Genomic DNA, 57,671 nt, shown 5'->3' on the forward strand with positions numbered 1-57,671 from the left:
ACAACTACCGCTTGCGCGTGCTCGCTCTTTGCGGTTGGAATGGCGTCATCAATCGGGTCTGATCCACCCTCATCCCCCGTTCACGGGGAAGAGCCCGCGTTCGGCTTCCGAAACTTTCACAACTACCGCTTGCGCGTGCTCGCTCTTTGCGGTTGGAATGGCGTCATCAATCGGGTCTGATCCACCCTCATCCCCCGTTCACGGGGAAGAGCCTGATTTTGTTACCATTCCTGGAGCGGGCGAAGGGATTCGAACCCTCGACCCCAACCTTGGCAAGGTTGTGCTCTACCCCTGAGCTACGCCCGCTCTGGCGGCTGGCGACCGGGTGGGTGCCAGCGGGTGAGGCGCGCGATTAGCACCGGCTTTTGGAGTCGGCAAGCCCTCATTGTGCTTTTCGTGTCTCGAAGGCGCGAAGGGTTGGCATTGACGCCTCAATTCCCACATAAGCGAGCGAACCGCATAGCAAGGGAGCAATCACATCGTGGCCACACTTGGTCTGAACCCGCAGGAAAAGGAAGCGGTCGAGGCATTCCGCCGCGACGTCGTCGAGCCCTCGATGAAGAAGCTCGTCATCCTCGATTTCTGGGCGGAATGGTGCGGCCCGTGCAAACAGCTCGCGCCGATCCTTGAAAAGGTCGCGGCTGATTACGCCGACAAGGGCGTCATGCTTGCGAAGGTCGATGTCGATGCGAATCGCTTCATCGCGGGGCAGTTTCAGGTCCAGTCGATCCCGACCGTCTATGCAATTTTTCAGGGGCAGCCCGTCGCAAATCTCACCAATGCTCGGACCGAAAGCCAGCTGAAGTCGGTCCTCGACCAGCTTCTCGCGCAGCTTCCCATCGAGAGCGATGCGAGCGCCCGCGCGGTCGAGATTGCGCCTTTGATCGAAATGGGCGAAAATGTCCTCGCCGAGGGCGACGGCCCGCGCGCGGCGAGCATCTTCACGCAAATCCTCGACATGGCGCCCGATAATGCCGCGGCGCATGGCGGGCTCATCCGCTCGCTCCTTGCGGCGGGCGAGGCCGAGGCGGCGCAGGCCGCCCTCGATGCCGTTCCCGACGCGCTTTCTGGCGACCCCGCGATTGCGCAGGCGAAGAGCGCGGTAGCGCTCGCCGCCGATGCGCCCGATGCGAGCGAACTTGCAGCGCTCGAAGCCGCGGTCGCGGCGAATGGCGAGGATCACCAGGCGCGCTTTGACCTTGCCGTCGCTCAGATTGGCGCAGGGCAGCGCGACGCGGCCGCTGACAATCTGCTCGGCATCGTCGAGGCCGACCGCGAGTGGCAGGAGGGCGCCGCACGCACCAAGCTGCTCGAACTCTTCGAAGCCGTGGGGCTTGAAGATCCCTGGGTTGCGGCGCAGCGCCGCCGCTTGTCGCTCATTCTGTTCGGCTGATGAGCGAGGCTGCGCCCCTGACCATCCAGCGGATCGCGATCTTTCCGCTGCCCGGTGCAGTGCTGTTTCCGGGGCTGCACCTGCCGCTCCATATCTTCGAGCCGCGCTACAAGGCGATGGTGCAGGAAGTGCTGGCACGCGACCGTCAGATTGGAATGATCCAGCCGCGGCAGATTGCGGGCGAGGAAAGCCGCGAGCCGCCGGCTCTCTACGATGTCGGGTGCGTCGGACGCATCGTCGATGTCGAGGCGCTCGAAGAGGGCCGCTTCAACCTGATTCTCGAGGGCGTCGCGCGGTTCCGCGTGCGCCGCGAGCTCGACGTCACCACGCCCTTTCGCCAGGTCGAGGCCGAGATCGAGACCGAGGTCGAAACCGATGCCGTCCTGTCGAGCATCGAACGCGCCAGCCTCGAACGCGAAGCGAAGCGCTTTGCGGCGCGGCAGGGCTATGTTGTCGACTGGGATTCGGTCGGTCAGCTCGACGATGCGACGCTCGTCAACGGTATCGCACAGGTCGCCCCTTTCGATGCGGCGGCGAAACAGGCGCTGCTCGAAGCGACGCCGATCGAGGCGCGTGCCGAGCTCGTTATCCAGCTCATGCAGTTTTTCGGCCGCTTCGACGGCGACGACGGGCGCGCGACGCTTCAATAGTCGGGCAGCATCGCCCGCGCCGCTGCCCGCTGACCTAAATTTCCGCCCCCGCGAGCAGCCGGGGAAGGTCGCCCGATTCGCCCCTCGCTTCGTCCATGAAGAAGCGCTTGAGCGTGGGTAGCCGCTGCACCGCGCCCAGCCCCGCGCGCCGGACGGCCGAGGCGGCACGCCCGGGGACACCGAAGAGGCGGGTCAGACCATCGGTTGCAAGACTGACCATCAGATTGTCGAGCCCGCGCCAGTGCTGGTAACGCGCGAGGAGAGCCGCGTCGCCGAGGTCGAGCCCGAGCCGCGCGCCGTCGACGAGTACTTCGGCGAGCGCTGCGACGTCGCGAAGGCCAAGGTTGAGCCCTTGCCCCGCAATCGGATGGATGCCGTGCGCTGCGTCGCCGACGAGCGCGATCCGGTCGGTCACGATCTTTGCGCTGTGGTGGAAACCGAGCGGATAGGTCATCCGCGGCGCCACCAGCTCCATGCTGCCAAGCAGGCCGCCAGCGCGCTTTTCGAGCTCGGCGATGAACCCCCTGTCCCCCAGCTTGGCAAAGGCGGGTCCTTCTTTTTCCGAAACCGTCCAGACAAAGGCCGAGCGGTGCCGCCCCACGGCATCGTCGACGAGCGGGAGCAGGGCAAAGGGGCCTGAGGGGAAGAAGATTTCATGCGCGACATGATCGTGCGGGCGGGCGTGCGCGACCGCGCCGATCATCGCGTGATGATGATAGGACCAGCTCGCGATGCTGAACCCAGCTTCGTCGCGCGTCGGCGAGCGGCGTCCCTCAGCAACGATGAGGAGCGGCGCAGCGAGGCGCTTGTCGTCTGCGAGCGTCAGTGTGACGCCGTGGGCATCGACCGCCCGCGCGGTGACCTTCGCGGGCATGTGGAGCCGGACAAGGGGCGCATCGGCAATCGCGGCGGCGAGCGCGACGCGGAGCTCGCGATTCTCGATCATCATGCCAAGCGCCGGGTCGTCGCCGCGGGTCACGAAATCGAGTTCGCCCGCCTGCCCGCCGTCGCTGACCTTGATCGCGCGGATCGCGCAGCCATGACCTGCGAGCCGGTCGGCGAGCCCCAGTACCTTGAACATCTGCCATGTCGCACTCGCGATCGCCGAGGCACGGCCGTCAAAGCCGGGCGCGATCGTTGCCACAGGGTCGGCAGGATCGACGACCTGCGAGGAGAGGCCGTGATGCGCAAGCGCGAGGGCGAGCGTTTGACCGACAAGGCCACCGCCCGAGATCAGGACATCGCTGCGCTGCGTTTCGGTCATGAATGCGCCCTAGCCCGCCAGGACGCCCTTGGGAAGCGGGGAGGCGGGCCGAGCCGCGCTTGACGGCGAGTCCGGCGCATGCGCATATCGCCGGGACCAACTGCATTGGGGACCGATTTCGCATGGCAAGCCGCAAGGCCGCGACCGCAAAGGCCGATTGGCGCACCGTATTCCGCGCGAGCATCGCTCGCTCGCTGGTTATCGGAGCGGCGGCGGCGCTCGCTCTGTTCACCCTGTTCTTGACCCTGGCGCTCATCACGCACGACAGCACAGATGCCGCGATTCACACTGCGGCGGGCGGCAATCCCTCGAACTGGATGGGAAATGCGGGAGCGTGGTTTGCCGACCTCCTGCTGTTTGTTGGCGGCGTTCCTGTCGTGCTGCTGTTGCCGCTTTTGGGGATCATGGCATGGCGGCTCTGGGCCGGAACGCCGCAGCCCTATTGGAAGCGCCAGCTCTTCTTCATGCTCGTTGCCATTTCGCTCGTCGGGCTAGGCGCGCAGCTTTGGGCACCCGACAGCGACGCGCCGCTTCCCGCGGGCTGGGGCGGCATCGTCCCGCTGATTCTTGGAAATGCCCTCGCGCCGCTGTTCGACCGCGCGGGCGAGCCGGCCGCCGCCTTGATCCGCATCGCGGCCATCCTGCTCTTCCTCATCGTGGGGCTCTGGCTCGCCGAGCGCGCCTTGCGGCTCGAAAAAGGGTGGGCGAGCCGCTTGCGTCTCCCGGAAGCCGAGAGCAGGAGCACGGCCGTTCCCGCGACCGCTCAATCGCCGGCAGAACGCACGCCGAACCTCATGGACCGCGTCGTGCGCCCGCGTCCGCGCGCCGAGCCGAGCGACCGCGCGCCGCCCGAGATTGCGGAGCCCGTGCAGCGTTCGCAGCCTTCCAAGCCCAAGGCGAAGCCCCAGACCGAGCTCTTCACCCACTATCAGCTCCCGTCGATCGACCTGCTCGCCGCGCCGCCCGAAGGTCCCTCGGGACAGATCGACAAGGCGGGGCTCGAACGCAACGCGCGGCTACTCGAATCGGTCCTCGAGGATTTCCAGGTCAAGGGCGTCATCACCGCGGTTCGCCCGGGCCCGGTCGTCACTATGTACGAGCTTGAACCTGCGCCGGGCACGAAGGCGAGCCGCGTGTCGAACCTTGCCGACGACATCGCGCGCAACATGTCGGCGCTATCGGCGCGCATCGCGCCGATCCCGGGCCGCACCGTCATCGGCATCGAGCTGCCCAACGCGCACCGCGAGCCCGTCGTGCTCCAGGAAATGATTGGCAGCCAGCTCTTCCAGGATCAGACGGGGGCGCTTCCGATCATCCTTGGGAAGAATATCAGCGGCGATCCCGTCATCGCCGACCTTGCGCCGATGCCGCACCTGCTGATTGCGGGCACGACCGGATCGGGCAAGTCGGTCGGTCTCAATGCGATGATCCTCTCGCTTCTCTATCGTCTCGGCCCTGACCAGGTGAAGATGATCATGATCGACCCCAAGATGCTGGAACTCAGCGTCTATGACGGTATCCCCCATCTCCTTGCTCCCGTGGTCACCGAGCCCAAGAAGGCGATCCGTGCGCTCAAATGGGCGGTCGAGCAGATGGAGGACCGTTACCGGATGATGTCATCGCTGTCGGTCCGCAACCTTGCAGGCTACAACGACAAGGTCCGCGCCGCGCTCGCCAAGGGCAAATCGCTCGGACGCCGCGTCCAGACCGGCTATGATCCCGACACCGGCCAGCCGGTCTATGAGGAAGAAACACTCGACTATCAGCCGCTGCCGCAGATCGTCGTTGTCGTCGACGAGCTTGCCGACCTCATGATGACCGCGGGCAAGGAGGTCGAGTTCCTGATCCAGCGGCTGGCGCAGAAGGCGCGCGCCGCGGGCATCCACCTCATCCTCGCAACGCAGCGTCCGTCGGTGGACGTCATCACCGGCGTCATCAAGGCGAATTTGCCGACCCGCATCAGCTTCAACGTCACCTCGAAGATCGACAGCCGTACGATCCTCGGCGAAGCGGGCGCCGAACAGCTGCTTGGCAAGGGCGACATGCTCTACGTGCCCGGCGGCAAGCAGATTACACGCATCCACGGTCCCTTCGTCTCCGACGACGAGGTGCGTGCGGTCGCCGATCACTGGCGCGGACAAGGCCAGCCCGACTATGTCGAAAGCGTGACCGAGGATCCCGAGGACGGCGGTTTCGCGATGGAGGGCGCGCCCGCCGGCGGCGACAGCGCCGAGGACCGCATGTATGCAAAGGCATGCCAGATCGTCGTCGACAGTCAGAAGGCGTCGACGAGCTGGCTCCAGCGCCAATTGCGCATCGGTTACAACAGCGCGGCGCGGCTCATCGAACGGATGGAAGACGAAGGCCTCGTGAGCCCGCCCAATCATGTCGGGCGGCGCGACGTGCTGACCGACCAATATGGCCAGCCGCGCTGACGGGGGAGGGGAACCAACAGCGGTTTCGCGGCTTGAACCTCTCCCAACGCCGGGTTCAGCGCGCATTCAAAGCCGCAAGAGCATCTCCGGCACGACAGAGCCATTAAAACGAGAGTCCCCATGAACCTGACCCCTTCCCGCAAAAGCCTGGCCCGCATCGCCGCCTGGACGCTCGCGCCCTCCGCGGCCGCGGGGCTCATCTTTGCAGCCCCCGTTCTTGCTGAGGCGCCGAGCGCGCTCGCCGCGGTGCAGGCGCACCTTAAGAACACGAGTTCGATGACCGCCGATTTCGTCCAGACCGACCGCAAAGGCCAGCGCCTCAGCGGTACGTTGACCCTGAAGCGTCCGGGCAAGATCCGCTTCCAATATCAAAAGGGCGTGCCCTTGCTCATCGTCGGCGACGGCAGGCGTCTGACGATGATCGATTATGAGGTGAAGCAGGTGCAAAGCTGGCCGGTGAAGAATTCGCCGCTCGGCGCGCTGCTCGATCCCGACCGCGATCTCAGCAAATATGCCAAAGTCCTGCCAACCGGGAGTGACGGGGTGATCAGCGTCGAGGTCAAGGATCCCAAGCGCCCCGAATATGGTACGATCACAATGGTGTTCCTGCGCGATGGCAGCGCCCCGGGCGGGCTGCGCCTGCGCGGCTGGGTCGCGCTCGACTCGCAGAACAACCGCACCCGGATCGATCTCAGCAACCAAAAGTTCAACGTCGCGGTCGCCGATTCCGCCTTCCGCTGGACCGACCCGCGGCCGAAGACCCGCGGGCGCTGACTGCTTCGGCTCTGCGATCTTTGTACCGACGCCGGTCCCCCCAAAAGTGGGGCCGGCGTTCGACGAATGACACGCTGAAGCCGACGAACGGTCGTCGGACAGCCTGCGGGCGGCTCTCGTTCAGCTTGGCGACAGGCAAAGCGGGCTATTGAAACTCTCGAAGGCGCCGACACGGTCCCCGGCTTTGGGTTTCCCCCTGTTGCCCCACCCGGACGGCCAGGTGTCTTCACTCAAGAGCGTGACGAACGCTGACCTTGAACCCCCGTTCCACCGCCCCTGGGACGGGGGTTTATGATTCGCGTCCTCGCGCGTTGCAGCGCCATTGCGAAGGCCGACCCGCGCCGATAGAGCCGACGGCATGACAAGTATCGCGTCCTGGAACATCAACAGCGTCCGCGCTCGTCTCGGCATCGTCGAGAAATTCTTGCGCGAGGAAGCACCTGACATCCTCTGCCTTCAGGAAACCAAGGTCGAATGTGGCCTGTTTCCCAAGGCGATGTTCGAGGCGCTCGGCTACACCCACATCGTTACCAACGGCCAGCGCATGCATCACGGCGTCGCGATCGTCAGCCGGGTGCCCCTTGCTGATGTGCGCCAATATGACTGGCAGGCGAATGGCGAGGCGCGCCATGTCGGGGTGACGCTCCCGTCGGGCGTGCGGCTCGACAATGTCTATATTCCCGCGGGCGGCGACATTCCCGACCGCAATCTCAATCCAAAATTCGGGCAGAAGCTCGACTTTTTCGGCCGCATGACCGAATGGGCGGGAGCGCTCGCGGGGGCGCCGACCGTGCTCACGGGCGATTTCAACGTCGCGCCGCTCGAAAGCGATGTTTGGAACCACAAGGCGCTGCTCGACGTGGTCAGCCATACGCCGATCGAGGTCGATACGCTGGCGCGGCTTCAGGCAGCGGCCGACTGGGTCGATCTCGGCCGTCACTTCATCGCGCCGCCGACCCCGCTCTATACCTGGTGGAGCTACCGGGCGAAGGACTGGGAGGCGTCGAACCGCGGCCGCCGCCTCGATCATATGTGGGTGACGCCTGCGCTCAAGGAGCAGGCGATGGCGCACCGCGTTGTCCAGCCTGCGCGAAGCTGGGAGCGACCCTCGGACCATATTCCGCTGGTGACGGAGTTTTCCTTTTGAGCGACGCGGCCGGCGAGGGCGCCCGCCGGGCGGCGCGCGCGATCGACGCGCTGCGCCGCGGCTGGCCGCTGCGCGTCGCGGCTCCTGACGGCGCGCTCGATCTGCTGGCGGTCGAGAGCGCGCGCGATGCAGCGCTTACCGGATTCGCGAGCCGCGACGTGCTGCTTTCGGGCGAGCGCGCCGTAACCTTGAAGCTCACCAATCAGCGCGCGGCGGCAACGCCCGGGCCGGTGCGACTCGCAGGCGCGGCGGCGAGTGTCGCCGAGGCGCTCGCGATCGCCGACCCGGCGCTCGATCTTGCGCATCCTTTCAAGGGTCCGTTTCGCACCGTAGCGACCGGCGGCGAGGCCGCCGCGGCCGCCGCGATGACGATGGCGCGCCACGCGGGACTTCTTCCTGCCTTCTTCGTCCGGGAAGCGGTGGGCGCGGCCGAAACCGAATGCGCTGCAGAGGATGTGGCGATGCTGCTCGATCCCGCGCGGCTCGAGATTGCCGCGCGGGCCCGGTTGCCCGTCGAGACCAGCGAGACGGGCGAAATTGTCGCCTTCCGCAGTCCGGAAGAAGCGTCGGATCATGTCGCGCTCGTGATCGGACAGCGCGACGGTCGCCCCCCGGTCGTGCGGCTCCACAGCGAGTGCCTGACCGGCGACGTCTTCGGCAGTCTCAAATGCGATTGCGGACCGCAGCTTCACGCCGCGCTCCACGCGATGGCCGATGCGCCGTGGGGCGTGCTCCTATATCTGCGGCAAGAAGGGCGCGGAATCGGTCTCGTCAACAAGCTGCGCGCCTACGCTCTCCAGGACCAGGGCCATGATACGGTCGATGCCAATCTTCGCCTCGGCTTTCCCGTCGAGGCGCGCGATTTCGCGATCGCGGCGCGAATGCTTGAACTCCTCAACATTCCGCGCATCCGATTGATGACGAATAACCCGGAAAAGGTCGCGCGGCTCGAGCGAGAAGACATCGCGGTCATCGAGCGGATTCCGCTCGCCCTGCCGACAAATCCGCATAACGCGCAATATCTCGCCACGAAGCGCGACCGGACGGGGCATCAACTTTAAAAAGGCGCGCGATCGCGCGCCAACGCGCGCTACTCGCTACGGCGCACCCTGGCGGGAAAACGGTCTTGGCTTGCCGGCTTAATGGACGAACCGCGCAACCACGTCGCGATAGCTGCGGCTGACCTTCACCTGCGCTCCCGAACCCAGGATGAGGAAGCATTCGCCGTTGGTGTGCGGCTTGACCTGCTTGACCTGGCTCAGATTGACGATCGTCGAGCGATGAACGCGCTGGAAGTTGCGCGGGTCGAGCCTTTTTTCGAGGTCCTTCATCGTCTCGCGAAGGATCAGGCTGTTATCGGCGGTATAGATGCACATATAGTCGCCCGCAGCGTCGATGCGTTCGATGCTGTCGACGTCGACGCGAAAAATCTGCCCGCGGTCCTTGATGTTGATCATCTTCTCGTAGCGGTCGGCCGCGTGCGCATCGGGGGCCGCCTCGCCCTCGAATTCCTCGGCCGCCTCGGGTGCCACCTCGGCGAGAACGCTTTTCAGCCGCTCGACTTCGGCCACGCCGCGCTTCTCGGCGAGGCGCTGGCGCACGCGGTCCAATGCATCGGCGAGCCGTTCGGTCTCCACGGGCTTGACCAGATAATCGACCGCCTGCGCCTCGAAGGCACGTATGGCATGGTCGGAGTAGGCGGTGACGAACACGACAAGCGGGGGTTCGACCTCCATCAGCCCCTGGATCACCGAAAAGCCGTCAAACCCCGGCATCTGGATGTCGAGGAAGACAAGGTCGGGCTTGTGGGTTTTGATCTTGCGGATGGCCTCGCGGCCATTCTGGGCGGTGTCGACCACCTCGACATCCGGATGCGCTTCGAGCCGCAGCTGCAGGCCCTGGGTCGCCAATTTTTCATCATCCACGAGGATGGTTCTAATCGTCATGTCTGTCCGGTTCCAATCGTCGCTTGTCCATCGGGCTGAAACGGAAATTCGATTCGGACCGTGAAGCCGCCATCGGCGCCGGATTGCGCCTCGAACCGCTGCTGGTCACCGAAAGCCTGTGCGAGCCGGTCCCTGATATTGGCTAAACCCACACCCGTCGATTCCGTTGCATTCCCTGTCGTGGGGTCGCCGCCCCCCGCTGACAATCCCGCCCCCGTGTCGGACACGGTAATCCGGACGTTTTCACCGGCAAGCTGCGCCGAAATGGTAATATCGGCGCCTTCTTCCTGCGGCGTTACTGCATATTTGATCGCATTTTCGATAAGGGGCTGGAGTAAGAGCGAGGGCAATCGCGCGCGCGCGACCGCTGGATCGATCGCAAAATGCGGGCGCAGCCGGTCCTCGAAGCGCATCTTCTCGATGTCGAGATAGAGCTTCAGCGTTTCGATCTCCTGCGCCAGCGTCACCTGCGCGGTCGGTTCGTTGGCGAGCGTATAGCGCAAGAAGGCGGACAGCCGCGACAGCATCGCGTTCGCAGGCCCCGCCTGCTTTAGAAGCACGAGAGTCGAAATGCTGTTGAGCGTGTTGAACAGGAAATGCGGGTTGAGCTGGTAGCGCAGCATCGCAAGCTGCGCTGAGGCCGCCTGCGTCTCGAGACGGAGCACGCGGTCATTCTGTTCTTCAAGCTGGAGAAAATAGTTGATTGCAAAATAGAGCGCCGACCAGGCGGCGAGCGATGTCGCATCGACATAGACGAGCGCGAGCAAAAGCCCCGTCAGGCCCGACTCGCTCTTGGGGTTGACGACTTGCAGAACCCAGGCATCGATGAAGGCCCAAAGCGCTGCTGCGACCGCCATCAATCCGAAGCTTGCGCTCCACATCAGAATTGGCGGCCGGTTGATAAGAGCGCGATAACAGACCGACAGGAGCAACGTCAGCGAGAATCCGGTGATTGCCGAGACAACCACGGGAACGAGGAAGGAGACCGATTGTCCTCCGGCGAGCCCCGAAACGCCGCGCAGGCCGAGCCACGCGACCCAGCCCAGAATCTGGAGGTTCCAAAAGGCGCGGACCTTGTTGCCGAAAAAGGGGCCCGGCGAGGTCAATCCGAAGAATGGCATGGAGACGGCTCGCGTTACCCTGCTTCAGCGGCCCGGCGCGGACCGCCGGACAACGTCCGCGATCATTCCGCCGCGACCGGCGTCATGCGGTCGCTGCGCACGCGCGCCTGACCGAGAGGTTGCAGTTCCGAGCGGTGCTTCCAGACGAGTTCCTTGTAGCCAAGCGGGCGCCCGTCGTGCGCGGTAATCGTGACGGGGCCGATCGGCTGTTCGTCGCGCACATCGACAAGCACCGGAGTGGACGGCACGCCCGCACCCCATTTCTCGCCCCACTGGCGCAGCGCGATCATTGCCGGTAGCAGTTCGATGCCCTTTTCGGTGAGCTGGTAGTGCACCTTGCGCCGATCTTCGGCCATCACCTCGCGCGCCATGATGCCATGGTCGACCAGCCGCGACAGCCGGTTCGAGAGGATGTTGCGCGCAATGCCGAGTTCCTGCTGGAACTCCTCGAAATGATGGACGCCGTTGAAAGCGGCGCGAAGGATCATGAACGACCATCGTTCGCCCATCGCCTCGAGCGCGAGCGGCAGTGCGCAATTGCCGCCATCGAGATCATTCAACACTTCGCGTAATTTTCCCATGGGCCAAGCCCTAACCCATTTCCGCTTCAACGCCAAAAATTTTGTCATCGGCCCCTACGGCGTGCGCGCGGCTCGGGGCCTTATCGCGCGCCCACATCGCTTCCAACGATGTTAACCAAGGCAGCGTATGCGAGGGAGATGCACGGGGGCCAAGTTTCGCATTGCATTTGGAGCGCGAGCGACGACATTGGAAGCGATGCTCAGGCAGTATGAACTTGTCGAGCGCGTTCGCGCTTATGATCCCGACGTCGACGAGGCGTTGCTCAACCGTGCCTACGTCTTCACAGTCCAGAAGCACGGTAGCCAGAAGCGTGCCTCGGGCGACCCCTATTTCAGCCATCCTGTCGAAGTTGCAGGAATTTTGACCGACCTTCATCTCGACAGCGAAACGATCGTGACGGCGCTTCTTCACGATACGCTCGAGGATACGCTGACGACGCCTGAGGAGATCGAGCGGCTGTTCGGCGGCGACGTCGGACGCCTTGTCGACGGGGTGACCAAGCTCAGCAAGATCGAGGCACAGACCGAGAATGAGCGGGCGGCGGAGAATCTGCGCAAATTCCTGCTCGCCATGTCGGACGACATTCGCGTCTTGCTGGTCAAACTTGCCGACCGGCTGCACAATATGCGCACGCTCCATTTCATCAAGAATCCGGAAAAGCGCCGCCGCATCGCCAAGGAGACGATGGATATCTATGCCCCGCTCGCCGAGCGGATCGGCATGTATGAATATATGCGTGAGATGCAGCTTCTTGCCTTCCGCGAGCTCGAGCCCGAAGCCTATGCCACAATTACCGGCCGCCTTGCTAAGCTGACCGCTGGCGGCAAGGACAAGGTTGCGGCGATCAGCCGCGAATTCAAGGAGCTGCTCGCGAAGAACGGCATCGACGCCGAGGTCTCGGGACGAGAGAAGCACCCCTATTCGATCTGGCGCAAGATGCAGGAGCGCCACGTCAGCTTCGAGCAGGTCACCGACATTATCGCCTTTCGCATCGTGACCCCAACCGATGCCGATTGCTATGCGGCGCTCGGCCTCATTCATCGCAAGTGGAAAATGGTCCCCGGCCGCTTTAAGGATTATATCTCGACGCCGAAGCGCAACGGCTACAAGTCACTCCACACGACAATCATGCATCAGCAGAATATGCGGATCGAAATTCAGATCCGCAGCGTCGACATGCACCAGCAGTCCGAGTTCGGGCTGGCCGCGCATTGGGCCTATAAGCAGGGAGGCTCGGCGCCCGATGGACAGGCGGGGTGGATCCGCGACCTGCTCGAAATCCTCGAACAGACGCATGATCCCGACGAGTTTCTGGAAAACACGCGCATTGCGATGTACCAGGACCGGATCTTCGCCTTCACCCCCAAGGGCGTGCTGCACCAGCTTCCCAAGGGCGCAACGCCCGTCGACTTTGCCTATGCCGTTCACACCGGGCTTGGCGATCGAACCGTCGGCGCCAAGGTCAATGGAAGGCTCGTGCCGCTGCGCACGCAGCTCGCCAACGGCGACACGGTCGAGATCCTCTCGTCAGACAAGCAGGTGCCCCAGCCTGCCTGGCTCGGCTTTGCGGTCACCGGCAAGGCGCGCGCCGCGATCCGGCGCCATGTGCGCTCAAAGGAAAAGGTCGAGCTCGCCGCGCTTGGGCGCAAGATGTACGACGAGATTGCCCGCCGTCTTCCCGGCAAGATCGGCGACAAGGCGCGCGCGGCCGCAATCGAACGGCTGAAGCTTGAAGACGACACCGCGCTCTATGTCGCCATCGGCAAGCGGCAGCTAAGCGACAATGCAGTGCTCGAGGCGCTGGTGCCCGGTATCACCGCCGAGATGAAGTCCAAGCCCGGCAAGCTCAGGCAGGGGGCGGCGGTGTCGATCGAGGGGCTGACCCCCGGCGTCGCCTACAGGCTCGCCGATTGCTGCCACCCGGTGCCCGGCGACCGTATCGTCGGCCTTGCGCGACCGGACGAGGGGATCGAGGTACATGTCATCGACTGCCCGAGCCTCGCCGACGGGGTCGACGCCGACTGGATCGACCTGCGCTGGCAGGAAGACAGCGAGGGCGGCAATGCTCGCCTGTGCGTCGTCATCCTCAACGAGCCCGGAACGCTCGCGGAAATGTCGGGCATTCTTGCCGCCAACTCGGCGAATATCACCAATCTGCGTCTCTCGAATCGCGAAGGCGATTTTCATACTTATGACATTGTCGTCGAGGTCCGCGACGTTCACCATGTCATGCGCATCCTCTCGGCGCTGCGCGCGTCAGACCAGGTCGTGCAGGCCGAACGGCTCTAGAATGTTTTCAAGTCAGGTGGAATCCCCGACGACCTGGAAAACACGGTAAAACACGTCTCTAGAGTGCCGGTTTTGATTCAATCAAAACCGAACGCACTCGAGCCCCCGGCGCCTTCAATGCAGAGGAGCGCCGGGGCCCCGTCGTTCAGGACGAGGATCAGTCGGGATATTTGAGCGGCGGTCGCCAGCCGCTTTGATCGACCGCATCGCTGACCTTGTAGACCAGGCCTTTGCTGTTGAGGAACAGCTTCTCCATCTCGGGCCGGGTGAAGGGCCGCGAGCCGATGCGGCCGAAGATCGCGAGCTGCCCGCCCGTCTCGTCGACCGCGCGGTCGCGGTCGAGCCCCTTGGAGAGCGATAGCGCGGGCGCGGGCGTTTTTGCCCAGGCGATGAGCTCGGGTGTCGGCTTGGGTGAAAAGCCGTAGAGACCCGGATTGTCGGGGCTGGTGAGCTGGAGCACCTTGATACCGTTTCGCCCGTCCGCAACATAGGCGAAGAGCGAGGCATTGGTGGTTGCGACGATCACATCCTCGGCATCGATCATCGTGCCGCCGAAGGTCAGCGGGGGCGCCGCGATGGGCGTCGCGGGACGCGTGACGTCGACGATGACCAGCCCGTCCGCTTTCGCTGCCACATACATGAAGGTTCGTGCAAGATAGAGTTTGCGTGCATCCGCGAGCCGTACCGTCCCCGAGGGCACCGGCACCGGCTGGTCCATATGGGTGATGTCGAACAGCTTCACGCCCTCGGCATCGGTGACCCAGAGATAGCGGAACTGCACCGCGCTCGCCCGCGCGTCGGTAAGCGGCAGCCGCGCGGTGATCTTCGGCTCGAGCGGGACCGAGAGATCGACCACGACGAGACCGGTCTCGGCGGTGATATAGGCATAATTGCCCGCGAGCGTGATGTGCTGCGCGCCCGCGAGCATATTGTCGGGGTTCCAGGTCAGCGCGCGGGTGAGCCGGTTGTTGCGGAACTCGCCGTCAGCGAGCGTCTCGACATCGACGAGGATGAGGCCTTCGACGCTGTCGGTGATCACCGCATAGCGATAGATGGGATGCAGTGCCTGCTCCTCATTTTCCGGGAAATTCTTCCGGATAAACTCGTTGCGCGCCATGCTGATCGGTTGATTTGTGCCGATCGCCATGCAGGTTGCATTCTTCGTCTTGACGTGCGTGTCGTGCCCCAGCGGCGAGAAGGGAGCGCGAACGATGCGTTCGGAGAAGCCCTTGTTGCCGATCGAGGCGACGTCATAGACGCGAAAGCCGCCCTTGCCTTCGGCGACGAACATATATTCCCCGCGCTGCTGGAGGCAGTTTACCCGCCCGCTCGTTCCCTGAACGAAATTGTGGAATTCCTCGAGCGACCGGCTTTCGCCCGACCCCTTCTTGTCGAAGGTCTTGCCGCGCACCCAATTTTTGAGCTCACGGCCATTCTGTTCGACATGCAATTTCCAGTAGTCGGGATAGGCATAGCGCTGGAGATAGCTGCCGATCACCGCCTGCGGCTCCTCCCATTCGGTGACGCGCGTCGCCTGGAAGCCATCCTCGAGCCCCGACCAGACATTGAGGCCGACGAAATTGACGAAATTGGTGCCCAGAAGAAGAAGCTGGGACATGATCGCATTATTGTCGTCGGCCGCTGACAGGTGGCAGTCGGTGCATTGCTTGGTTTCGCTGCGCCGCACCGTGTGCGGGAAGTGCGGCGCGAAAGCCTGGCTTGAAAAGCCCGCGGCGGAAATCGGCGCCTGCTGCACATAGATGCGCTCGCGGTTGATGTTCGTCGACGACAGGACGAGCGCCGAAGACGAGCGGATCGGCGCGATGATGCCGCGCGGATTGCCGTCGGCGTCGGGCTCGCCCGGCTTGGTGAGCATGTGCCGGCCGAGCTGGAACATTTCGTCGCGCGCCACCTGCGGGTTGTAGGTGGCGAAATTGCGCGTCTCTTCCCCCTCGAAATGGTGCATCTTCGTCTTCCAGTTCGCCTCGATAGGCAAATGGCAGCCGCCGCAGCTCGTGGTCCATGACAGGTGGCAGGTAAAGCAGGCCATGCGCTCGTCGCCGTGCGCGCGGTTCTCGCGCGCGATGCCCGGCCCCCAGGCGAAGCTGCCGTCGTCGGCGCCCGAGCGCGACATCAGCTTGGCGCGCGCCGCCTTGGCGTTGAAATGGGGCCCCGGCGTCACCGCCTGCTTGACGAGGCTGACCTGCCATTCGAGCTTGGGGTCGACGATCGAACGCTGAATGAGCCCGGTGACCTCGCCATCATCGCCATATTGGAATTCGAAGCGCCGCCGCCCGTCGGGGTTGCGCAGCAAGGCAAGGTTGGTTCCCTGCGGCCGCGCTGCGACGTTCGAGGTCAAAAGGTTGGGCAGCGCATCCGCGGTGCCGTGGCAGTCCTTGCAGCCGATCTCGACCGCGTTTGCGACCTCGCCTTGAATATAGCCATTGCCGTGGCTGTCCTGCGCGAAGTGGCAATCGGCGCACTGCATCCCTTTTTCGGCGTGGATGTCCATCATATGGACGGTCTTGCCGGGGTTGAGACCCGGGGGAACGAACTTGCCCTCGACCCCCGGCCTTTCCGGATCGGCGCTCGCAAGGCAGAGATCGCGCTGCCGCACATCGCTGTAATGCGCGCAGCTCTTGCGCCATTTCTCGGGGTCACTGGGGTCGATGATATGCGCGCTATCGGTGCCGTAAGTCGCCATATTCCCCTCGGCATCGAGCAGATTGCCGCTGCGGTCGCGCTTGAAGACGCCGCGAAAATTCCAGCCGTGGCCGTGATAGTCCGCGAACTGAGTGTCCTTGTTGCTCGCGTTGACGTCATAGACGTCGCGCAGGAATTCGACATCGGACCACAGGCCGCGCGGGCTTGCTCCTTCGGGATTGCGCTCAAGCGTCCGGTGCACTTCAGCGGCGGTCGGATAGCGCTGCTGCTTGTAGGTCTTGCGATACTCCTCGTCGCTCATCCCCGGCGGACGCGGCGCACTGTTCTCGGGTCCCGGCCACAGCTGCGGGGCGTCCGATTCATAGTCCCACATCGTGTATCCAAGGTAGGAGTTCAGGAAGATGTTGGGCTGGTGCATGTGGCAATTCATGCACTGGGCGGTCGGAATCGCACGGGTGAAAGCGTGGATGATCGGATGACCCGATTCGCCGCGCGGCTTCACCGGCGCCCCCTCCGCGGCATCCGCGGGGTCAATGAGGGCGCCGTGCCCCTCTGCGGAAGGCGCATGCGCGGCCGCTTTGGCGTGCCCGCTGCCGTGGCCGCCGTCGTCCGGCTTCCATGTCTTGCCTGCGATCGCAGGATCGACCGTTGCGGTCTCGCCGTCGCGGCCGAAGGCGGCATAGGTCAGGCTGTGCCGCGGCTCGCGGTCGTTGGCGTAGATGACATGGCAGCCCGCGCAGCCCGACTGGCGATAGTCGCCGGGCTGGTCGTTGGTCCCCATGAACCACATATAGGGATCGTTGAGCCGCGTCTTGTGGATGTTGAGCACCGCGATCGCGATGCGCAGCCCAGTGCCCGGGCCGCGGTTCGACTGCTTGAGGTCGGGACGTCCGGGCTCTTCAAGCCGCTGGATGCTTCCGGTCGGATTGGGCAGGCCGATCTCGGGGAACTGCGTGTTGATGTTGCGTCCGCCGCGTTCGAAGACGCGAAACACGTCGCTCGGCGGCATCACGCTCCAACGCGGCAGCGGATAGAGCCGCGCGAGCGCGCCGCGCTTTGTCTCGCTGTCGGAGAGGATCTTCTCTGACGCAAAACTCGGCTTGCACGCCTCCTTATACTCTTCTGCGCTCAGCAAAGAGGAGGGGGAGAGGAGGCACGCCGGCTCGCCGGTCCGCGTATAGGCTTCGCCGAAGATCGACTTCTTGAAGGGAACGATGCCATTGTTATAGGCGCCGCCCGCCCAGAACATCGCTGCGGTCGACATCAAGGAACGCTCGGCGGCCTCGATGATCTCGAGGTGACACGCGCCGCAGGCCTCGCGCGCGACCCGGTAGTCGCTCGGATTGACGAAGCGGATATATTCGGGCGCTTCCTTGTTGAGGAGCGTGTAGCTCCGCTTCGGGTTCGCCGACGTCTCCCCCCACGCGCCGGGAAGCGTTGGCTGCGGATGCGCGCGCTTCATCACCGCCTTGTTCGAGGGGGCCTCATAGCCGAGCTTCGGGTCGCCAAATTCGCGCGCGTCCCCGCCGTGGCAGTCGGTGCAGCCGAGCCGGACCGCGGGGGTTGCGTGCATCGTGGGCCGATCGGTGCGGACATGGCAGCTGTAACAGCCTTCCGACTTTGCCATCATCTCGGCCTCGCTCTGCTCGCGCGGTGCAGGCGGGGTGAAGCGATATTCGACCTTGACCGGCTTTTCCTCTTCGGATGCGCGGACCATTTGCGCGGCAAAGGCCAGCGACATCAGCAGGAAGGCGGCGAAGGCGAAGAGCTTGCGGTGCATGGCCTAGAAACTCAAAATCATGTTGGCGAGGATCGACACATAAATGTCGTCCCGCTGCTTGTTATCGAACAGATCCTTGAACCCCGCGCCGGGGACCAGAACCGCCGCGCTCAGCCGTCCGACGATGTTCTGCGTGGCCTTGGGCCGCCAGATGCCGGCGAGCGAAAGATCCCAGCCGATATCCTTGGGGATCGAGCCCTCGCTGCGCAGCACCTGGAGGCTCGATGTATTTTCGAACCAGAGATGGTTGAGGTTGGCGCTGACGCGCACTTGCGGCGAAAGGTCGAAATCGCCGCCCGCGCCGACCAGGATCGTGCCCGGATTGTTGAAGTTCGACTGGCCCTCTTCTTTCGAGGAGCGCAGCGAGTTCAATAGGCCGTTGCGGCCGCTGATCGAAATGACGCGCCCGCCGCCTGCAAAAGGGATGGTCTGGCGGATCCAGTAGCTGGTGTCGGCGCCCGCGAAGATCGGATTTTCGAAGATCGCGTCGAACCCGCCCTCGGTGCGATTATAAGGATCGCCATCTCCGCTTGCGTAAAGCCCCGACAGGCGAAAGCGCATCCAGTCCTGGTCGTAGCTGAGCTCGGCTGCCGCGAATCCGGCGCGAATCTTCGCAGGCTCGCTCGTGAAGAAACTGTTCCGGTCCTTTCCGAGCGCAGCATAAAGGCTCGTGGTCAGGTTGAGCCGGCCGATCCGGCCGTCGGCGCTGTAGCCAAGATAGACGACATCATAGTCGCGCCCGCGCAGATCGCCGAGAAGCGCCGGGCGCACGGGAAAGCCGTTGTGGTCGATCTGGACGTCGTTCTTTTCGCGGTTGATGTTCCAAGTGGCGCTGAGCTGGCTGGTGAGGCCGACGAAAGGGAAGTCCTGCCGATAGACATTGGCGGTCAGGATGAAATCGTCGCGCGGCGTCTGGGCGATATCGTTGAGGCCGCTGTTGGTGTCCTTTTCGAGCCGCCAGAAGGCCGCCAGATTATACTGGAAGCGATTGTTGTCGCGATTGCCGAAATAGCGAATTCCGAGCTGGCTGTCGTTGAACAGGAACCCGCGGAAATCGCTCTGAAAGGGCTGGATGCCGACGCGGATCGAGTGAAAGTCGTAGCGGTCGCTGTCATTGCCCAGATGCTTGTCGATAAAGGCTTCCTGCACCCCGACGAAATGGTCGAAGCGATGGCTCTTCTTCGACGGGCGCACGTCGACCACGCGCCTTTCGGGCACGTCGACATAGTTGATATTATAGGCAAGCGTCAGGCGATATTCGACGTCGGGAGGCTTGAAGGCGGTCGAGCCCTTGATCAGCGCAAAGCCGCCGATGAACGTCTGCGCCGCAACGAAGCTGCGATTCTTGCCGAACACGTCGAGGCTGCCGGGGCGCGCCGTCGTCTGGACGCCGTTGGGGATCGGAAAGGTCCGCGGCTCGAACACGCTGTCCGATATGAGATTGGCAACGAAGAACCAGTCGTCGCCCTTGATCGGGAGCCACCTCACCTTGCTGCGGTCGATCGGCCGATCGCCCTTCAATGTGTTCTGGTGATAAGGGTCGAACCAGCGCTCCTTGACCACGCCCAGCGTCTCGATCAGTCGCCAGCGGTCAGGGATGGGGAGCTGGTCCTCGATTCCGGGAAAGGTCTCGGGCGGGGGCGGGCGAAGCGCCCCTTCGTTGTCCTGGGTCAGCCGGTCGGGAAGAATGGGGTTATAGCCCGGCCGGCGGCGACCATCGAGGATCTGGCCGACGAGGTCATCGCCGACCGCCTCCTGCCAGTCGGCCGGCGGTGGCGGCGGCGCCAGTTCGTCGAGCGAAGGCTCGCCAGCCGCCGGCTGCTCGGCAGCGGGAAGCGGCGCGGGCGCGGGCACCTCGCCCGGAGCACCCTGCGCCGCAAGGCTTGCGATCAGTGGCCAAAGGCTGCTTCCCCCCGTCATCGCCTAGAGCCCATCGCAGACATTTTGCTGCGCCGTGTCGAGGAAAGGCGCGAACGGACAGCTGATGTAACGCAGCCGGACCGTCGCCCCATCCTGGAGCCTGACGACGATGCGGTCGGCGCGCAGTTCTCCCGGCGCGTTGCCGATGCCGCCCGTCCTTGCCCCGCCGTTGTGGGCGCCAAGGAAGCTGATCATATCGTCCTGGTCGATACCGTCGCCCGAGACGCCAATGCCCCCGACGAGGCGGTTGCCGCGATAGATGGGAACCGATCCGGGGAAGATCTGAATGCCGTTCTGCAACCGGTTGTGCCCCGGTGCGACGTCGGGAAGCGTCGTGCAGCGCTGCGGCGTGTCCGTCGCGCTGGCGCCCGACACATAAGCGAGATGCTGGCCGAGATTGCCGATGATCAGCGCCGACTGCAGCCCGGTCGAGAAGGGGTTGAACTGCGCAATCGGGCGCGACAGGGGGCCGTGCGGGCGCCCGACTTCGCCATCGGGAAAATAGGGGCGCGACAAATTGCCGCCCGAGCGGTCGGCGAAGGCAACCTTGCCCGTCAGCGCCGATGGATCATTGAGGAAGCTGCGCAGCGCGGGGACGAACTGGCGTACATCGGCGCTGGCGTTCGCCGACAGCTCAGCGCCTGCCTGTGCGGCCGAGAAGAAAGTCGCGGTCCGCGCCTTTTGCAGGCTGACGTCGGCGCCGAATATCGGCGCATCGGGCGACCGCACGATGCCGAGAATCTCGCCGTGGGTGTCGACGATGCTGATCGTGACCTGCGCGCGGCTGTCGAGCGGGCGGCGGATCTGCGCGCGGGCGCGGCTCATCACGCCGAAGGCTTCCTCGAGGAGTGCCCGCACCTCGGCGGCGGTCAGCGGCGCGCTGTTCGACGCGCCGTCGGTACCGCTGCGGATCGGAAAGCGGTTTGCGCCGCTGCCATTGGTCAGGACAAACGCGTCGCGGTTCGAAAATTCGCTTGGCATCGAGGGGCGGACGCCCGACGCCTCGCTTCCATAGGCGGTCCCCGCGATCACCGCGGCGTTGGCATAGCCGGTGACGGCGATCAGGCTTCCCGCGCTGCCGTTGAGGCTCGCAAAGCTCGCGCCGCCGCCCGTCATCAGCCCTGCATAAGTCGCATCCGAAAAGCGCAGGCTCGTCCCGTCGACGGTAATCTTGTCGGCCGTAATGCTCGCCGGCGCCTCGAAGCCGCGCGTGCCCGCAAGCGCGATAAGCTCCTCGGCGTCATTGTCGATGTCGAGGATATTGGGATCGCTCCCGTAATCGCCGTCGCCCATCACGCCAATGCCGCCGACAAGCACGCCATTCTTGTAGAGCGGCAGTCCCCCGGGGTCCGCGGCGAGACCGAGCGGCGAGCGCTTCGGGCCGATCAGCGCCGCAGCGCCCGCGGCGCCGAAGCGCGATGCGAAGTCGCTGCACGGAAGCTGACTGAACTGCACACCGAACAGGGGCCCGCTTTCAAGGCCGACCGTCGTCGGCGCAGGCGGGAAATGCTCCTGAACGATCTGGCTCGCGGTCCGCGTCGAAAAGGCGTTGCCGCCGCTCGACAGATAGGCTCCCGTTATTGCTTTCGCGATCGCACCCGCCTCGGCAGGGAAAGTCACATTCTGCGCGTCGATGCTCGCGCCATTCGGCGCCGCCGAGGTCGTTGCGGTCGCGCGCGCGCCGTTCATGCGGAAGACGGCAAGGACATTCCCCACGCGGTCGGTGACCGCGATCATCGAGGGAAGGCTGCGCGCCTGTGCTTCGGCAATGGCATTTGCGAGAATCTGCTGCACCTCGGCGACGCTCAGCGATGCGGCAGCAGGCGGCGTATAAAGTCCGCCGGTCGGCGCCGGGGTGGGCGTCGGCGCGGGGCTCGGCGTCGGGGTGCCGCCGCTGCCGCCGCCGCCGCCGCCGCACGAGGCGAGGAGAAGCGCACCAAGCGCGGCAAAAGCGGTCGAGCGAAAGAGGGAAGAGCGCGTCTGCATGAGCGTCACCGCAGGGCCTGGATCGCGCGCACCGCGCGGCCGAGTGCGGCCTGGAAATCATTGGGTTTGTAGGCGTTGGGGTCCTTGACCGCCGCATAGGCGCGGTCGAGATCGGCCCGGATTCCCGCCGCAGCGCCCACCGTCACGCGTCCCGACGACACCATCGACCCAAGCAAGGTGTCGACCCCCATCACCGCCTGCGATGATCCTGCATAGTCGGTGAAGCGGTCGCTTATCGTCTTTGCCGCGATCGCATCGACGAGCGCGAAGGCGTCGGTGCCCGAAAAGCTGCGCGACGCGAAGGCTGCTTTGAGCGCTGCGACCGTCTGGGCAAGCTCGCCGGCCGCAGCGAGGGCGCTCGGCCGGTCGGTGGCAAGCGCGCGGTGGAAGGCGGCGCTGCGCGCGCTGAGCTGCTCGGCAAGTCCGGGCGCAGCGAGGCGCGCTGCCGCCGACAACATGATCAGATTCTCGTCATTATAGGGCGGCATGCCCTCGGGAAGGCCGGGGCGTCCCGGGTTGGCGAGGCTCGTCTTCACGGGCTTTGCCTGGTCGTAGATGCGGCGGTGGCAGCTATGGCAGTCGAGAAAATAGAATTCGGGGAAGACCCCCTCGGTCCCGCGCTTCGACTGGAAGAGCGTGAGGCTGCGCTCAAGCGCGGTCGCCTGTCCCACCGCCCACATCTGGACATGGTCCGTGCGCCTGCCGGCTGCGCCGAATTTGCGCCAGCCATAATCGCTATCTTCATCATGGTGCGCCTGAAGCGCCGAGAAGAGATCGAGCTCGAACGAAATGCGCGGATGCCCCGCCGCCATGATACGGTGGGTGACGAACTGTCCCTCGCCCGCCGATCCGAAATGGCAGTCGACGCAGACGCCCGCGCGGACCACGGGGTCCTCGAGCTTGCGCAGGCCTGCACGAAGGTTCGCAAGATGCTTTTCGCGCATTTCCGCACCGGGATCGGGGTTGGGGCCCACCCCGGCGTAATGCGTGGCGATCCAGCCGCCGGCGGGGCCATGACACGTCTCGCAGCTCACCCCGTCGGCGAGCGGCGCGCTGCCGCGGCTTGCCGTGGCATCGCTGTGGCAGCCAAGGCACATCGCGGCGCGGCTCGGGTCGCCGATACCGAGATTGCGCGCGATGAACTGGCTGCGGCTGTTCGAGAGGACGGCCCAGGCGCGGCTGTGCGCGCCCCCGGGGGTCGAGGGCTCCTGCCATTTCATGAGCTCGTCCTGGCGCACGACGGTGCCGTCGCCCTCCATCCGGCCGTGACAGGTGGAGCCGGCGCACGAGGCAACGCCGAGGAACCGCCCGCCGCTCTCGCCCTGCGAGCGCGCCGGCGGCGCTGCGATAAGAGCTGCGAGCGCGAGGCCCGCGAGCATCAGCGCAAAGCCCGCCAATGCCGCCCAAGGCCGATCGCCGCGCCCCTGTCCAGCGTGCGTCGTCATCCGCAACCGTCCCCTTTTTTCCTCGCCCGGGGCTTTTGCCCTCAAGCGGCCTCTTACACCACCCCGAACGCCAGCATCGCGTCGGCCACTTTCTTGAAGCCCGCGATATTGGCACCCTTCACATAATCGACATAACCCTTGCCCTGATCGCCATAGGTCAGGCAGCGCGAATGTATGCCGGCCATGATGTCTTTCAGCATCTGTTGCAGCTCGTCTTCGCTCCAGCTGCGCCGCGCGCTGTTCTGGCTCATTTCAAGACCCGACACCGCAACGCCCCCCGCATTCGCCGCCTTGCCCGGCGCGTACATGAGCTTCGCATCGCGGAAAATGTGAGCGCCTGCAAGGTCGGTTGGCATGTTGGCGCCCTCGCTGACTGCGATACAGCCGTTCTGGACGAGCGTTTTGGCATCCTCGCCATTGAGCTCGTTCTGCGTCGCGCAGGGCAGGGCAACGTCGCAGGGCACGCCCCACGGCGTCTTTCCGGGCACGAAAGTCGCCGATTTGAACTCGCTGACATAATCCTCGATCCGGCCGCGACGGTGGGTCTTGTGCGCCTTCACCCAGTCGATCTTCTCCTGCGTGATGCCATCGGGATCATGAATGAAGCCGCCCGAATCGGAAAGGGTGAGCACCTTGCCGCCCAATTGGACGACCTTCTCGGCCGCGTGCGTTGCAACATTGCCCGAACCTGAAATGACGGCATTCTTGCCAACGAGGTCCTGGTCTTTGGCCGCCAGCATGTCGGCAAGGAAATAAACCGCACCATAGCCCGTCGCCTCGGTCCGGATCAGCGAACCGCCCCATTCGAGGCCCTTGCCGGTGAGTACCCCGGTAAATTCGTTGGTGATCCGCTTATACTGGCCGAACATGAAGCCGATCTCGCGTCCCCCGACGCCGATATCCCCCGCGGGCACGTCGATGTCGGCGCCGATGTGGCGATAAAGCTCGGTCATGAAGCTCTGGCAGAAGCGCATGATCTCGCGAACGCTCTTGCCCTTGGGGTTGAAGTTCGACCCGCCCTTGCCGCCGCCCATGGGGAGGCCAGTCAGCGCATTCTTGAAGGTCTGCTCGAACGCGAGGAACTTGAGCACGCTCTCCGTGACGCTCGGGTGGAAGCGGATGCCCCCCTTATAGGGACCGATCGCATTGTTATTCTGGACGCGCCAGCCACGCTGGACGCGGATATGGCCATTGTCATCTTCCCAGCAGACGCGAAACGACACGACCCGGTCGGGTTCGGCGATGCGGCGCAATATCTGCTGCGAATGATATTCTTCCTTGTCGGCGATGAAGTCGAAAATATCCTCGGCGACTTCCTGCACCGCCTGGACGAACTCGTTCTGCCCCGGATTGCGCTTCTTCACGCCCTCCATGAACGTCGGAAAATCGACGTGATCCGAAACTGCCATGCACCCCTCTCCCTTCTTGTTCAAACCGGGAAAATTGGTGCGACCCCATTGTTTTACGAAATTGTCGTTGACCGACCTTGCCCGATAAAGGCTACACCATCAGCGCGCAATGACAAGAGCCAGCAACGCTGCCGGCAGCTTTTCCATTCGCGATGCGGAAAGGGGCAAAAATGAGTGAGACCAAGGGGCTGTCGGGTACCAACCGCGCGATATTGATCGCCGCCTTCGTGCTGCTCGCCGCGGCGGTCGGCTATGCGATGTGGCGCGATGCAGACGCGCCGCCGCCCCGTGCCGAGGCTGGCGCCGAGGCGCCTGCCGATACAATCGGCGCGCTGGAGGATCGCACCCGGCGCGAGCCCCAGAGCACCGAGGCGTGGACGATGCTGGGCGCCGCGCGCTTCGATATGGGCGATTTTGCAGGCGCGGTCGCGGCCTATGAAAAGGCGGTGGCGCTCGCCCCTGAAAGGGCCCCCATCTGGTCGGCGCTCGGCGAGGCGCGGGTGATGGCGAGCGAGCGCGACCCCTTGCCGGCCGCGGCGCGTGAGGCGTTCGACAAGGCGATCGCGCTCGATGCAAAGGATCCGCGCGCGCGCTATTTCATGGCGGTGAAGAAGGATATTGGGGGCGATCACAAGGGCGCAATCGACGACTGGTTTGCGCTGCTCGCCGACACGCCGCAAGGCGCGCCGTGGGAGGCAGATCTTCGCCGCACAATCGAGCAGGTCGGCGCCATCCACAAGATCGAGGTCGCAGACCGGCTCGCACGGACGCAGGCGCGGCCCTTGACGCCCGACGAGCTTCCCGTCGCCGCGCGCGCGATCCCCGGCCCGAGCCGCGCCGAAATGGAGGCCGCCGCGCAGCTTCCCAAGGGCCAGCAGGATGCGATGATCGCGGGCATGGTCGACGGGCTCGAGGCGAAGCTGAAGGCGAGCCCTGGCGATGTCGACCGCTGGATCATGCTGATGCGCAGCCGCATGACGCTGGGCGAGACCGGAAAGGCTGCGCAGGCGCTCAAGGACGCGATCGCCGCCAATCCGGACGCGGCCGCGCGGCTGAAGGCGCAGGCGGGACTGCTCGGGGTGCCGGGGGCGTAGGCGCTACGTCCGCGCGCCCCCCGCGTCCCCTAGAATTTGACGCTCACCCCTGCCGTGATGCGCCGGTCGGTGAGGCCCTGGAAGCAGAGCAGCGCCTTGTTGTTCACGCAATATTGGTTCTGATCGCCGCGCAAGAGGTTGATCCCCTCGACCCCGACATTGATGTGGCCGTTGATGTCGTAGTTGATGCTGGCGTTAAGCTGGCCGCGGGCGCCATTGATCAGCGGCAGGCCGAAGAAGAAGGGGTCGGTCGATACATAGCTGGATCGCCACGTATAGCGCAGCCGCGCGTTGAGCCCGTATTTATCGTAGAAGAGCGTCGCGTTATACGCATATTTCGACAGGTTCGCGAGGCTGATCAGGTCCTGCGCGCCGGGGTGTCCGAGCTGGGTAAAGACGGTGCGCGGGCCGTCCGCCTCGCGATACTCGCGCGCCGAGCCGCCGGTCTTCTGGTAGGTGAAGTTGCCGATGAGCCCGAAGCCCGAGGCGAAGCCCAGCACATCCTCCCACGCCGACAAGTCATGCTGAAAGGCGATTTCGATGCCGGTCTGCGTCGTGGTGCCGGGAACATTGAAGGTCGAGCTGCGCGGGACGCAGATGCCGACACCCTGAACGGGATTGTTGATGTTGCGGTTGGCGATCGGATTGTAGATGCCGCCGCCGGGGCAGGAGGGATCGATCGAGATGTTGAGATTGCCATCGGCGTCGAGATTGGGAGCCGGGTCCTCCTGCCGCTGCGCGAACAAATTGGTGCGGCTCTTGTGAAAGAGGCCGACGCTGATCAGACTTGATGGCGCGAAATAATATTCTCCCGAAAGGTCGAACGACCACACCGCTTCGGGGACGAGGTCCGGATTGCCGACCGCAACCGGCGTGTTGGGGCCAGTGCTGAACGAATAGGAGGTCGACAGCGTGTCGAAATTCGGGCGGCGGATGTCGCGCGAAATGCCGGCGCGCACGAGGAACGTGTCAGCGGGCTCGAGGACGAGGCTGAGCCGCGGGAGCAGGAAGCTGTAATGGCTCTTCGCGACGATTTGCCCGGTGACCTCGCCATTGGCGATATTGTTGCCGATCGATGCGAGGCTGGTGCGCAACCACCGGACGCCGACATTGCCGCGCAGCGGCATGCCCGCGATGTCGCCTTCCATATTGGCCTGGAAATAGGCAGCGTTCGTTGTTTCCTTGATCTTGAAGAAGCCGGAAAAGGATTCGGTCGGCGTTTCGAGCGTTGCGACCGGTGGACCCTGGGTGGCCGCGGCATTGCCCGCGGCGATCGCTTCGTTGAGCGCGTCGAGCACGCGCGCTGGATCGCGGAATGCGAGCCCGCCATCGATGAGGAGAAAGTCGCCGAAATATAGATCGCGTCCGTCGGCCGCGTTGAAATTGCTCGGGCCCGGAATGAGGATGTCCGAGAATAGATCGCCCGATGGGCGGTTCCACGCATTGGTGGTGTGGGTCAGGCTGACGTTGCGGGAGAATTCATTATTCTCGGCCGACGTCCGGTTCCAGCGATAGCCGACGTCGACCGAGGTCACGAACGGGTTGAGGTCGCTCGTGTCATAGTGGAAGTCGAGCCGGCCGGCGCGCTCCTGATTGTCGGTCGTGTTCGCCCCCTGCGCCACCTGCTGCAGCCGGTAATTGGCGGGGTCGAGCAATTGCGCGGTCGTCGGCGCGAAGGGGCTCGAGTGGTCGATGCCGAATTGCAGCGTGCCACCCCGCAGATCGAACGCCAGCGGCACGCCATTGTCGAGGCTTCGCCCGATGACGGGCTGGGGGCCGTTCGGGTTGATGAAGTCGAGCGTGGTCGAGAAGTTCGGGAACCTGGATTTCGACGTCGACAGCGACACCTCGGCGCGCACGCTGAGCTTGTCGCTCGCGTCCCACCGGGTGCCGAAATCGAACACGCGGCTCTTTGTCACACGCGCCCCTGTGTCGCTCGACATGCGCATATTGGGATCGATCAAGGTGCCGGTCGAGCCCCCGATGCCGATCGTGCCCGCGACCGCAGCTTCGACCGAACCGAGATTGACCGGGCCGTCCGGGCCGTCGAGGCTGCCGAAGTCGACCGTCTCGAACGCGGTGTTGTTCATCGCATCGACGACCGAGGGGGTCGCGGTGCCCGAAATCTGGACCCGGTGGCTTTCCTGCGCGCGCCGCTGGTTGTTGAGCGTCGCGTCGAAATAGAGCTTAAGATTGTCGGCCGGCTTCCACTCGATTGCGGCGGTGCCGTTGTAGGTTTCATATTCGTAATTCTCGAGCCCCTGCTGAAGGAACTGGATGCGCAGGAAAGGAAAGGCCTCCGCGCTCGGCCCCGATCCCGGGAGAACGACGGCGTCGCGGTCGACGCGCGGCTTGAAGGCGGCGACGTCCTGGCGCGCGTAGCTACCGCTCAGGACAAGGCCGATCTCGCCGATCCCCGTGTCCCAATTGTTGCCGACGGTGGCGGAGAGCCGCGGCAGGGTGGATTTTGCAAGGTCGCTATTCTCCATCTGCGCGCGCGCCGCGATCAGCGGCCCCTGCAGGTCGAGCGGGCGGATCGTGCGAAGGTTGATCGTGCCGCCGACCGATCCTTCGATTGTCTGCGCCGCCGGCACCTTGACCACCTCGACCGACGCGATCAGCGACGCTGGCAGATCCTCGAAGCTGATCCCCGACCGCCCCGCGCCCGACCCCACGGTCGAGACGCCATTGATCTCGACGCGGTTGGCATCGGTGCCGCGGATCTGCACCGCATTGCCGACGCCCGCCTGCCGGGTGATCTGGACCCCCGTGACATTTTCGAGCACTTCGGCGAGATTCTGGTCGGGCAGCTTGCCGATATCCTCAGCCTGGATAACCTCGACCAGATTATTTGCGTCGCGCTTTTCGGCCAGGGCGTTTTGAAGCGAGCTGCGGATGCCGGTGACGACGATCGCGTCGCCTTCGCTTTCGTCGGCCGCGGCCTCCTGCGCCTTGAGCGGCGCGGCCATCATGACCAGTGCCGTGCTCGCGAGCAGTCCTCCAAGCACATGCGAACGCGCTGCGGTTACCCCTGTCCCCACCCGTTTCATCGACTCGCTCCCTCCCAGTTCTGCTTATGGTGGGGGACGCTGAATTGGTCTGCATTAAATGTCAACCAATGATTCAGACCAAGAACGCAGATAGTCGGCGATAAGTGGTAGGACAAAGCATCATACCAATTTGCGCGCGGGGGGAGCGGGTAGCCTTCACAAAAATCATCCTTCCCCAGAGCAAGCTCAAAGGGGGAAGGCGCCGGGGAAGGGGAACGAAGGGGCCGTCAGAAATCGGGCAGCACCTGCTTGGCAAAGCCCCAGCCCTTGAGCTCGGCGCTCGCGGCGCGGGTGAGAAGTTCCTCAGCGTCGCCGATGGTCCAGCGGCCCGGGCTTGCGATGTCGGCAAGCGCATCCCACCCGATCGGGGCGGCGACGGGCGCGCCCTCGCGTGCACGCGCCGAATAGGGCATGATCGCGGTGCTGCCGCGCTGGTTGCGCAGATAATCGATGAAGATCTTTCCCTTGCGCTTTGCCTTGCTCATCGTGGCGACATAGCGATCGGGCTCGGCGAGGCTCAGCGCTTCGGCGAAACGCTTCGAGAAGTCCTTGTGCTTCTCCCAGCTATGCCCGGGCTCGAGCGGCACCACGACGTGGATGCCCTTTCCGCCGGAGAGCATGGCGAAGCTGACAAGACCGATGTCTGCGAGCTGGCGGCGAAGGTCGGCCGCGGCCTTCTTCACATTGGCAAAGTCGAGCCCCTCGTCGGGGTCGAGGTCAAAGACCATGCGATCGGGTGCCTCGAGCGTGTCGACATGGCTGTCCCAGCCATGAAACTCGATCGTTCCCATCTGGACGCAGGCGAGGATACCTTCTGCATCCTCGACGTAAAGATAATCCTCGTGCCCGCCATCCTTCTCGCGGATCGGAACATGATGGACATGGTCGCCGAAGCTTCCCGCGTCATGCTTCTGGAAGAAGCATTTTTTTGCCCGTCCCTGCGGACAGCGCACGAGACTGACGGGGCGCCGTGCCATGTGCGGCAGCATGACGGGCGCGACGGCTGCATAATAGTCGGCGAGATCTCCCTTTGTCGCCTTGGCCTCGGGAAAGATCACACGCTCGCGGTTGCTGATCACGATTTCGCTTTCGGGCGCGGGAGCTGCCTGCGGTGTCTCGGGGGTCACGTCCTTTGCCTCCTTGTCGTGGCGCAAGCCCAGAAAACTTGCGTGGCGCACCGAACCGCTTGCGGTGAATTCGGCAAAGGCGATTTCGGCGACGAGGTCGGGCTTCAGCCATCGAACATGGCGCGCTGCAGCCTTGTCAACGGCGAGCGGCGCGCTCTTGCGTTCGCGCCGTGCAAACTGCTTCGCAAGCTCGGCCATGGCCTTGGTGTCGAAGCCCGTGCCGACATTGCCCTTGTAGACAAGTTCGTCACCCTCACGCTGCGCGAGCAGCAGCGAGGAGAAGGGGCGCTGCTTCGTCGACGAGGGCTTCCAGCCTACGATGATGAATTCCTGCCGCCTGGTGCATTTCACCTTGACCCAGTTTTTCGTGCGGCGGCCGGAATAGGCAGCGTCTGCGCGCTTTGAGATAATGCCTTCCTGTCCTGCCCGGCACATCGCGCGGTAGAGGGTTTCGCCTGCCCCGATCATATGGTCCGCGACCGCGATCGGGGGGCTCGCATCGCGCAGCAGCGCCTCAAGCCGTTCCTTGCGTTCCAGATTGCCAAGGTTCGCAAGCGACCTTCCGCCTTCTTCGAGCAGATCGAATGCGAAGAAGCGAAGCTCCGTCTGCTCGTCCTGCGCGCCGTGACCACGCTTCAGCACGGCCTGAAGCGACGAGAAGTCGGGGTTGCCATCCTTGCCATAGGCGACGATCTCGCCGTCGATCAGGCACGGCGGCAGGTCGAGCGCGGCAAGATGGCGCACGAGGGGCGCGAATTTGTCGGTCCAGTCGAGCCCGTTTCGCGTGTAGACGTGCACTTCGCGGCCCGCCGCTGCGATCTCGGCTCTATAGCCATCGAATTTGATCTCGTGCATCCAGCCGTTTCCCGCCGGCACCGCATCGACCAGCGTTGCAAGCTGCAGCGGACGAAATTTGGGGGGCTTGGCGGGCCTTGCTTTCGCCTTTGGCCGAGCGACCTTTTTGTTATGCGCCGCGGCCGCCTTCATCTTCTTCGCAAAGGCCGCGCCTTTGGCCCCCTCAAGCGATTGTTCGCCGCCCTCGTCGCTTGCGATCTCGGCCATCGTGCGTCCCGTGAGCACGCTGGTAAGGTGGCGGCCGGTCAGATCGTCGCTTCCGCCGGCTTCGGCATCCTTAACCTTGCGCAGGAGCCAATTCTCACGCTTCTCGCCAGGGCGCGGTTTCATGCGGACGAGCAGCCACTCGCCCTTCATTCGCTCCCCGTCGAGGACGAAGTGCAGGTGGCCCTTTTCGATGTCTTTCGCGCTCTTCCCCTCGACCGGCGCCCAGCTACCACTATCCCACAGCATCACCGTGCCGCCGCCATATTCGCCCTTCGGAATCACGCCCTCGAATTGGGCATAAGCCATCGGATGATCCTCGGTACGCACGGCAAGGCGCTTGTCGTCAGGGTTGGCGCTCGGCCCCCTCGTTACCGCCCAGCTCTTGAGCACGCCGTCGGCTTCGAGGCGAAAGTCATAGTGGAGGCGCGTGGCATCATGCTTCTGGACGATGAAGCGGTGGCCGGCACCTTTTTCGACCTTGCCCGCAGGTTCGGGGGTGAGCGCGAAATCGCGCTTGGCGTTGTAAGAGGCGAGGGGGTCTGCGCGTGCCATCTTACGCCCGCTTTTTTGCGGCCGCCTTCTTGGCGGGAGCCTTCTTTGCCGGTTCCTTCCTGGCGGCCTTGTCGGGCGCGCTCTTCCTGCCCTCGACCGACGCCTTGAGGGCGGCCATCAGATCGATGACATTCGACCCGCGGTCAATCCCCGCCGGTTCCTCGACGTCCTCCAGCACCTTCTTGCCCTTGGCCTTCGCCTTCTTGGCGATCACGCGTTTCAGCGCGTCGACATAATGATTGTGATAATCGGACGCATCGAACTTGCCGCTCTTCTTGTCGATCAGGGTTTCGGCAAGGTCGAGCAGGTCTGCGTCGGGCTTTCCATTGCCGACGTCGCGAAAATAATTGGCAGCCTTGTTCACTTCGTCGGCGTAGCGCAGAACCTCGAGCACCAGTCCGCGCCCGCAGGGACGCAGGCCAACAAGCTGTTCCTGCCCGCGCACCGAGAGCTGGCCGAGCCCCACCTTCTTCGTGCGCCGCAGCGCCTCGCGAAGGACGATATAGGCTTCCTCGGCCAGCTCATCGGCGGGCACCACATAATAGGGTTTTGCATAATAGAGGATGTCGATGTCGCTCGCGTCGACGAATTGGACGAGTTCGAGAGTGCGCTTGCTCTCGAGCTTGACCGCCTCGATCTCCTCATCTTCAAGAAGGACATAATTTCCCTTCGAGGTCTCATAGCCCTTGATGATGTCGTCGGTGTCGATCGCGCCAATTCCGGGCACGATTTTCTCATAGCGGATCGGCTTGCCGCTCGGCTCGTGAATCTGGCGGAAGCTGATGCCCGCGCCCGATTTGGTCGCGGGATAGATTTCGACGGGGATCGACACCAGCGCGAGCCGGATTTGCCCCTTCCAGTAGGCGCGTGCGGCCATCGAGAGTCCTTTCGCTGCTTGCATCTCAAATGATCGGCGCGCCAGCAGGTTCCGATGCCATGCGCTGCGCCGACTTAACGCTCTTTTCATGCAGCTGCGCGAAGATGCGGACCTTCGCATCGCGGGAAAATTTATGTCGTTCGTCCACGAACTGCGCCGATTGCGCGCTGAGCATGCCGATATCTTGCGGCTCGCGCGCGCCCTCCTCGGCTTGCTCGGTGCACCCACCGCGCCGCCATCGGCCGTGATCGAGCCGATCCGCGAACAGCTGCGCGGCACCTTGCGGCGGCATCTGAAATGCGAAGACTGGGCCCTCTATCCGCGGCTACGGGCGACCGGCGAGGCGGCAGCGGCCGATCTTGCACGCGAATTTGCAGGCACAATGGGCCATGTCGCGGATGATTGTGACGATTATGAACGGCGCTGGCCGCCTCCTCGGGTCGCGGCGCAGTGGGACCAGTTTTGCGTAGAAAGCACCGCGATATTGGGAGCGATCACCGCGCGCATCGAACGCGAGGATCGCGAACTGTATCCTGTGCTCGACCAGCTCGCCGGCGCTGCGCTTCCAGCTTCGCGATGAAGAAGCCGTCGCGTGCGCTTCCCGGCGCGGCGCACGGCCCTCTTGATTTGCACTTGCCGCTCGCCTAGCCGCGCCGGGCAAGCCGGAGATTTTTTGAGATGACCGATACCCCGCCCGACCGCCTGTCGACCAATCCCAGGTCGCCCCATTTCGACATGGAGGTGCTCCAGCGCGGCATCGGCATCCGATTCAAGGGCAAGGAACGCACCGACGTCGAGGAATATTCGATCTCGGAAGGATGGATCCGCGTCGCTGCTGGCAAGTCGAAGGATCGCTTTGGTCAGCCGATGACGATCAAGCTTTCGGGCGAGGTCGAGGCCTGGTTCGAGGACGGGGCTGCGGAAAAGGGCGACGAAGGCTGACGCGCTCCCCGTTGCAGGCGGTCGCTTGCAACGCGTCGACTTACGGCATCAGTTGCTGAGCGAGGCTGCGACCAGGTCGAGCCCGTTGCCAGGTTTCCAGTCATTCTTCGCCCACACCGGAGCGTTGAAACTGCCCGGTGCACCCGAAGGGCCGTTGGGATAGATAAAACCCTGTACCGGGTTGGCGCGCAGGCCAAGGTCTCCGATCGGCGCGTACCAGACGCGTACCATGCTCCAGTCGCCCGCATCGCTGACGTCGACGACGCGGACATTGCGCTCGATCTGGCCGCGCCGGCCGTTGATCGGCGACCAGTTTGCATGGCTGATGAGGATTTCGCGGTCGTTCAAAATCGTCTCGACCACCGCGACATGCCCCATGGGCATGCTGCGCGTGCCGGCGAATGCCATGACGGCGCCCTTGCGGGGTTCCTGGCCGCGATCATAATCGCCCGCAGCTTGCGCCCACCAAGTCTTCGCATTGCCGCGAATCTCGACGCCCGATTCGGCGCGGGCGAAGGCAACGCACTGAAGATATTCGCGAGCCGCGCTCGGAACGCTCGTCATCAGACCGGTGAGCAACATCACCGATGCAGCGGCGGCACCGAAAAAGCGGCGAACGATCATGAGATGCGACCCCCCATTGGCTTGTCATCAAGCGTTGAGGCTGATGTGCGCGAAGCGGCCGGACGGGACCAGCATCCAGCGATGAAATGCGATATTGCTGCGGCAAGCTGCGGAACCTTTTGGTAAGGATTTCCGCTCGTCGCGCGGGCCCCGCGGCTCGTCGCTCCCTTTGCGCCTTCAGGCCGCGGCGCTGGAGCGCGGTTCAGGAGCCCTGAAGAGGGTGAGCACCTCGCCCGCGGGCATCGGGCGGCCGTAGTAATAGCCCTGGATATTGCTGCAGCCAAGGCTGCGGATCGTTTCCACCTCGCGCTCGGTCTCGGCGCCTTCTGCCGTGGTTGCCATGCCGAGGCTGTCGGCGAGCGCGACGACGGCGCGGATGATCGCGATCGACTCGGTGTGCCCCTTGGCGGCGCCGACGACGAAGGTCCGATCGACCTTGATCGTCGAAAATTGTGTCTTGCGAAGATAGCCGAGCGATGAATAGCCGGTCCCGAAATCGTCGAGGCTGAGACGGATGCCGAGCGCGATGAGCTGGTCGAGCAATTGGGCCGCGCCCCCGCCGTCGCGCAGGAACACGCTTTCGGTCACCTCGATCTCGAGCCTTTGGGGTGGAAGACCGCTCTGAGCGAGCGCGGAGACGACGAGCGAGGCAAAATTGGGGTCGGTAAGCTGTTCGGCCGAAACGTTGATCGCGACCTTCAGGTTCGAGGGCCAGCGCATCGCCTCGGCGCAGGCATTGCGCAGCACCCATTCGCCGATCGGCGCGATCAGCCGGCTGTCCTCGGCAAGCGGGATGAAGCGGGCAGGCGAGACGTTTCCGAGCGTCTGGTTGTTCCAGCGGATGAGCGCCTCGAACCCGTTGAGCGTGCCATCTTCCGCTGTTACCACGGGCTGATAGTAAAGCTCGAATTCGCGGCGCTCGAGCGCGCCGCGCAATTCCTGCTCCATCACCCGCCGCTCCTCCGCCTGCGCGTGGAGCGAAGCCACATAGGGGGCGACGACATTGCCGCCCTTGTCCTTCGACTTGTACAGCGCAAGGTCGGCGTTGCGGGTGAGCGTTTCGACCGTCGCGCCGTCGTGCGGGCCCATCGCATAACCGATGCTCGCGCCGACGAAGAGTTGATGATTGTCGACGACATAAGGACGGCTCAGAACCGCGATGATCCGATGCGCGATCGCTTCGGCCTCGGCTGCGGAGCTGACGTCGTGGAGCACCACCGCGAACTCGTCTCCGCCGAGCCGGCCGCAGGTCATGTCGCTGCCCATCAGGCTCTTGAGCCGGGTCGCAACCTGCGCGAGCAGCTGGTCGCCGATCGGGTGGCCGAGCGTATCATTGACTGCCTTGAAGCGGTCGAGGTCGATCATCATGAGCGCGCAGCGGGCTTTCATGCCCTGAGCATGCGCGAGCGCGCGACCGAGGTCTTCGTGCAGGCTCAGCCGGTTGGGAAGGCCCGTGAGGTTGTCGAAACGGGCCATGCGGGCGATCTGCTCGGCCGATGCGCGCTGTTCGGTAACGTCGGAACCGACCCCGCGGAAACCGAGAAACTTGCTCTGATCATCGAGCCTCGGCGACGCGGAGAGTTCCCACCAGTGCGGCTTGCCGCCGATCGTCACCGGGACGATCAGGTTGGAAAAGCTTTCGCGTCTTTTCAGGCGTTCGGCCAGATCGTGAAGGCTCTTGGGAAAGTCGCCGGTTTCCCAGGCATCGCCTGCAAGCGCCTGAAGCAGCGGCATGCCTTCGAGGGCATCGGGCGACGCACCGAATGCAAAGGCGAGGCGCGGGGAGACGTGAACGAGGCGCCGGCTGTTATCGGTCTGCCACAGCCAGTCGGCCGATGTTTCCTCGAATTCGCGCAGCAGCAGGCTGACCGTTTCGGTCTTCTCGTGCAGCGTCTCTTCTGCCCGGCGAAAGCGGATGTGGTTTTGCGCGAAGCGGACGCAGAAGCCGCAAAGAAGGAGCCCCGCAACGAGCGCGATCACGGCGAGTTGCGGCGCTCCGGCGAGCACCAGCGCCGCCGCAGCGGACAGGCTGACGGGCAGGATGAAAAGCGCGCATGCGAGCGGAAGGCTGTGCGCGACCATCGCGAGAGTCAGCATCATCAGCAATGCGATCGGCCAGAGCGACAGGACATGTCCGAGCGTTGGCGATACACCCTCGAACCAGAAGGGAGCCGACCAGAGAAGCGCCGAATAGAGGGCGTGGCGGTGACAGAGCCGGAAGATCGAGGCGCTCGAGAGTTTTGGATCTCCGAGCGGCAGAACGGCAAAGGAGCGACTGGACCAGAGGCTGAACAGCAGCGCGGTCGTCAGCCAGCCGCCCGCAAGACCCCAGGGCAGGCGAGTCACCATGGTGAAGGCAGCGACGAGCGCCATGCCGATGCCCATCCACAGCCGCAGCTTCCCCTTGCCGCGGAGCGGAGCGAGCTGAAGCTGGCGCAGGTCACCGCCATCCTCGTTTCTCGGGCTCAGTCCCATCAGGGCGCGGGCGGAAACATCGTCGGCCGGTTTATGGTCGGTTAGCAGGCTCGTCACAAAGCCCGTCATAACGGCGCAGGGTTACCCGATGGTAACCGCGGCCGCGCTCCCCGGGAGCAATCTGTGCCGCTGCGGGACGAAAAGGCGAGGGCGTGCCGGGGCGGTGAACCTCCCCTCGAGCGCAGCGAACCAATTTGGGCCATCGGCGGCGGTAAGCTATGCCGATGGCCGGATGCGAGCCCGCGGCCTCGAGATCGTCGCATGAAGGATCGGAGGAGGGGGCCTCTACGCCGCGACCGCGAAGGGCTGGATTTCGCCGGCAAGATATTGCGCACGCGCCTTCGACCGACTGAGCTTGCCCGAACTCGTGCGCGGAAGCGTGCGCGGCGGGATGAGTTCGACAAGGCAGTTCATGCCGGTGATCGCCCGGACGCGGTCGCGAATCGTCTCGCGCAGCGCAAGGCGCTCGGCCTCGTCGCTCGTGCGGCACTGGACGAGCACCGCGGGTGTCTCCTCGCCGCCCGGCGCGGTAATTGCGAAGGCGGCGATGTCGCCCGACTTGAAGCCGGGAAGCTGCTCGACCGCCCATTCGATGTCCTGCGGCCAGTGATTCTTGCCATTGATGATGATCATGTCCTTGGCGCGGCCCACGACATAGACATAGCCGTCCGACAGATAGCCCATGTCGCCCGTGTCGAGCCATCCGTCCGACATGCACGCGGCGGTCGCCTCGGGGTCGCGGTAATAGCCGGTCATCAGCGACGGGCCCGTGCACCAGATCTTGCCGACCGTCTGGTCAGGAAGAATGTTTCCGGCCTCGTCGCGTACCTCGATTACCATATCCTTGACGGCCTTGCCGCAGTTGACGATCGCGCGGTAGCGGGTCGGCCGCCCGGCGTCGCCAGTGCCGCCCGACAGCTCGGTCTCCTCGACCAGTTCAACCACGATGCCTTCGCCCGGCGGCATGATGCTGACCGCGAGCGTTGCCTCGGCAAGGCCATAGCTCGGCAGGAAGGCACTCGCCTTGAAGCCGGCTTCGCCAAAGGCGTCGACGAAGCTCTGCATCACGTCGGGGCGGATCATGTCGGCGCCATTGCCGGCGACGCGCCAGCGCGAAAGGTCGAAACGCTCGGCGACATTGGTCTGGCTGGAAATGCGCCGCGCGCAGATGTCATAGCCGAAGGTCGGCGAATAGCTGAGGGTCGTGCCCTGGTTCCGGCTGATCAGATCGAGCCAGGCGAGCGGTCGCCGCGCGAAATCTTCGGTCTTGAGATAGTCGACCGACACCTGGTTCGCGACCGGCGACAGGAAGCAGCCGACAAGGCCCATATCATGATACCAGGGGAGCCACGACACGCATCGGTCGCTGTCCTGCAACTGCATGCCATGCGCGTGCGCTGACAGATTGTTGAGGAGCGCGGCATGGGTCACCGCAACGCCGTGCGGAAAGCGCGTCGAGCCGCTGCTGTACTGAAGATAGCAGGTGGCATCGGGCTTCTGCTCCGGCAGATCCGCGACGGGGGCCGCGCGGTTCTCGAATTCGCTCCAGTCGGCGGGGGTGACTCCCTTCGCCTCGGCCGCTTCGGTCGCCATCGCCGCAATCTCGGGCGGGAAGAAAAGCATGGCCGGGTCGCAGCTTGAAAGCTGCACGGTGAGCTGGCCGACATAGGATTCGCGGCCGCCGAAGCTGGTCGGCAGCGGCAGCGGGACCGGCCATGCTCCCGCGTAGATGGTGCCAAAGAAGAGCGCGGCGAATTCGGGGCCGGTTTCCGCGATCAGCGCGATGCGGTCGCCCGGCTTGATGCCCGCGGCAATGAGCCGATAGGCGGCGCGCTTCGCATCTTCCTTGAGCTCGCGATAGCTGTAGGCGCGAACGAGCTTGCCGCGCGGATCGTGAAAATTCAGTCCGCGCGTGCCCGCGGCAGCGTAATCAAGTGCTTCGCCCACGGTCGAAAAGTCCGAGAAGCGGCGCGGCTGCGCGCATTCGGTGGGCGTGGGGACGCGTTCGTCCGCGGCGACGTTATTTTTTTCTGTCATAGGAGGTGCACAGTCCCGGGAAGCGGGGCGCGGGGCAACAAGCATCTCATCTTTCGGACCCATGACGCGCTCGGCGATCCCTTGCAAGTGGAACAAATCGGCCCTTTTCGGACCTTGTTGATCCGATATGGCGGCGCTGGTCGTTCTCAATCGGGCTTGACTGTGGCATAAACATGGCATGGGCCATGGCCACGTTCGATCCGTCCGACCGCGAAAACCCCTCGACGCCGCCCGGCTCGACGAGCTGGCGCTCGCCTATGTGGCGCGATTCGCGACCAGCCGGGCAAAGCTCGCGCGCTATCTTGCTCGAAAGATACGCGAATCGGACTGGAACGACGCAGCAGATGCCATGACGTCATGCGATGCGGCGGTTGCGAAGATGGAGCGGCTGGGTTTCGTTGACGACCAGCAATATGCTGCGATGCGCGGCGCCGCCATGACGCGTCGCGGCCTCGGCGAGCGCCGGGTGAGGGCGCAGCTGCGGGTCGACGGGATCGGCGAGGGTGACGCCGGGGAGGCGATCGAGAATGCAAAAATGGCGGCGCTCACGGCGGCGCTGGGCTTTGCGCGGCGGCGAAGGCTGGGCCCTTATGCCGGCGCCCGCGCGAGCGACCCCGCGCTGCGCGAGCGACAGGTCGCGGCTTTTGTCCGCGCCGGTCACTCGCCCAGCCTCGCGCGGCACATCCTCGCGATCGGTCCGGGCGACGAGGCGGCGCTGGCAGCGCTGGACGAGGCCGCGAGGCTCGATTAGGACCTGTGCCCTTTCTGGCAAAAGGAAGTGCCGATGCGCGTGATCTTGACCGCTCTTGCTCTGACGATGGCGATGCCGATGGCGGCGTGCGCCCGCGACAGCGACGCCCAGTCCGAAAGCACAGCGACGATTCCGCTGACAATCGAGGCGGGGGGCAAGACGCACAGTTTCAACGTCGAGGTCGCGCGCACCAGCGAGGAGCAGGCTCGCGGGCTGATGTTCCGAACCAGCCTTCCCGCCGACGGAGGCATGATCTTTCCCTTCCCGAAGCCCCGCGTCGCAAGCTTCTGGATGAAGAACACGCTGATTCCGCTCGACATGATCTTCATCCGATCTGACGGCAGCATCGACCGGATCGCCGAGAATACGATTCCCGAATCGCTCGATCCGGTGGTCAGCGGAGGGGAGGTTGCGGCCGTGCTCGAACTTGCCGGCGGCACCGCGGCGAAGATCGGCCTCGACGAGGAGGCAAGGGTCAGCTGGAAGGATCGTTGAGATCGGCGCATAAACGGCCCCTTCGCACCCTTTCGCGCTTGCGAAGCGCACGGCCTTGCCTGTAAACGCCGCAGCCATGAGCATCTTGGGCAAGATTTTCACCTGGTGGGACGGCGCGACCGTCGGCACATTATGGAATAGCTGGCGCACCGGCGAGAAGGTCGGCGAGGACGCGCTCGGCAACCGTTATTACCGCTCGCGCGACGGCAAGCGGCGCTGGGTCATCTACAAGGGGTCGAACGACGCGAGCCGCGTGCCGCCCGAATGGCACGGCTGGCTGCATCGCACGTTCGACGAACTGCCAGCCGAAGTGCTGCCCGCGCCGCGCGCGTGGCAGAAGGAGCCGACGCCGAACCTGACCGGAAGCCTCGGCGCCTATCGCCCCCAGGGTGCGCTCGAGCGCGGGGGACGCCGCGCAGCAGCGACCGGCGATTATGAGGCCTGGCGGCCCGGCGCCGAGTGAGAGCCGCGATGCCGCGCCCGCTCGTTCCCGCGCTTCTCCTGGCGCTGACGATTCCGGCGCTCGCGGGATGCGACCGGGCGAGCGACAAGCGTGGCGGCGAGGCCAAGACCGGCGAGATTGTGCGCTCCGAAGAAGTGCCGCAGGAAGTCGGCGGCATCGAAGGCGCGACCCCGATGGCCGAGCGCGCCGCGGTGCTGGGCCTGCTCAACAAGCGAAACGGGCTGGTGCGCGAGCTTGAGATGAAACCGGGCGATACGGCGCGCGTCGGCCGCGCGATCGTGCGCCTTCGGGCCTGCGAACAGACTGCCCCCTGGGAGGATCCGCCGGAAACCGGCGCCTTCGTTCAACTGAGCGTGCAGGATCAGCGGGACGACAAATGGTATCGTGTCTTTTCGGGCTGGATCTTCAAGGAACGGCCTGAACGCAACATCATCCAGCACCCCATCTTCGACGTTTATGTCAAAAGCTGCGCGATGACATATCCCGGCGGCGAGCCCGTCGCACCCTCGGCATCCAAAGCCGCATCGCCGGCCGCGCCCAAGGCGTCGAGCGCTCCCCAGTCGCCGGCGACGAATGGCGGTGAGGGAAGCTCAGCCCCGGCGGCAGCTGCGCCGCCTGCTCCTGCTCCGTCCGCGCCCGACAGCACCGAATAGAGCCGCGCAAGATAATCGGCCTGCGGGATTTCGATCGCGCCGAGACTTGCAAGATGGGGCGTGATGAACTGGCAATCGAGCAATTGCCAGCCGCCCGCGCGTAGCCGGGCGACAAGATGCGCGAGCGCGACCTTCGAGGCATCGCGGGCCCGGCTGACCATCGATTCGCCGAAGAAGGCGCGCCCCAGGGACACGCCATAAAGCCCTCCTGCAAGCTCGCCATCCAGCCAGCATTCGACGCTGTGGGCATGACCGAGCCGGAACAATCGCTCGTAGCTCGCCTTGATCACCGGATTGATCCACGTCGTCGGCCGGTCAGGCGCGGGCTCGGCGCAGAGCGCGAGCATCTCGCTGAAAACCCTGTCGGTGGTGACGCGAAACCGGTCGGCGCAGATCACCTTTTTGAGGCTGCGCGACAGGCGAAAGCCGTCGAGCGGCAGAATCGCGCGCAACCGCGGCTCGACCCAATGGACCGACGGGTCGTCGGCCCCATCGGCCATCGGGAACAGCCCCTGCGCATAGGCACTAAGGAGCAGCGCGGGGTCGATCGTTTCCTGGTGCCGTGTCAGTTTGCAGGCTTCACGAATTTGAGGGTCATGCGGTCGGATTCGCCGATCGCGAGATAGGTGTCGCGGCCGACCTCCTTCTGGTTCAGCGTCGGAGGCAGCGTCCAGACCCCGCCCGGATAATCGTGCGTATCCTTGGGGTTGGCGTTGATCTCGCTTTCGCCCGCGAGCTTGAAGCCCGCCGCTTCGGCGAAGCCCACGATCGAGGAACGCTTCATATAGCCGCTTTTCTCCTCGAGCGCGGAATCCATCGTCTCGGGCAGCCGATGCTCGACCACGCCAAGCGTGCCGCCGGGTTTCAGCATCGCAAAAATCTGCCGGAATGCCTCGGCGGTGTTGTCGCTGCCGGAAAAGCGCCAGTTGTGGACGTTGCGGAAAGTCAGCACGACGTCCGCGCTGCCGTCGGGCACCTTCGTTCCGTCCTTGTGCGGGAATTCAGCTAGCTGGATCCTGCCATAGAGCTCGGGTCTTTCGGCCTTCCACGTCTCGACTGTCTTGAGCCGTCCTGCAGGGGCTGCCGCATAGAGGGTGCCGCCCCCCGTTTTTGCGAGCGGGGCGAGGATTTCGGTATACCAGCCCCCGCCTGGCCACAGTTCGACGATCGTGTGGCCCGGCCTTACGCCGAAAAAGCCAAGCGTTTCGGCAGGGTGGCGGTATGCGTCGCGCGCGATGTTTGCAGCCGTGCGGCTCGGCGCCGCGACAGCGGCTGCGATCGCGCCTTCGCCCTTTTCCGTCTTTTCTTGCGCTGCCGCGCCTCCTGCGAGTCCGCCGCACGCGGCGCAGGCTGCGATCAGAAGGGCACTTGCAACAGAAGGGAAATGACGCATATCCGCACCTCTCGGCTGGGGCGGACCGGCCGGGCCGGCTCCGCTCGGGAGCGGTCATAGTGCGAAGGGAGCGGGATCAATGCAAGTGTCCATGCTGTCGGTCAGCATCGGCGCTGCTGCGCTGTTCGGTTTTGCTGAAATCGCCGATTGGCGCCGCCGCAATCGCCGCGACGTCGACAATGTCGGCTTCATGCCGTGGCGCGGCATCGCGCTCGCCTCGGCCGCGGTCGCGCTGCTCAGCGCCGCGGTGTGGCTTCATCAGGGATGATCGCCCCCGCCCGCGGGAATGCCTGGCTGCTTTATCGGATCAGAGACACGCCTCGAGGAACGGCTGGTCGAAGCCGAACTGGCGCGCCTTTTCCAGCGTATAGGGACGCAGGCCCATCGAGCGATATTCGCCGACGATCTTGCCGTCCTTGTCCTCGTCCAGATATTCGAACTTGAACAATTCCTGGGTGACGATGACGTCGCCTTCCATGCCGATCACTTCGGTCACGTTGGTGACGCGGCGCGACCCGTCGCGCAGGCGCTTGATCTGGACGATCAGGTCGACCGAATCGGCGATCTGCTTCGAGATCGCTTCCTTCGGGATCTTGATGTCGCCCATCAGCACCATATTTTCCATACGGCCGAGGCATTCGCGCGGGCTGTTCGAGTGGAGCGTACACATCGACCCGTCGTGACCCGTGTTCATCGCGGCGAGGAGGTCGAAACATTCGGCGCCGCGAACCTCGCCCATGATGATGCGGTCGGGACGCATACGCAGCGCGTTCTTGACGAGGTCACCCATATGGATCGCCCCATTGCCTTCGAGGTTCGCGGGACGCGTTTCGAGCGGCAGCCAGTGCGGCTGCTGCAGGCGAAGCTCGGCCGCGTCCTCGATCGTCAGCACGCGTTCGCCGGGGTCGATCATCTTGGAGAGGGCGTTGAGCATGGTGGTTTTACCCGAACCCGTGCCGCCCGAGATGACGATATTGAAACGGCTGGCGCCTGCAATCTTCAGCGCGGTGCACATCTTCTGGCTCATTGCGCCCCATTGGCAGAGCATGTCGAGCGTGATCGGCTTGGCCGAGAATTTGCGGATCGAGATGGCCGTACCGCGCAAGCTGAGCGGCGGCACGATGACGTTGACGCGGCTGCCGTCCTTGAGGCGGGCGTCAGCGAGCGGGGTGGTCTGGTCGACGCGGCGGCCGACCTGGTTGCAGATGCGCTGCGCGATCTGGAAGAGATGCTGCTCGTCGCGGAACTGGATGGGTGCGAGGACGAGCTGGCCCTTGCGCTCGACATAGGTCTGGTAGGGACCATTGACCATGATGTCGCTGATGTCGGGGTCGGCGAGCAATTCTTCAAGCGGGCCGAAGCCAAGCAGTTCATCGACGAGCACCTTTTCGAGGGCGAACTGCTCGCGGCGGTTGAGCGTGATGCGAAGCTCGGCGAGAACTTCGAGGATGATCGGGCGAAATTCTTCGGTCAGCTCGTCCTTCGACAGCGTCGCCGCGGCTTCCGGGTCAACGCGTTCGAGCAGGCGCGGGAGCACCTGTTCCTTGATCTTGTGAACCGACGCTTCGAAACCCTGCAGCTTTTCGGGCTCCATCGCCTCGGCGCTCGAGCGCTGATTCAGGCGGTCCATCGCCTCGAGTTCGGGAGTAAGCGGACTCGACAGAGGCTCGGCGATCGGCGCGGTATCGAGCGCGGGGAACTGGCCGCCGCCGACGGCGCCCCCCTGCATCGGTTTGGCTACGCCAAAGGCGGGGCGGCCTGCTGTTCCCGGTCGGCGTCCGAATGCACTCATCGTTTCACCTTGCTTCGCTTTGGTCTCAAGCGGGGATTGCTGCGCTATTCGCAAGCGAACCCTCATCAGCCAGGGTGAATAGGACGGAAACTTTGATATTCTCCTAATGCCGTTCCAGGACACACCGGGCGGAGGAGGGGAATAAGGATGCAAATCATCATCTCGGGACTGGCGGCCTTGCTTTGCGCGTTCCCGCTTGCCGCCGCCGATTCACCTGAAATGCCCCGCTGGATGACGGGAGCGTGGGAACAGAACCGGTCCGACGGGCAATGGTCCGACGAATATTGGACCCCGCCGCGCGGCGGCCTCATGATCGGCGCGGCCCGCATCGGCAAGGGCAATAAGGCGGAGGTCTTCGAACATATGCGGATCATTCAAAGGGATGACGGCACGCTCGTCTTCCTTGTGCAGCCCTTCGGGCGTCCCGCGGCGGAATTTCCCATGGTCGCCGCGGGCGAGAGGATGATCGACTTCGCAAACGCTGCGCATGATTATCCGCAGCGCATCCGCTATTGGCGCGAGGGCGACCGATTGAAGGCGCGCATTTCGCGGATGGACGACAGCGATGCGCAGGAATGGGACTATGGCCGGATGGACGTCGCGAAGTAGCAACGCTGTGCCCCGGTTGCGCGTCGATCTGAGATTTCCGCGCCGGCCGCGAGGATAGCGCTCCCGCGCGCGCCCGGCCCGGCAGGTTCCAAAGGGCCGGATGGGGGCAGCTTTCCCGATTTGCGGAGGGCCGCAGGCAATGCCAAATTCGGCCCCGGCCAAAGAAAAGGGGGCCCAGGAGCCCCCCTTAAAGCCGATGATGCCGAGCGGCGTCAGGCCGCGATATGCTCAGCGAGCACGGTCAGCCCCGTCTCATTGACTTCGGCGAAGCCGCCTTCGACCTCGATTGTTTCGGGCTCGGCGCCACTGGTGGCATAGATGGTCAGCGGACCGTTGCGCAGCGTCGCCATGAAGGGCGCGTGGCCTTCGAGCACCGAGAAATCGCCCTCGCTGCCAGGCACGGTGACCATATAGACGTCGCTCGACCGCTCGAGGCGGGCAGGGGTGACGAGTTCGAACTTCAGGCCCATGATCTGTCCTTCAACCCCTCCCCCCGAGGGGAGGGGCAATGATTATGCGTCTTCGGCGAGCTTCGCAGCCTTGGCGACCGCTTCGTCGATCCCGCCGACCATATAGAATGCCGCTTCGGGCAGGTGGTCATATTCGCCGTCGACGACTGCCTTGAACGACTTCACCGTGTCTTCGATCGCCACGAACTTGCCGGGGATGCCGGTGAAGACTTCGGCGACGTGGAAGGGCTGCGACAGAAAGCGCTGGATCTTGCGTGCGCGGGCGACGACAAGCTTATCTTCTTCCGAAAGCTCGTCCATGCCGAGGATCGCGATGATGTCCTGGAGCGACTTGTACTTCTGCAGCGTCTCCTGAACGCGGCGGGCGGTCTCATAATGCTCCTGACCGACGACGGCGGGCGTCAGCACGCGCGAGGTCGAATCGAGCGGGTCGACGGCCGGATAGATGCCAAGCTCCGAAATCGCGCGGCTCAGCGTCGTCGTCGCGTCGAGGTGGGCGAACGAGGTCGCCGGCGCCGGGTCGGTCAAGTCGTCCGCGGGAACGTAAATGGCCTGCACCGAGGTGATCGAGCCCTTGGTGGTCGAGGTAATGCGTTCCTGCAGCGCGCCCATGTCGGTCGACAGGGTCGGCTGATAGCCCACCGCCGAGGGAATACGGCCGAGCAGCGCCGACACTTCCGAACCCGCCTGAGTGAAGCGGAAGATATTGTCGACGAAGAAGAGCACATCCTGCCCTTCTTGGTCGCGGAAATATTCGGCCATGGTGAGGCCCGACAGCGCGACGCGGGCGCGCGCACCCGGGGGCTCGTTCATCTGGCCGAACACCAGCGCCACCTTCGACCCGTCGGGGGTCGGGTTGCCGTCGGCATCCTTGGCGATAACGCCGGCGTCGAGGAATTCATGATAGAGGTCATTGCCTTCACGCGTGCGTTCACCGACGCCCGCGAACACCGAGACGCCGCCGTGACCCTTGGCGATATTGTTGATCAGTTCCTGGATGAGGACGGTCTTGCCGACGCCAGCACCGCCGAAAAGGCCGATCTTGCCGCCCTTGGCATAGGGGGCGATCAGGTCGATGACCTTGATGCCGGTGACGAGGATCGAGGCTTCGGTCGACTGGTCGACGAACTCGGGAGCCTTGGCGTGGATCGGCGCCTTCATGTCGCTGTTGACGGGGCCGCGCTCATCGATCGGGTCGCCAATGACGTTGAGAATGCGGCCAAGCGTCTGCGGACCGACGGGGACCGAAATCTGCGCGCCGGTATCGATCACGGGCTGGCCGCGGGTCAGGCCGTCGGTGGCGTCCATCGCGATGGTGCGAACGGTGTTCTCGCCGAGGTGCTGCGCGACTTCGAGGACGAGGCGGCTGCCGTTGTTGTCGGTTTCGAGCGCGTTCAAGATCGCCGGGAGCGGGCCGGTGAACTGAACGTCGACGACGGCGCCGATGACCTGCGCGACGCGGCCCGTGGCGGTGCCGGCGGGCGCAGCCGTCTTGGCTGCTGCGGCCTTCTTCGGCGCGGCGGCCTTGGGCGCGGCCGCCTTCTTGGCGGGAGCCTTCTTCTCGGGGGCAGGTGCGGTTGCCATGGTCTTCTTCCTTGGGTTGATCGGTTAGAGCGCTTCGGCGCCCGCGATGATTTCGATGAGTTCGGTGGTGATCGCCGCCTGACGCGTGCGGTTGTAAACGATCGTCAGCTTGTTGATCAGTTCGCCTGCGTTGCGCGTCGCATTGTCCATAGCGGTCATCGACGCACCCTGCTCGGAGGCAGCGTTTTCAAGGAGACCCTTGAAGATCTGGATCGTGACGTTGCGCGGCAGGAGGTCGGCGAGAATCGCTTCCTCGTCGGGCTCATATTCGACCGCGGCGCCGCTGGACGCCGGCGCTTCGGCGGGCGGAGGAACCGGGATCATCTGCTGCCCGGTGGCGATCTGAAGCAGCGCGGAGCGGAACTTCGAATAGAAGAGGTGCGCGACATCGAAGGCACCGGCTTCATAAAGCTCCATCACCTTCGCCGAGATTTCGTTCGCCTGTTCAAAGCCGATGTCGCGGATGCCCGTCGTCTCATATTGCTCGATGATCTGGCCGGGGAAAAGGCGCGCGATCACCGGGCGGCCCTTGCGGCCGACGAGGTAAAACAGCACCTTCTTGCCCTCGGCCTGCAGTTCGAGGGCTTTGTCGCGCGCAGCCTTGACGATGTTCGAGTTGAACGCGCCGGCCAGGCCACGGTCGCTGTTAAGCACGACGAGCAGGTGCGTGTCGCTCTTTCCGGTGCCCGCGAGCAGCTTCGGCGCCGAATCCGAGCCGCCGACCTTCGATGCGAGGCTCGCGACAACGCCTTCGAGGCGCTCGGCATAGGGGCGCGCGGCCTCGGCCGCGGCCTGAGCCTTGCGCAGCTTTGCTGCGGCGACCATTTTCTTGGCCTTGGTGATCTTCTGGGTCGACTTGACCGAGACGATGCGCCCTTTGAGTTCCTTAAGCGATGCCATTACGGCCCCTCTTGTTCGTCAGCCCGGCGCGGTTGGCCGGGCTCACGGTCACTTGGCTTACGCGAAAATCTTGGCGAAGGCGTCGAGCGCCTCGACGAGACCCTTCTTGGCATCGTCGCCAAGATCCTTGCTGTCGCGGATCGCCTTCAGCACCTGCGGATGGTCGCTGCGCAGATAGGCGAGCATCGCCTGTTCGTAGCGCGACACGTCGCCGGTGGCGACATTGTCGAGATAGCCATTGGTGCCGGCGAAGATCGACGCGGTCTGCTCCTCGAACGGCATCGGCTGGAACTGCGGCTGCTTCAAGAGCTGCGTCAGGCGCGCGCCGCGGTTGAGCAGCTTCTGCGTCGACGCGTCGAGATCCGACCCGAACTGCGCGAAGGCTTCCATTTCGCGATACTGGGCGAGCTCGAGCTTGATCGACCCCGACACTTTCTTCATGGCCTTGGTCTGCGCGGCCGAACCAACGCGGCTCACCGACAGGCCGACGTTGATCGCCGGGCGGATACCCGCGTTGAAGAGGTTGGTTTCGAGGAAGATCTGGCCGTCGGTGATCGAAATCACGTTGGTCGGAATATAGGCCGAAACGTCGCCTGCCTGCGTCTCGATGATCGGCAGCGCCGTCAGCGAGCCCGCGCCATTGTCTTCGTTCATCTTCGCAGCGCGCTCAAGGAGGCGGCTGTGGAGATAGAAGACGTCGCCTGGATAGGCCTCGCGGCCCGGCGGACGGCGGAGCAGAAGCGACATCTGGCGATAGGCGACCGCCTGCTTCGAGAGGTCGTCATAGACGATCACGGCGTGCATGCCGTTGTCACGGAAAAATTCGCCCATCGTGCAGCCGGTGTAAGGCGCGAGGAACTGGAGCGGCGCGGGTTCCGACGCGGTCGCGGCGACCACGATCGAATATTCCATCGCGCCATTCTCTTCGAGCTGGCGGACGATCTGCGCGACGGTCGAGCGCTTCTGGCCGACGGCGACGTAGATGCAATAGAGCTTCTTGCTCTCATCGTCGCCCTTGTTCGCTTCCTTCTGGTTGATGAAGGTGTCGATCGCGACGGCAGTCTTGCCGGTCTGGCGGTCGCCGATGATCAGCTCGCGCTGGCCGCGACCGACGGGAACGAGGGCGTCGAGGGCCTTGAGGCCGGTCTGGACGGGTTCGTGAACCGATGTCCGCGGAATGATGCCGGGGGCCTTCACTTCGACGCGCATGCGCTTTTCGGCGACGATCGGGCCCTTGCCGTCGATCGGATTGCCAAGGCCATCGACGACGCGCCCGAGCAGGCCCTTGCCGACGGGAACGTCGACGATGGTGCCCGTGCGCTTCACGGTGTCGCCTTCCTTGATTTCGGCGTCCGAGCCGAAGATCACGATGCCGACATTGTCGGCTTCGAGGTTCAGGGCCATGCCCTTCACACCATTGGCGAACTCGACCATTTCACCGGCCTGGACATTGTCGAGGCCGTGGACGCGGGCGATGCCGTCGCCGACCGAGAGCACCGAACCGATTTCGCTGACCGTGGCGTCGGTCCCGAAATTGGCGATCTGGTCCTTGATGACCTTGCTGATTTCAGCGGCGCGGATTTCCATTATTCAGCCTTTCATCGCAGTCGCGAAGCTATTGAGACGGGTACGGATGCTGCCGTCGATCAGCTGGCTGCCCAGCTGGACGACGAGGCCGCCGAGAATGGCGGGGTCGACGGTCGTTGCGATGCTGACATCGCGGCCGACACGAGTCTTGAGATTGGCGGCGAGCGCCTTGAGCTGTTCTGCGCTCAACGGATGCGCACTGGTGACCTTGGCCGTTACCTCACCGCGGTGCGCCGCAACGATCGCGTCGAAAGCGTCGATCATGCCAGCAAGATCGGAGAGGCGGCGGTTCTGGGCGAGCACGCCCAGAAAATTGGTCGTCAGCGAATCGAGCTGCATTGCCTTGGCGACGGCGGCGACGGCCTTCGCCGCGTCGCTGCGGCTGACCACCGGGCTTGCCGCAAGCGCGGCGAGATCAGACGAATCGGCGAGGCCCTGGCGCAGCGCTGCGAGGCTCTTCTGAACGCTGTCGATGGCGTCGGATTCGCGCGCCAGATCGAACAGCGCGCTGGCATAGCGACCCGTAAGGCCCGCCGTGATGTTGCCCTGAATGCCGCCGGAATTCTCCACGCGCAAAAGTCCTTCTCTACGATCCCGAGGGGGATGGCTGCGCGGATTTACATGGTCTCCGAAGAGGCCCCCGCTGCACAGTCGCGGCGCGCGTAGCAACGATTTTGTTGCAATGCAAGGTGGGGCGAAAGGAATCACGCCGGCGTTCCGGGCCCGGTTCTTTCCGCCCTGTGCGGCTGTGCCCTGCGCGCTTGTCGAAGGGCACAGCTTTCTCCACAAAGGAGGAGAAAGAACAGCCTTGGTTCCCGAGGAACAGCGCGAAGAGGAAAGAGTGATGGGCGAGATGATCCGCATGACGATGGACGACGGGGCGGAAATTGCCGTTTATCACGCCCGGCCGGAAGGCGGCCGCCGCGCAGGCCTGGTGCTGATCCAGGAAATCTTCGGGGTCACCGACCATATTCGCGAGCTGTGCGACGAATATGCCGCCGACGGCTATGAGGTCCTCTCGCCCGCGCTCTTCGATCGCGAGCATCCGGGGTTCGAAAGCGACTATTCGGGGCCGCAGTTCGAAAGAGCGGTGGAACTCGCGCGTCAGCTTCATCCCTTCGAGCAGAGCCTGAAGGATGCGCAAAGCTGCATCGACGCGCTCAAAGGGAAAGGTCCGGTCTTCATCACCGGCTATTGCTATGGCGGGTCGGTCGCGTGGCGGATGGCGCAGATCAGCCCCGACCTCGGCGCCGCTTCGGCCTATTATGGCAGCCTCGTGCCGACGCAATTTGCCAGCGAGGCGCCGCGGTGTGCAGCGATTGCGCATTTCGGCCGGTACGATGCGGGAATTCCCATGGATGGGGTCGAGGCCCTGATCGCAAAGAACCATCCGACCGCGCAGGTCTTTGTCTATGAAGCAGGGCACGGCTTCAACAGCGACCGCCGCAAGGATTATCACGAGCCAAGCGCAGAGCTCGCGCGCGAGCGGACGCTCATGCTGTTCAAGGCGTGCGGCGGTTAGGAACCCGCGCTATTTTTCGGCCGCTGCCTGCTTTGCCGCGGCTCCAGCAAGTCTCTGGCAGCCATAGACCAGCCGCTCGTTCGGGGTCGGGGGCAGCGTGCTCCTGATCGCTTCCTGCTGGGTGGCGAAAGCGGCGAGCGCTTCGGAATCGGCGGTGCAGCCCTTGATCGTCGCACCCGAGCGAATTTCGCGTGCCTTGGCCATGGTCTCGGCGTCGAGCAGATAGCGCTCGACGCGATAGTCCTGCCCGGCGGTGTCAATCGAGGCGATGGTGACCGTCGCTTCTTCATTCGGAACGAGGATGCGCTGCCAGCGCCCGTCGGCGCCTTGCGTATATTGGGTCCGCTCGTTGACGCATCCGCCCTCGCCGAGCGTGACCGGCACGTCGTCGGTCGATGACACGGTAATACGGCTGCGGTTCGGTTCGATCGTGCAGAGAAAACTGCCCTCAGCGAGCTTAGGCGCTGCGGGCGTCAGCGTCTCGTCTGCCGCCGCATCGTGGGCAATTTCCGCATAGGCGTCGGGGCGGGTCAAGAACAGGATTGCCGCAAGGAGGATCAGCGCTGCGCCTCCGCCGCCCGCGATCTTCGCCTCGCGCCGTTTCTGTTGGCTGTAAAAGAGCAGGCCAGCGCCAGCACCGAGGGCGCCAAGGACGAATAGAACGCCGGCAAGCGCGATACGATTCTCGCGCGCGGCGAGCGCGTCCTCATTTGCACGCTGCAGGCGGAGTTGGCGCTCGAGCTGGGCTGCCGCCGCCTTTGCGGCATTGGCTTCCGCCGCGGCGCGCGCTTCCGCCTCCATGGCGGCGCGATCGCGCTCGGAGGCTTCGGCCAATGAAAGACAGGAGGTGCCCACGCTCGCATAGTCCTGCTGGGCGTCGGCGAGGAACCGCGCGATCTCGCGCACCGATATCGCAAAAGCGAAGGGCGAATCGCCGTCGTCGGCCCGTGTGATGAAGGTGTTGATGCCCACGACACGCCCGCACTGGTCGACGAGCGGCCCGCCTGAATTGCCTCGCGAGATTTTCGCGGTGTGGACGAGCGTCGCAATACCGTCGACGCTCTGGGTATTCGACAGATTGCCCTCGCTGCGCACCGGCGTGCGCGGCGTTATATAGTCTGCGGCGCTGCGCGCGGTCGCAAGGTCCACATTGCCAGGATAGCCCAATGCGACGACGTCGGTGCCCGAATCGAGCGGCCCGGTGTAGATCGCGGCCGACGGCACGCGCCCCTCGGTCATCTGTATCAGCGCGAGGTCGCGCTTGGTGTCGATCGCGATGAGCTTGCCGGCATAGCTTTTCTGCCCCTCCGACGGGACGATGCCGAGCGCGACATTCTGCGGATATTTTGCGGCCGATTCCACGACATGCGCATTGGTCAGAATCCGCGTCGGAGTGATGGCGATGCCGCTCCCATGACCAAATCCGACCACCTCCCCCTCAACCATCGCCACGGTGACGACGCGCACGACGCTGCGCGAGACCGCACTGATATCGTCGGCTGCATGCGCCGGGAGGGTGAGGGCGAAAAGGGCGAGGAAAAGGGCGATGAGGCGGGTCATGACGGGGCAGATTAGAGACGCGCGCTTTGAACGCAAGCATCGGGACGCGCGGGAGCGCTGCATCATGGCAGGCGGGCGCGAGCCCATCGAGAGGAGAATGTCATGACCTACATCATTACCGGTCTCGCCCCTGAGCCCTTTGCACCGCTGTTCACCATGAATGACGCCGACCTTGCGGCGCGCGGCGCGCGCCGGATCATCGCGCAGAGCGATCGAGCCTATCCCTGCCGGGTCAGCCTCGAGGATGCCCGGGCCGGGGAGACGCTGCTTCTGCTTCACCACGTCCACCACGATGTCGCGACGCCCTATCGCAGCGCCTTTGCCATTTATGTCCGGCAGGGTGTCGCCGCGACGCGCTGGCGCGATGCACCGCCACCGGTCTTCGAAGCTCGCATGCTTTCGCTTCGCGCGTTCGACCGCGAGGGTATGCTGCGAACGGCGCGGCTCGCCCAGCCGGGCGACGGCGACGGCGCAATCCGCGCCCTGTTCGCCGATCCTGCTACCGCCTATATCGATGCGCATAACGCCGCTTATGGCTGTTTCGCCGCGCGGATCGAAAGGGACGAACCATGAGCTTCGCTGCGATGACCGAGGAGGAGTGCTGGGCTGCGATGCGGCGCCGGGACAAGGCCTATGACGGGCGCTTCATCGTCGGGGTTCTCACCACCGGCATCTACTGCCGGCCGAGCTGCGGTGCGCGCCAGCCCTTGCGGGCAAACGTCCGATTCTTCGCCGACGGCGCCGGCGCGCGCGGCGCGGGGCTGCGCCCCTGCAAGCGCTGCCTGCCCGACGATGTCGGGCGTGACGAAGCGGCTGTGCTCGCAGCGATCGCAGCGATCAAGGACAGCGAGGAGCCGCTTGCGCTCGCCGACCTTGCGCAGCGCACCGGCTATTCGGCGACGCATTTCCAGCGTGTCTTTACCCGTCAGACAGGCCTGTCGCCCGCTGCCTATGCCCGGGCGCTGCGCGACGAGCGCGCCCGCGCGGCGCTCAGCGACACAAGGCGGGTGACCGACGCCATCTATGACGCGGGCTTTTCGGGTCCATCACGCTTTTACGGACAGATGGAAGGACGCATGGGGATGCCGGCTTCGGCCTGGGTGAGCGGCGGCAAGGGCACGACGATCCATTGGGCAATCGTGCCGACGAGCCTCGGCGACATGCTCGTTGCTGCAACCGACAAGGGTGTGTGCCGCCTGTCGTTTGCTGAAGGGCGCGATGCGCTCGAAAGCCGCTTTCCCGCCGCAACACTGGTCGAGGGGGGCGCCGAATTCGCGGTGCTGCTGAAAGAAGTCGTCGATGCCGTCGAAACCCCCGCGCAAGGCTTCGACCACATCCCCATCGACGTAAAGGGCACGGCCTTCCAGGAAGCGGTATGGCGCGAGCTTCGGAAAATACCGGCGGGCGAGACGCGCAGCTATGCCGAGATCGCCGCGGCGGTCGGCAAACCCGGTGCCGTGCGCGCGGCGGGAAGCGCCAATGGCGCTAACAATGTTGCAATACTCATCCCCTGTCACCGCGTCGTGCGCAGCAATGGGTCCTTGGGCGGCTATGCCTATGGGCTCGAAATCAAGGAAGAGCTTTTGAGAAGGGAAGCGAAATGACCGACAGTATTGCTCAATTTCGCGCGCTGCACGTGCCCGGCGACCCGCTGATTCTTGTCAACATCTGGGACGCGGGAAGCGCAAAGGCGGTTGCGAGCGCGGGCGCGAAGGCCATTGCGACCGGCAGCTTTGGTGTTGCGGGCGCGCAGGGGCGCGCAGACGGGGAGGATTTTCCGATCGAGGATGTGTTCGAAAATCTCGCGCGCATATTGTCGGTCATCGACCTGCCCGTCACCATCGACATGGAGTCGGGTTACGGCGCCGACCCGGCCGCTGTCGGCGCCTCGATCGGCCGTGCGCGCGCAGCGGGCGCGGCGGGGATCAACATGGAAGACCGGCTGCCTGGCACGAACGCGTTGCTGCCGCTCGGCGAGGCCGCCGCGCGCTATCGCGCGGCGGCCGATACCGGTCTGTTCGTCAATGCCCGCTGCGACATGTTTCGTGGGGCTGATGCGGCGAAGGATGGCGGCGCGCTGGTTGCCGCGACGCTCGAGCGCGCACGCGCCTATGCCGATGCCGGGGCGAGCGGTCTTTTCGTCCCCTTCCTCGCCGAGGCGAAGTGCATCGGCGCGATCTGCGAAGGCTCACCGCTTCCGGTGAACATCTTGCGCAGCAAGGCCGGCCCGACGCACAAGAAACTTGCCGAGCTCGGGGTTGCGCGGATCAGCCACGGTCATCAGCCCTGGGCGGCGGCAATGGCATGGCTCACCGGGCAGGCGGAAAAGATAATGGGCGGCGGCGAGCCGGACTATTGATCGAGGTGTGTGCGCGTCGCAACGCCGCTTGCTCTGAGCGCGCCGAAAATCCCCTTTCTTTCGCGCAAAGGTGAAGGGAGAATATTGGCAAGCTCAATCAGACTCTATCGGGATCAAGGCGCTCTTGCCCCGGCCGGCCGCGCCGCAGCATAAATTTCCTTCGCGATAGTCTTCAGAAGCGCCATCCGGTCGCGGCCCTCGGCATAGAGGTCGAAATGGGTGCGGCCGGGGACAAAGCGGAACGATGAATTCGCGCCGAGCCGGCCGAGCACGGCTTTGAGGCGGCGGGCGGGACCATCGAGGTAGAAGGTGTCGGCGCCGCCCACGATGAGGTGGATTTTCCCATCGAGGTCAGGCCGGAGCCGCGCCCGATCGCGTTCGACGATATGCGCGATGTCATATTCTCGCGCCAATAAGCCGAGGTCTAACCGCCGTGCGAGCGCTGTAAAATTTGGTCTGCCAGGTCAGCCCTACTTTTCGCCCTCGTCTTCCGCTTTCTTGAAGATCTGGGCCATCTTGGCCCGCGCGTCATCGAGGTTTCCGTCGTCGATGGCCTTCACCACTTCGAGCGGCAAATTCTCATTCTCACCTTCATGACCCCGAAAGGCGATCGGCGCGATGACCGTGCGCGCGAGGTCGCCTTTACCGTCGTCGAGGAGTTGGCGGGTCATGAGCAGGCGATACTGCGGATCGAAAGATGCTTCCGGATAGACTTGTTCGAGCGCCGTGATGGCCGGTGCCGGGATCGGCTCTCCGGCTTGGCGGAACGACATATAATAGCCGATCGCCGGGCGCGGATCGAGTTGGTCAAGGTGACGCGCCTTGATGTAATAGGGCCGTGCCTCGGCATAAGCCTTCTTGTCGGTCTTGCCTCTGCCCATGAAGACCTGGGCCTTGAGGAGATAAGCGGCCGACGATTCAGGGTCGATTTTGAGCGCCCGGTCTGCAGCTGCCTCGGCAGCGTCCCAGTTGCGCGCGTCGATCTGCGCCTCGCCGACCCAGAGCTGCGCCGGCAGACTGTCGGAATAGACCGCGTCCTTGCCCCCCATGTCGCGCGCGACGTCGCGCGCCTCCTTGCGGTCGACCCCGCGCTGCGAGCGCATATGATGACGGATCAGTGCTTCTTCCGCCGAGGTCAGCCGGCGGATCGCCACCTTAGGTTCGACATAATCGCCTGGCTTCACATCATAGCCGAGGAAGGGGCCGCGCTTGTAACGGCGCACCTCTTTTTGCAGCGCTTCAAGGTCGCCGAAGATGCGCCTGGCGGCAGTCAGGCTGTCCTCGCCGCTGTTGAGCGCTTTGAGATAAGCGACAAGCTGTCCCTTCCGCTCGGGGGCAAAGTTCAGATAGTGCGAGAGGAGCCAGCCGAAAGTGTAGGACTGATACTGCTGCATGCCGCTCAGCGTCGCCTTGGTGTCGAACAGGCGGCTGAGCGGGACGTCGGGCAGATAGTCGAGCGCGGCGCCGCGAGCCTGCGGGACGTCGCCGACGTGAAAGCTGCCGTCGTCCATGAAACGGATCGTGCTGTAGAGCTCGGCAATGCCCTCCGTGTACCAATGCGGATAGGCGGTGCTGAAATTCGAGAGCATGAAATGGTGCGTATATTCGTGGAGCAGCACCGTCTTGATGTCGAGGCGCGGCCCCTGCTCGATACCCTTGCTCGTCGCGATGCGTTCGCGGGCCGGGACGAAGGCAACCGGATTGCCTGCGCGAGGGATATAGAAGCCAGCGATGCCCGATCCTGGCGCCCGGGCAAAAACCGCAATATTGTCCGTGTCACCCGTTCGGTACACCTTCACGCGGTTTGCCACGCCGATTTCGGGGCCGGGAACGGGCATGCCCTGGAGGGTGCGCAGCGCATTGTCGAAGCGTTCGAGCAGGACCGCGAACTTTTCGGCATCGCGCTGACTGCTTTCCGAATAGACGACGAAGTGGGAGGTCGTCGCTTCCCACCATTCGGCTCGCGCCGCCGGGCTCGCCAGCATCGCCAGCATCGCCGCCACCGCGCCGAGAAGCCGCGCAGCTCCCCGCATCCATGCTGTCCCCGTCACCCTTCTTTCCCCCTATTGGTTCCTTAAAAGGCCCAGCATAGCGGGCGCCTTGGCGCCTTCAAGTCCTTGGGTTCAAACGAAGCTGTAGGGGTCGACGTCGATTGCCAGCCGCGCCTTTGCGGGCCAGTCGATGCGCGCCACCCAGTCGCGGATCGTCCCTTGCAGGTCGAAGCTGCGCGGGGCGTGGAGGAGGAGGCGGAAGCGGTGGCGCCCGCGGAGCATGGCGAGCGGGGCGGGGGCTGGGCCATAGATGGCGAGACCGTCCGCGACCGGCGCTTTCTGCCCGAGACGCTGCGCGACGCCGCGCGCGACATCGATATCCTCCGATGAGATGACGAGCGCAGCAAAGCGGCCATAGGGCGGCGCTCCTGCCTGCCGGCGGGAGGCTGCCTCGGCGGCATAAAAGCCTTCGCGATCGTTGGCGACGAGCGCTGCCATGACTGGCGCGTCGGGGACGCGCGTCTGGATCAGCACCTCGCCGGGCTTGACCCCGCGTCCGGCTCGCCCCGCGACCTGCGCGATCTGCTGAAATGTTCGCTCGGAGGCGCGAAGGTCGCCGCCGTCGAGCCCCAGGTCGGCATCGACCACCCCGACGAGCGTCAGATTGGGGAAATGATAGCCTTTGGTGACGAGCTGCGTGCCGATGATGATGTCGATCAGTCCGCCCTCGACATTGGCCACAAATTCCGCAGCCTTGGCAGGCGACCAGAGCGTGTCCGACGTGACGATCGCAGTGCGCGCCTCGGGAAAGCGCAGCGTCACCTCGTCGGCGACGCGCTCGACCCCGGGGCCGCAGGCAACCAGGCTGTCCTCATCCTCGCATTCGGGGCAGAGTCG

Annotated in this window: 46 protein-coding genes, 1 tRNA gene and 1 pseudogene (1 of these 48 running past the window's edge); 20 read left to right on the forward strand and 28 right to left on the reverse strand. The window is 64.5% G+C overall.

The window, feature by feature from the left end:
• Positions 1-231: 231 nt before the first annotated feature.
• Positions 232-306 (reverse strand) — tRNA-Gly (locus tag B5X69_RS07960).
• A 175-nt stretch (positions 307-481) separates the two neighbouring features.
• Here B5X69_RS07960 and B5X69_RS07965 point away from each other — a divergent pair.
• Both B5X69_RS07965 and B5X69_RS07970 read left to right on the forward strand, forming a co-directional pair.
• Positions 482-1,393 carry a tetratricopeptide repeat protein gene (locus B5X69_RS07965; protein ID WP_079638188.1) on the forward strand — a complete coding sequence of 304 codons (912 nt, stop codon included), beginning with the start codon at positions 482-484 and terminating at the stop codon, positions 1,391-1,393.
• The gene (locus B5X69_RS07970) at positions 1,393-2,043 is read left to right on the forward strand and encodes an LON peptidase substrate-binding domain-containing protein (RefSeq protein WP_079638189.1); all 651 of its coding nucleotides are present in this window, start codon (positions 1,393-1,395) and stop codon (positions 2,041-2,043) included. The genes B5X69_RS07965 and B5X69_RS07970 overlap by 1 nt, the downstream gene beginning before the upstream one ends.
• Positions 2,044-2,077: 34 nt before the next feature.
• Here the strand turns inward: B5X69_RS07970 and B5X69_RS07975 are convergent, their stop codons facing one another.
• Complete coding sequence (locus tag B5X69_RS07975; RefSeq protein WP_079638190.1) at positions 2,078-3,307, reverse strand: FAD-dependent monooxygenase; 1,230 nt, start codon at positions 3,305-3,307, stop codon at positions 2,078-2,080.
• Between the two features lie 122 nt (positions 3,308-3,429).
• On the opposite strand from B5X69_RS07975, the gene B5X69_RS07980 reads away from it, so the two are divergent.
• The 4 genes from B5X69_RS07980 (at position 3,430) to ribA (ending at position 8,724) form a co-directional block, all read left to right on the forward strand.
• Complete coding sequence (locus B5X69_RS07980) at positions 3,430-5,742, forward strand: FtsK/SpoIIIE family DNA translocase (RefSeq protein WP_079638191.1); 2,313 nt, start codon at positions 3,430-3,432, stop codon at positions 5,740-5,742.
• A 120-nt stretch (positions 5,743-5,862) separates the two neighbouring features.
• A complete protein-coding gene (locus B5X69_RS07985) occupies positions 5,863-6,516 on the forward strand; it encodes a LolA family protein (RefSeq protein ID WP_079638192.1) in 654 nt (217 codons plus the stop codon).
• 358 nt (positions 6,517-6,874) lie between these two features.
• Positions 6,875-7,663 (forward strand): exodeoxyribonuclease III, encoded by a 789-nt coding sequence (locus B5X69_RS07990; RefSeq protein ID WP_079638193.1) that lies wholly within the window; start codon positions 6,875-6,877, stop codon positions 7,661-7,663.
• Positions 7,660-8,724, forward strand: a complete 1,065-nt coding sequence (gene ribA, locus B5X69_RS07995; protein ID WP_079638194.1) for a GTP cyclohydrolase II — start codon at positions 7,660-7,662, stop codon at positions 8,722-8,724. Before B5X69_RS07990 ends, ribA begins: the two co-directional genes overlap by 4 nt.
• Before the next feature lie 78 nt (positions 8,725-8,802).
• Here ribA and B5X69_RS08000 read toward each other — a convergent pair whose 3' ends face one another.
• From B5X69_RS08000 to B5X69_RS08010, 3 genes are all read right to left on the reverse strand, one after another.
• Positions 8,803-9,609, reverse strand: coding sequence for a LytR/AlgR family response regulator transcription factor (locus B5X69_RS08000; protein WP_079638195.1), 807 nt, complete (start codon positions 9,607-9,609; stop codon positions 8,803-8,805).
• Positions 9,606-10,730 carry a sensor histidine kinase gene (locus B5X69_RS08005; RefSeq protein WP_079638196.1) on the reverse strand — a complete coding sequence of 375 codons (1,125 nt, stop codon included), beginning with the start codon at positions 10,728-10,730 and terminating at the stop codon, positions 9,606-9,608. Before B5X69_RS08005 ends, B5X69_RS08000 begins: the two co-directional genes overlap by 4 nt.
• A 62-nt stretch (positions 10,731-10,792) precedes the next feature.
• The gene (locus tag B5X69_RS08010; RefSeq protein ID WP_079638197.1) at positions 10,793-11,311 is read right to left on the reverse strand and encodes a winged helix-turn-helix transcriptional regulator; all 519 of its coding nucleotides are present in this window, start codon (positions 11,309-11,311) and stop codon (positions 10,793-10,795) included.
• Positions 11,312-11,507: 196 nt separating this feature from the next.
• Here B5X69_RS08010 and B5X69_RS08015 point away from each other — a divergent pair, with 196 nt between their 5' ends.
• Positions 11,508-13,601, forward strand: coding sequence for a RelA/SpoT family protein (locus B5X69_RS08015; protein WP_079638198.1), 2,094 nt, complete (start codon positions 11,508-11,510; stop codon positions 13,599-13,601).
• Positions 13,602-13,758: 157 nt separating this feature from the next.
• On the opposite strand, the gene B5X69_RS08020 is transcribed toward B5X69_RS08015, so the two are convergent.
• The 5 genes from B5X69_RS08020 to gdhA are packed head-to-tail and all read right to left on the reverse strand — an operon-like array spanning position 13,759 to position 24,805.
• Complete coding sequence (locus tag B5X69_RS08020) at positions 13,759-18,045, reverse strand: hypothetical protein (protein ID WP_079638199.1); 4,287 nt, start codon at positions 18,043-18,045, stop codon at positions 13,759-13,761.
• Between the two features lie 3 nt (positions 18,046-18,048).
• Positions 18,049-19,965, reverse strand: coding sequence for a hypothetical protein (locus B5X69_RS08025; RefSeq protein WP_176141547.1), 1,917 nt, complete (start codon positions 19,963-19,965; stop codon positions 18,049-18,051).
• Between the two features lie 3 nt (positions 19,966-19,968).
• Entirely contained in the window at positions 19,969-21,951 is a 1,983-nt protein-coding gene (locus B5X69_RS08030; protein WP_079638318.1) for a heme-binding protein, read from the reverse strand.
• 5 nt (positions 21,952-21,956) lie between these two features.
• On the reverse strand, positions 21,957-23,396 hold the full coding sequence (locus tag B5X69_RS08035; RefSeq protein ID WP_079638200.1) for a multiheme c-type cytochrome: 1,440 nt from the start codon (positions 23,394-23,396) through the stop codon (positions 21,957-21,959).
• A 53-nt stretch (positions 23,397-23,449) separates the two neighbouring features.
• Complete coding sequence (gene gdhA / locus B5X69_RS08040; protein WP_079638201.1) at positions 23,450-24,805, reverse strand: NADP-specific glutamate dehydrogenase; 1,356 nt, start codon at positions 24,803-24,805, stop codon at positions 23,450-23,452.
• A gap of 170 nt (positions 24,806-24,975) precedes the next feature.
• On the opposite strand from gdhA, the gene B5X69_RS08045 reads away from it, so the two are divergent.
• Positions 24,976-25,899 (forward strand): tetratricopeptide repeat protein, encoded by a 924-nt coding sequence (locus B5X69_RS08045; protein WP_079638202.1) that lies wholly within the window; start codon positions 24,976-24,978, stop codon positions 25,897-25,899.
• Between the two features lie 29 nt (positions 25,900-25,928).
• Here the strand turns inward: B5X69_RS08045 and B5X69_RS08050 are convergent, their stop codons facing one another.
• The 3 genes from B5X69_RS08050 to ku all read right to left on the reverse strand — a co-directional run bounded on the left by B5X69_RS08050 (position 25,929) and on the right by ku (position 32,567).
• The gene (locus tag B5X69_RS08050) at positions 25,929-28,949 is read right to left on the reverse strand and encodes a TonB-dependent receptor (protein ID WP_079638203.1); all 3,021 of its coding nucleotides are present in this window, start codon (positions 28,947-28,949) and stop codon (positions 25,929-25,931) included.
• A gap of 227 nt (positions 28,950-29,176) precedes the next feature.
• Positions 29,177-31,690 carry a DNA ligase D gene (gene ligD / locus B5X69_RS08055; RefSeq protein WP_079638204.1) on the reverse strand — a complete coding sequence of 838 codons (2,514 nt, stop codon included), beginning with the start codon at positions 31,688-31,690 and terminating at the stop codon, positions 29,177-29,179.
• A 1-nt stretch (position 31,691) separates the two neighbouring features.
• Entirely contained in the window at positions 31,692-32,567 is an 876-nt protein-coding gene (gene ku / locus B5X69_RS08060; RefSeq protein WP_079638319.1) for a non-homologous end joining protein Ku, read from the reverse strand.
• A gap of 88 nt (positions 32,568-32,655) precedes the next feature.
• On the opposite strand from ku, the gene B5X69_RS08065 reads away from it, so the two are divergent.
• Entirely contained in the window at positions 32,656-33,147 is a 492-nt protein-coding gene (locus B5X69_RS08065) for a hemerythrin domain-containing protein (protein ID WP_079638205.1), read from the forward strand.
• Between the two features lie 98 nt (positions 33,148-33,245).
• Positions 33,246-33,509, forward strand: a complete 264-nt coding sequence (locus B5X69_RS08070) for a DUF3297 family protein (protein WP_053555205.1) — start codon at positions 33,246-33,248, stop codon at positions 33,507-33,509.
• A gap of 48 nt (positions 33,510-33,557) precedes the next feature.
• Here the strand turns inward: B5X69_RS08070 and B5X69_RS08075 are convergent, their stop codons facing one another.
• The 3 genes from B5X69_RS08075 to B5X69_RS08085 form a co-directional block, all read right to left on the reverse strand.
• On the reverse strand, positions 33,558-34,133 hold the full coding sequence (locus B5X69_RS08075; protein ID WP_079638206.1) for a CHAP domain-containing protein: 576 nt from the start codon (positions 34,131-34,133) through the stop codon (positions 33,558-33,560).
• Positions 34,134-34,310: 177 nt separating this feature from the next.
• Entirely contained in the window at positions 34,311-36,665 is a 2,355-nt protein-coding gene (locus tag B5X69_RS08080; protein WP_079638320.1) for a putative bifunctional diguanylate cyclase/phosphodiesterase, read from the reverse strand.
• Between the two features lie 228 nt (positions 36,666-36,893).
• A complete protein-coding gene (locus B5X69_RS08085; RefSeq protein ID WP_079638207.1) occupies positions 36,894-38,645 on the reverse strand; it encodes a fatty acyl-AMP ligase in 1,752 nt (583 codons plus the stop codon).
• A 178-nt stretch (positions 38,646-38,823) separates the two neighbouring features.
• Here B5X69_RS08085 and B5X69_RS08090 point away from each other — a divergent pair, with 178 nt between their 5' ends.
• The 4 genes and pseudogenes from B5X69_RS08090 to B5X69_RS21905 form a co-directional block, all read left to right on the forward strand.
• Positions 38,824-39,396, forward strand: coding sequence for a regulatory protein RecX (locus tag B5X69_RS08090; RefSeq protein WP_079638208.1), 573 nt, complete (start codon positions 38,824-38,826; stop codon positions 39,394-39,396).
• 33 nt (positions 39,397-39,429) lie between these two features.
• Positions 39,430-39,891 (forward strand): DUF192 domain-containing protein, encoded by a 462-nt coding sequence (locus B5X69_RS08095; protein WP_079638209.1) that lies wholly within the window; start codon positions 39,430-39,432, stop codon positions 39,889-39,891.
• A 76-nt stretch (positions 39,892-39,967) separates the two neighbouring features.
• Entirely contained in the window at positions 39,968-40,354 is a 387-nt protein-coding gene (locus tag B5X69_RS08100; RefSeq protein ID WP_079638210.1) for an NADH:ubiquinone oxidoreductase subunit NDUFA12, read from the forward strand.
• A gap of 239 nt (positions 40,355-40,593) precedes the next feature.
• Positions 40,594-40,764 (forward strand): annotated as a pseudogene (locus B5X69_RS21905) (DUF2155 domain-containing protein); the annotation flags it as partial.
• A gap of 44 nt (positions 40,765-40,808) precedes the next feature.
• On the opposite strand, the gene aat reads toward B5X69_RS21905, so the two are convergent.
• Positions 40,809-41,576: a leucyl/phenylalanyl-tRNA--protein transferase gene (gene aat / locus B5X69_RS08110; RefSeq protein WP_079638211.1), complete on the reverse strand. Its 768-nt coding sequence runs from the start codon at positions 41,574-41,576 to the stop codon at positions 40,809-40,811.
• Positions 41,573-42,400, reverse strand: a complete 828-nt coding sequence (locus tag B5X69_RS08115; protein ID WP_079638212.1) for a class I SAM-dependent methyltransferase — start codon at positions 42,398-42,400, stop codon at positions 41,573-41,575. Before B5X69_RS08115 ends, aat begins: the two co-directional genes overlap by 4 nt.
• 79 nt (positions 42,401-42,479) lie before the next feature.
• On the opposite strand from B5X69_RS08115, the gene B5X69_RS20930 reads away from it, so the two are divergent.
• Positions 42,480-42,668, forward strand: a complete 189-nt coding sequence (locus B5X69_RS20930) for a hypothetical protein (RefSeq protein ID WP_139375722.1) — start codon at positions 42,480-42,482, stop codon at positions 42,666-42,668.
• Between the two features lie 39 nt (positions 42,669-42,707).
• Here the strand turns inward: B5X69_RS20930 and B5X69_RS08120 are convergent, their stop codons facing one another.
• Entirely contained in the window at positions 42,708-44,192 is a 1,485-nt protein-coding gene (locus B5X69_RS08120) for a TadA family conjugal transfer-associated ATPase (protein WP_079638213.1), read from the reverse strand.
• A 147-nt stretch (positions 44,193-44,339) separates the two neighbouring features.
• On the opposite strand from B5X69_RS08120, the gene B5X69_RS08125 reads away from it, so the two are divergent.
• Positions 44,340-44,801, forward strand: a complete 462-nt coding sequence (locus B5X69_RS08125) for a DUF6265 family protein (protein ID WP_079638214.1) — start codon at positions 44,340-44,342, stop codon at positions 44,799-44,801.
• A gap of 212 nt (positions 44,802-45,013) precedes the next feature.
• On the opposite strand, the gene B5X69_RS08130 is transcribed toward B5X69_RS08125, so the two are convergent.
• The 5 genes from B5X69_RS08130 to B5X69_RS08150 are packed head-to-tail and all read right to left on the reverse strand — an operon-like array spanning position 45,014 to position 49,912.
• Positions 45,014-45,271, reverse strand: a complete 258-nt coding sequence (locus B5X69_RS08130; RefSeq protein WP_079638215.1) for an ATP synthase F1 subunit epsilon — start codon at positions 45,269-45,271, stop codon at positions 45,014-45,016.
• Between the two features lie 42 nt (positions 45,272-45,313).
• Positions 45,314-46,855 carry a F0F1 ATP synthase subunit beta gene (gene atpD / locus B5X69_RS08135; RefSeq protein WP_079638216.1) on the reverse strand — a complete coding sequence of 514 codons (1,542 nt, stop codon included), beginning with the start codon at positions 46,853-46,855 and terminating at the stop codon, positions 45,314-45,316.
• Between the two features lie 24 nt (positions 46,856-46,879).
• A complete protein-coding gene (locus tag B5X69_RS08140; protein WP_079638217.1) occupies positions 46,880-47,755 on the reverse strand; it encodes a F0F1 ATP synthase subunit gamma in 876 nt (291 codons plus the stop codon).
• 57 nt (positions 47,756-47,812) lie between these two features.
• Positions 47,813-49,342, reverse strand: a complete 1,530-nt coding sequence (atpA, locus tag B5X69_RS08145; protein ID WP_079638218.1) for a F0F1 ATP synthase subunit alpha — start codon at positions 49,340-49,342, stop codon at positions 47,813-47,815.
• 3 nt (positions 49,343-49,345) lie between these two features.
• Positions 49,346-49,912 (reverse strand): F0F1 ATP synthase subunit delta, encoded by a 567-nt coding sequence (locus tag B5X69_RS08150; RefSeq protein ID WP_079638219.1) that lies wholly within the window; start codon positions 49,910-49,912, stop codon positions 49,346-49,348.
• 238 nt (positions 49,913-50,150) lie between these two features.
• Between B5X69_RS08150 and B5X69_RS08155 the strand changes: the two genes are divergently transcribed.
• Complete coding sequence (locus tag B5X69_RS08155) at positions 50,151-50,864, forward strand: dienelactone hydrolase family protein (RefSeq protein WP_342745791.1); 714 nt, start codon at positions 50,151-50,153, stop codon at positions 50,862-50,864.
• A gap of 9 nt (positions 50,865-50,873) precedes the next feature.
• On the opposite strand, the gene B5X69_RS08160 is transcribed toward B5X69_RS08155, so the two are convergent.
• The gene (locus tag B5X69_RS08160) at positions 50,874-52,424 is read right to left on the reverse strand and encodes a S1C family serine protease (RefSeq protein WP_079638220.1); all 1,551 of its coding nucleotides are present in this window, start codon (positions 52,422-52,424) and stop codon (positions 50,874-50,876) included.
• A gap of 102 nt (positions 52,425-52,526) precedes the next feature.
• Here B5X69_RS08160 and B5X69_RS08165 point away from each other — a divergent pair, with 102 nt between their 5' ends.
• Genes B5X69_RS08165 through B5X69_RS08175 form a run of 3 tightly spaced genes read left to right on the forward strand, consistent with a single transcriptional unit; the run spans position 52,527 to position 54,783 of the window.
• Complete coding sequence (locus tag B5X69_RS08165) at positions 52,527-52,997, forward strand: DUF1203 domain-containing protein (RefSeq protein WP_079638221.1); 471 nt, start codon at positions 52,527-52,529, stop codon at positions 52,995-52,997.
• Positions 52,994-54,028 carry a bifunctional transcriptional activator/DNA repair enzyme AdaA gene (locus B5X69_RS08170; RefSeq protein ID WP_079638222.1) on the forward strand — a complete coding sequence of 345 codons (1,035 nt, stop codon included), beginning with the start codon at positions 52,994-52,996 and terminating at the stop codon, positions 54,026-54,028. The genes B5X69_RS08165 and B5X69_RS08170 overlap by 4 nt, the downstream gene beginning before the upstream one ends.
• Positions 54,025-54,783, forward strand: a complete 759-nt coding sequence (locus B5X69_RS08175) for an isocitrate lyase/PEP mutase family protein (protein ID WP_079638223.1) — start codon at positions 54,025-54,027, stop codon at positions 54,781-54,783. Before B5X69_RS08170 ends, B5X69_RS08175 begins: the two co-directional genes overlap by 4 nt.
• A gap of 113 nt (positions 54,784-54,896) precedes the next feature.
• On the opposite strand, the gene B5X69_RS08180 is transcribed toward B5X69_RS08175, so the two are convergent.
• The 3 genes from B5X69_RS08180 to B5X69_RS08190 all read right to left on the reverse strand — a co-directional run.
• Positions 54,897-55,196 carry a hypothetical protein gene (locus B5X69_RS08180; RefSeq protein ID WP_217699105.1) on the reverse strand — a complete coding sequence of 100 codons (300 nt, stop codon included), beginning with the start codon at positions 55,194-55,196 and terminating at the stop codon, positions 54,897-54,899.
• Positions 55,197-55,253: 57 nt separating this feature from the next.
• A complete protein-coding gene (locus tag B5X69_RS08185) occupies positions 55,254-56,834 on the reverse strand; it encodes a tetratricopeptide repeat protein (RefSeq protein WP_139375723.1) in 1,581 nt (526 codons plus the stop codon).
• Positions 56,835-56,906: 72 nt separating this feature from the next.
• Positions 56,907-57,671: the 3' end of a primosomal protein N' gene (locus tag B5X69_RS08190; RefSeq protein ID WP_079638225.1), read on the reverse strand. 1,404 nt of this gene lie beyond the right edge of the window; the window shows 765 of its 2,169 coding nt (coding positions 1,405-2,169); its start codon lies beyond the right edge, outside the window; its stop codon occupies positions 56,907-56,909.

Source organism: Sphingopyxis flava (genome assembly GCF_900168005.1).
GTDB classification, from domain to species: Bacteria; Pseudomonadota; Alphaproteobacteria; order Sphingomonadales; family Sphingomonadaceae; genus Sphingopyxis; species Sphingopyxis flava.

What these genes read in the sequence shown, in the direction of transcription:
- B5X69_RS07970 (WP_079638189.1), top strand. Translation starts at nt 1,393, where the DNA reads ATGAGCGAGGCTGCGCCCCTGACCATCCAGCGGATCGCGATCTTTCCG.
- B5X69_RS07975 (WP_079638190.1), bottom strand. Translation starts at nt 3,307, where the DNA reads ATGACCGAAACGCAGCGCAGCGATGTCCTGATCTCGGGCGGTGGCCTT.
- B5X69_RS07980 (WP_079638191.1), top strand. Translation starts at nt 3,430, where the DNA reads ATGGCAAGCCGCAAGGCCGCGACCGCAAAGGCCGATTGGCGCACCGTA.
- B5X69_RS07985 (WP_079638192.1), top strand. Translation starts at nt 5,863, where the DNA reads ATGAACCTGACCCCTTCCCGCAAAAGCCTGGCCCGCATCGCCGCCTGG.
- B5X69_RS07990 (WP_079638193.1), top strand. Translation starts at nt 6,875, where the DNA reads ATGACAAGTATCGCGTCCTGGAACATCAACAGCGTCCGCGCTCGTCTC.
- B5X69_RS08000 (WP_079638195.1), bottom strand. Translation starts at nt 9,609, where the DNA reads ATGACGATTAGAACCATCCTCGTGGATGATGAAAAATTGGCGACCCAG.
- B5X69_RS08005 (WP_079638196.1), bottom strand. Translation starts at nt 10,730, where the DNA reads ATGCCATTCTTCGGATTGACCTCGCCGGGCCCCTTTTTCGGCAACAAG.
- B5X69_RS08010 (WP_079638197.1), bottom strand. Translation starts at nt 11,311, where the DNA reads ATGGGAAAATTACGCGAAGTGTTGAATGATCTCGATGGCGGCAATTGC.
- B5X69_RS08015 (WP_079638198.1), top strand. Translation starts at nt 11,508, where the DNA reads ATGCTCAGGCAGTATGAACTTGTCGAGCGCGTTCGCGCTTATGATCCC.
- B5X69_RS08020 (WP_079638199.1), bottom strand. Translation starts at nt 18,045, where the DNA reads ATGCACCGCAAGCTCTTCGCCTTCGCCGCCTTCCTGCTGATGTCGCTG.
- B5X69_RS08025 (WP_176141547.1), bottom strand. Translation starts at nt 19,965, where the DNA reads ATGACGGGGGGAAGCAGCCTTTGGCCACTGATCGCAAGCCTTGCGGCG.
- B5X69_RS08030 (WP_079638318.1), bottom strand. Translation starts at nt 21,951, where the DNA reads ATGCAGACGCGCTCTTCCCTCTTTCGCTCGACCGCTTTTGCCGCGCTT.
- B5X69_RS08035 (WP_079638200.1), bottom strand. Translation starts at nt 23,396, where the DNA reads ATGACGACGCACGCTGGACAGGGGCGCGGCGATCGGCCTTGGGCGGCA.
- gdhA (WP_079638201.1), bottom strand. Translation starts at nt 24,805, where the DNA reads ATGGCAGTTTCGGATCACGTCGATTTTCCGACGTTCATGGAGGGCGTG.
- B5X69_RS08045 (WP_079638202.1), top strand. Translation starts at nt 24,976, where the DNA reads ATGAGTGAGACCAAGGGGCTGTCGGGTACCAACCGCGCGATATTGATC.
- B5X69_RS08050 (WP_079638203.1), bottom strand. Translation starts at nt 28,949, where the DNA reads ATGAAACGGGTGGGGACAGGGGTAACCGCAGCGCGTTCGCATGTGCTT.
- ligD (WP_079638204.1), bottom strand. Translation starts at nt 31,690, where the DNA reads ATGGCACGCGCAGACCCCCTCGCCTCTTACAACGCCAAGCGCGATTTC.
- ku (WP_079638319.1), bottom strand. Translation starts at nt 32,567, where the DNA reads ATGGCCGCACGCGCCTACTGGAAGGGGCAAATCCGGCTCGCGCTGGTG.
- B5X69_RS08065 (WP_079638205.1), top strand. Translation starts at nt 32,656, where the DNA reads ATGCAGCTGCGCGAAGATGCGGACCTTCGCATCGCGGGAAAATTTATG.
- B5X69_RS08070 (WP_053555205.1), top strand. Translation starts at nt 33,246, where the DNA reads ATGACCGATACCCCGCCCGACCGCCTGTCGACCAATCCCAGGTCGCCC.
- B5X69_RS08075 (WP_079638206.1), bottom strand. Translation starts at nt 34,133, where the DNA reads ATGATCGTTCGCCGCTTTTTCGGTGCCGCCGCTGCATCGGTGATGTTG.
- B5X69_RS08085 (WP_079638207.1), bottom strand. Translation starts at nt 38,645, where the DNA reads ATGACAGAAAAAAATAACGTCGCCGCGGACGAACGCGTCCCCACGCCC.
- B5X69_RS08090 (WP_079638208.1), top strand. Translation starts at nt 38,824, where the DNA reads ATGGGCCATGGCCACGTTCGATCCGTCCGACCGCGAAAACCCCTCGAC.
- B5X69_RS08095 (WP_079638209.1), top strand. Translation starts at nt 39,430, where the DNA reads ATGCGCGTGATCTTGACCGCTCTTGCTCTGACGATGGCGATGCCGATG.
- B5X69_RS08100 (WP_079638210.1), top strand. Translation starts at nt 39,968, where the DNA reads ATGAGCATCTTGGGCAAGATTTTCACCTGGTGGGACGGCGCGACCGTC.
- B5X69_RS08115 (WP_079638212.1), bottom strand. Translation starts at nt 42,400, where the DNA reads ATGCGTCATTTCCCTTCTGTTGCAAGTGCCCTTCTGATCGCAGCCTGC.
- B5X69_RS20930 (WP_139375722.1), top strand. Translation starts at nt 42,480, where the DNA reads ATGCAAGTGTCCATGCTGTCGGTCAGCATCGGCGCTGCTGCGCTGTTC.
- B5X69_RS08120 (WP_079638213.1), bottom strand. Translation starts at nt 44,192, where the DNA reads ATGAGTGCATTCGGACGCCGACCGGGAACAGCAGGCCGCCCCGCCTTT.
- B5X69_RS08125 (WP_079638214.1), top strand. Translation starts at nt 44,340, where the DNA reads ATGCAAATCATCATCTCGGGACTGGCGGCCTTGCTTTGCGCGTTCCCG.
- B5X69_RS08130 (WP_079638215.1), bottom strand. Translation starts at nt 45,271, where the DNA reads ATGGGCCTGAAGTTCGAACTCGTCACCCCTGCCCGCCTCGAGCGGTCG.
- atpD (WP_079638216.1), bottom strand. Translation starts at nt 46,855, where the DNA reads ATGGCAACCGCACCTGCCCCCGAGAAGAAGGCTCCCGCCAAGAAGGCG.
- B5X69_RS08140 (WP_079638217.1), bottom strand. Translation starts at nt 47,755, where the DNA reads ATGGCATCGCTTAAGGAACTCAAAGGGCGCATCGTCTCGGTCAAGTCG.
- atpA (WP_079638218.1), bottom strand. Translation starts at nt 49,342, where the DNA reads ATGGAAATCCGCGCCGCTGAAATCAGCAAGGTCATCAAGGACCAGATC.
- B5X69_RS08160 (WP_079638220.1), bottom strand. Translation starts at nt 52,424, where the DNA reads ATGACCCGCCTCATCGCCCTTTTCCTCGCCCTTTTCGCCCTCACCCTC.
- B5X69_RS08165 (WP_079638221.1), top strand. Translation starts at nt 52,527, where the DNA reads ATGACCTACATCATTACCGGTCTCGCCCCTGAGCCCTTTGCACCGCTG.
- B5X69_RS08170 (WP_079638222.1), top strand. Translation starts at nt 52,994, where the DNA reads ATGAGCTTCGCTGCGATGACCGAGGAGGAGTGCTGGGCTGCGATGCGG.
- B5X69_RS08175 (WP_079638223.1), top strand. Translation starts at nt 54,025, where the DNA reads ATGACCGACAGTATTGCTCAATTTCGCGCGCTGCACGTGCCCGGCGAC.